This is a genomic window from Enterobacter sp. Lyrl_3 (genome assembly GCF_051948675.1).
GTDB classification, from domain to species: Bacteria; Pseudomonadota; Gammaproteobacteria; order Enterobacterales; family Enterobacteriaceae; genus Enterobacter; species Enterobacter cloacae.
This window is the reverse complement of the sequence record NZ_JAYJLI010000022.1, coordinates 1-46620: the sequence shown is the minus strand read 5'-3', so window position 1 is coordinate 46620 and position 46620 is coordinate 1. Positions and strand designations below refer to the sequence as shown.

Annotated in this window: 35 protein-coding genes; 14 read left to right on the top strand and 21 right to left on the bottom strand. The window is 56.2% G+C overall.

All coding sequences use genetic code 11. The annotated features are described in order from the left end of the window. Nucleotides 1-14: 14 nt before the first annotated feature. Together VF709_RS22800 and VF709_RS22795 are read right to left on the bottom strand one after the other, a co-directional pair. Nucleotides 15-1040, bottom strand: coding sequence for a TerC/Alx family metal homeostasis membrane protein (locus tag VF709_RS22800; RefSeq protein WP_014833633.1), 1026 nt, complete (start codon nt 1038-1040; stop codon nt 15-17). Between the two features lie 105 nt (nt 1041-1145). Further along, nucleotides 1146-2345: an NAD(P)/FAD-dependent oxidoreductase gene (locus VF709_RS22795; RefSeq protein WP_038420964.1), complete on the bottom strand. Its 1200-nt coding sequence runs from the start codon at nt 2343-2345 to the stop codon at nt 1146-1148. A gap of 228 nt (nt 2346-2573) precedes the next feature. Between VF709_RS22795 and pitA the strand changes: the two genes are divergently transcribed. Then, complete coding sequence (gene pitA, locus VF709_RS22790) at nt 2574-4073, top strand: inorganic phosphate transporter PitA (protein ID WP_013099193.1); 1500 nt, start codon at nt 2574-2576, stop codon at nt 4071-4073. Between the two features lie 54 nt (nt 4074-4127). On the opposite strand, the gene uspB is transcribed toward pitA, so the two are convergent. Then, nucleotides 4128-4463 carry a universal stress protein UspB gene (uspB, locus tag VF709_RS22785; RefSeq protein WP_003861224.1) on the bottom strand — a complete coding sequence of 112 codons (336 nt, stop codon included), beginning with the start codon at nt 4461-4463 and terminating at the stop codon, nt 4128-4130. Nucleotides 4464-4745: 282 nt separating this feature from the next. Here uspB and uspA point away from each other — a divergent pair, with 282 nt between their 5' ends. Continuing rightward, nucleotides 4746-5183, top strand: coding sequence for a universal stress protein UspA (uspA, locus tag VF709_RS22780; protein ID WP_003861223.1), 438 nt, complete (start codon nt 4746-4748; stop codon nt 5181-5183). 91 nt (nt 5184-5274) lie between these two features. On the opposite strand, the gene rsmJ is transcribed toward uspA, so the two are convergent. Next, nucleotides 5275-6027: a 16S rRNA (guanine(1516)-N(2))-methyltransferase RsmJ gene (gene rsmJ, locus VF709_RS22775; protein WP_032644932.1), complete on the bottom strand. Its 753-nt coding sequence runs from the start codon at nt 6025-6027 to the stop codon at nt 5275-5277. A 7-nt stretch (nt 6028-6034) separates the two neighbouring features. Next, nucleotides 6035-8077 (bottom strand): oligopeptidase A, encoded by a 2043-nt coding sequence (prlC, locus tag VF709_RS22770; protein ID WP_149897021.1) that lies wholly within the window; start codon nt 8075-8077, stop codon nt 6035-6037. A gap of 213 nt (nt 8078-8290) precedes the next feature. Here prlC and VF709_RS22765 point away from each other — a divergent pair, with 213 nt between their 5' ends. The 3 genes from VF709_RS22765 (at nt 8291) to VF709_RS22755 (ending at nt 12390) form a co-directional block, all read left to right on the top strand. Then, nucleotides 8291-9133 (top strand): 23S rRNA (adenine(2030)-N(6))-methyltransferase RlmJ, encoded by an 843-nt coding sequence (locus VF709_RS22765; RefSeq protein ID WP_149897020.1) that lies wholly within the window; start codon nt 8291-8293, stop codon nt 9131-9133. Between the two features lie 71 nt (nt 9134-9204). Beyond that, nucleotides 9205-10557: a glutathione-disulfide reductase gene (gorA, locus tag VF709_RS22760; protein WP_149897019.1), complete on the top strand. Its 1353-nt coding sequence runs from the start codon at nt 9205-9207 to the stop codon at nt 10555-10557. A 183-nt stretch (nt 10558-10740) separates the two neighbouring features. Then, entirely contained in the window at nt 10741-12390 is a 1650-nt protein-coding gene (locus tag VF709_RS22755) for an alpha,alpha-trehalase (RefSeq protein WP_013099199.1), read from the top strand. Between the two features lie 491 nt (nt 12391-12881). Here the strand turns inward: VF709_RS22755 and VF709_RS22750 are convergent, their stop codons facing one another. Next, nucleotides 12882-14471: an STY4199 family HEPN domain-containing protein gene (locus tag VF709_RS22750; RefSeq protein ID WP_440232351.1), complete on the bottom strand. Its 1590-nt coding sequence runs from the start codon at nt 14469-14471 to the stop codon at nt 12882-12884. A 148-nt stretch (nt 14472-14619) separates the two neighbouring features. On the opposite strand from VF709_RS22750, the gene VF709_RS22745 reads away from it, so the two are divergent. Next, on the top strand, nt 14620-15159 hold the full coding sequence (locus VF709_RS22745) for a GNAT family N-acetyltransferase (RefSeq protein ID WP_038420779.1): 540 nt from the start codon (nt 14620-14622) through the stop codon (nt 15157-15159). A 71-nt stretch (nt 15160-15230) separates the two neighbouring features. Then, nucleotides 15231-15557, top strand: a complete 327-nt coding sequence (locus tag VF709_RS22740; RefSeq protein ID WP_013099202.1) for a lysozyme — start codon at nt 15231-15233, stop codon at nt 15555-15557. Here VF709_RS22740 and VF709_RS22735 read toward each other — a convergent pair. Next, the gene (locus VF709_RS22735; RefSeq protein WP_038420781.1) at nt 15536-16138 is read right to left on the bottom strand and encodes a helix-turn-helix transcriptional regulator; all 603 of its coding nucleotides are present in this window, start codon (nt 16136-16138) and stop codon (nt 15536-15538) included. The two genes, VF709_RS22740 and VF709_RS22735, sit on opposite strands and share 22 nt — an antisense overlap. Nucleotides 16139-16311: 173 nt before the next feature. After that, a complete protein-coding gene (locus VF709_RS22730; protein ID WP_020686105.1) occupies nt 16312-17070 on the bottom strand; it encodes an SDR family NAD(P)-dependent oxidoreductase in 759 nt (252 codons plus the stop codon). A gap of 119 nt (nt 17071-17189) precedes the next feature. Here VF709_RS22730 and VF709_RS22725 point away from each other — a divergent pair, with 119 nt between their 5' ends. The 3 genes from VF709_RS22725 (at nt 17190) to VF709_RS22715 (ending at nt 20751) form a co-directional block, all read left to right on the top strand. Continuing rightward, nucleotides 17190-18089: a LysR family transcriptional regulator gene (locus tag VF709_RS22725; RefSeq protein WP_020686106.1), complete on the top strand. Its 900-nt coding sequence runs from the start codon at nt 17190-17192 to the stop codon at nt 18087-18089. Nucleotides 18090-18139: 50 nt separating this feature from the next. Next, nucleotides 18140-19165 carry an inner membrane protein YhjD gene (yhjD, locus tag VF709_RS22720; RefSeq protein ID WP_013099206.1) on the top strand — a complete coding sequence of 342 codons (1026 nt, stop codon included), beginning with the start codon at nt 18140-18142 and terminating at the stop codon, nt 19163-19165. A 263-nt stretch (nt 19166-19428) separates the two neighbouring features. Beyond that, on the top strand, nt 19429-20751 hold the full coding sequence (locus VF709_RS22715; protein WP_013099207.1) for an MFS transporter: 1323 nt from the start codon (nt 19429-19431) through the stop codon (nt 20749-20751). 93 nt (nt 20752-20844) lie between these two features. On the opposite strand, the gene VF709_RS22710 is transcribed toward VF709_RS22715, so the two are convergent. Beyond that, nucleotides 20845-22887, bottom strand: coding sequence for an AsmA family protein (locus tag VF709_RS22710; RefSeq protein ID WP_187170901.1), 2043 nt, complete (start codon nt 22885-22887; stop codon nt 20845-20847). A 66-nt stretch (nt 22888-22953) separates the two neighbouring features. Next, nucleotides 22954-23727 (bottom strand): cyclic-guanylate-specific phosphodiesterase, encoded by a 774-nt coding sequence (gene pdeH, locus VF709_RS22705; RefSeq protein WP_013099209.1) that lies wholly within the window; start codon nt 23725-23727, stop codon nt 22954-22956. Between the two features lie 229 nt (nt 23728-23956). On the opposite strand from pdeH, the gene VF709_RS22700 reads away from it, so the two are divergent. Then, a complete protein-coding gene (locus VF709_RS22700) occupies nt 23957-24886 on the top strand; it encodes a sugar kinase (protein WP_013099211.1) in 930 nt (309 codons plus the stop codon). 62 nt (nt 24887-24948) lie between these two features. Here the strand turns inward: VF709_RS22700 and VF709_RS22695 are convergent, their stop codons facing one another. The 9 genes from VF709_RS22695 to bcsR all read right to left on the bottom strand — a co-directional run bounded on the left by VF709_RS22695 (nt 24949) and on the right by bcsR (nt 40813). Continuing rightward, on the bottom strand, nt 24949-26442 hold the full coding sequence (locus VF709_RS22695) for a M16 family metallopeptidase (protein WP_013099212.1): 1494 nt from the start codon (nt 26440-26442) through the stop codon (nt 24949-24951). Between the two features lie 226 nt (nt 26443-26668). After that, a complete protein-coding gene (locus VF709_RS22690) occupies nt 26669-27955 on the bottom strand; it encodes a dicarboxylate/amino acid:cation symporter (protein ID WP_013099213.1) in 1287 nt (428 codons plus the stop codon). 159 nt (nt 27956-28114) lie between these two features. Then, nucleotides 28115-30121: a biofilm formation regulator HmsP gene (hmsP, locus tag VF709_RS22685; protein WP_149897017.1), complete on the bottom strand. Its 2007-nt coding sequence runs from the start codon at nt 30119-30121 to the stop codon at nt 28115-28117. A gap of 119 nt (nt 30122-30240) precedes the next feature. Next, entirely contained in the window at nt 30241-33723 is a 3483-nt protein-coding gene (bcsC, locus tag VF709_RS22680) for a cellulose synthase complex outer membrane protein BcsC (protein WP_440232350.1), read from the bottom strand. Continuing rightward, nucleotides 33705-34808, bottom strand: coding sequence for a cellulose synthase complex periplasmic endoglucanase BcsZ (bcsZ, locus tag VF709_RS22675; RefSeq protein ID WP_149897023.1), 1104 nt, complete (start codon nt 34806-34808; stop codon nt 33705-33707). The genes bcsC and bcsZ overlap by 19 nt, the downstream gene beginning before the upstream one ends. Nucleotides 34809-34814: 6 nt before the next feature. Then, nucleotides 34815-37238 carry a cellulose biosynthesis cyclic di-GMP-binding regulatory protein BcsB gene (gene bcsB / locus VF709_RS22670; RefSeq protein WP_061772727.1) on the bottom strand — a complete coding sequence of 808 codons (2424 nt, stop codon included), beginning with the start codon at nt 37236-37238 and terminating at the stop codon, nt 34815-34817. A 10-nt stretch (nt 37239-37248) separates the two neighbouring features. After that, nucleotides 37249-39864 carry a UDP-forming cellulose synthase catalytic subunit gene (bcsA, locus tag VF709_RS22665; RefSeq protein WP_029883686.1) on the bottom strand — a complete coding sequence of 872 codons (2616 nt, stop codon included), beginning with the start codon at nt 39862-39864 and terminating at the stop codon, nt 37249-37251. Further along, the gene (bcsQ, locus tag VF709_RS22660; RefSeq protein ID WP_013099219.1) at nt 39861-40613 is read right to left on the bottom strand and encodes a cellulose biosynthesis protein BcsQ; all 753 of its coding nucleotides are present in this window, start codon (nt 40611-40613) and stop codon (nt 39861-39863) included. Before bcsQ ends, bcsA begins: the two co-directional genes overlap by 4 nt. An 11-nt stretch (nt 40614-40624) precedes the next feature. After that, on the bottom strand, nt 40625-40813 hold the full coding sequence (gene bcsR, locus VF709_RS22655) for a cellulose biosynthesis protein BcsR (protein WP_013099220.1): 189 nt from the start codon (nt 40811-40813) through the stop codon (nt 40625-40627). Nucleotides 40814-40986: 173 nt separating this feature from the next. Between bcsR and bcsE the strand changes: the two genes are divergently transcribed. From bcsE to bcsG, 3 genes are read left to right on the top strand one after another with little or no spacing between them, the layout of a single operon-like run. Continuing rightward, a complete protein-coding gene (gene bcsE, locus VF709_RS22650) occupies nt 40987-42549 on the top strand; it encodes a cellulose biosynthesis c-di-GMP-binding protein BcsE (protein WP_129327465.1) in 1563 nt (520 codons plus the stop codon). Next, nucleotides 42543-42740: a cellulose biosynthesis protein BcsF gene (bcsF, locus tag VF709_RS22645; RefSeq protein ID WP_028027931.1), complete on the top strand. Its 198-nt coding sequence runs from the start codon at nt 42543-42545 to the stop codon at nt 42738-42740. The genes bcsE and bcsF overlap by 7 nt, the downstream gene beginning before the upstream one ends. After that, nucleotides 42733-44412 carry a cellulose biosynthesis protein BcsG gene (bcsG, locus tag VF709_RS22640; protein WP_013099223.1) on the top strand — a complete coding sequence of 560 codons (1680 nt, stop codon included), beginning with the start codon at nt 42733-42735 and terminating at the stop codon, nt 44410-44412. Before bcsF ends, bcsG begins: the two co-directional genes overlap by 8 nt. 101 nt (nt 44413-44513) lie before the next feature. Here the strand turns inward: bcsG and birA are convergent, their stop codons facing one another. Both birA and murB read right to left on the bottom strand, forming a co-directional pair. Continuing rightward, nucleotides 44514-45476: a bifunctional biotin--[acetyl-CoA-carboxylase] ligase/biotin operon repressor BirA gene (gene birA, locus VF709_RS22635; protein ID WP_440232349.1), complete on the bottom strand. Its 963-nt coding sequence runs from the start codon at nt 45474-45476 to the stop codon at nt 44514-44516. Beyond that, the gene (murB, locus tag VF709_RS22630; protein WP_038420787.1) at nt 45473-46501 is read right to left on the bottom strand and encodes a UDP-N-acetylmuramate dehydrogenase; all 1029 of its coding nucleotides are present in this window, start codon (nt 46499-46501) and stop codon (nt 45473-45475) included. The genes birA and murB overlap by 4 nt, the downstream gene beginning before the upstream one ends. Between the last annotated feature and the right edge of the window lie 119 nt (nt 46502-46620).

Below are 46620 nucleotides of genomic sequence, written 5' to 3'. Positions count from 1 at the left end.
AGAAGAGCGTTGCATCAGGCCTCACGTTTCCCAGGGAACATCACGCTCGCAATAATCCCCAGCGCCAGCACGCCTAATACCACGAACAGACTGGTCGTCGCGCCAATGCTGTAGCCGTGATGCCAGAAGTGATCGGTTGCATTCAACCCGAGCTTGAACGCCACGAAGAACAGCAGCAGGACCACCGCTTTCTCCAGGTGAACCAGATACTGCTTCAGCGCTTCCAGTACGAAATAGAGCGTACGCAGGCCGAGGATGGCAAACATCATGGCGCTGTAGATAATCAGCGGCTCGCGGCTGACGGCGATAATGGCCGGTACGGAGTCAAACGCGAACATCACATCAGACAGCTCCACGACCGCCACGCAAAGTAATAATGGCGTCGCGTAACGTTTCGCTTTTTTGACGCGCCCAACCATTACGTCCTGGTTTTCTGGTTTTTCCAGCTCCGCATCCACCTCTTTCTGGGTCAGAATAAAGGCGTGGCTGCTGATTTTCGGCCAGACAGGATAGAAGCGTTTTACCAGGCGATAGGCCAGGTGTCCGGAGTAATCTTCAACCTCGTCGCTCTCTTCGTTACGCCTGAGCATCATTACCGCCGTCCAGCCAACGACCAGCGCGAAAATAACCTCCACGTACGGCCCCAGACTCAGCAGGCTGGTCCCAATGGCCACGAAGATACCGCGGAAGACAATCGCCCCCAACACACCCCAGTAGAGTACGCGGTGACGGTACTTATCCGGCACGCCGAACCAGGCAAAAATCGCCATCATCACAAACAGGTTATCGACCGAGAGCACCTCTTCCAGCGCGTAGCCGGTGAGGAACAGGCTCGCCATCTCGGCACCGTGGTGAACATACAGGAACCCGGCAAACGCCATCGCCATCGAGAACCAGAAAACGGACCACATCGCGGCACTTTTCAGCGAGACAGGCTTATCGTGACGGTGCATGAAGAGGTCGATAAACATCGCCCCGACAGCCATCACCACAAAGACAACAACGGTTTCCGTCGGGAAACCGAGATGAGCAGCAGACATACACAACCCTTTTGTAGAGGCAAAACACAAAAACCATGCAGACTGGCATATGCCAGCAGAGAAAAAGAGTGGTGCCCTGGGCACATCACTCTGAAAAGTAAAAGTTTAAACGTTCTTTTCGGCCAGCGCCTGCGCACACGCCCAGGCACTGGCCCACGCCCACTGGAAGTTATACCCGCCGAGCCAGCCGGTCACATCCATCACTTCACCGATGAAGTAGAGGCCCGGCACGTTGCGTGCCTCCATCGTGCGCGAGGAGAGCTCATTCGTGTCGACGCCGCCCAGCGTGACCTCCGCCGTGCGGTAGCCTTCGGTGCCGTTGGGCTGCACGCGCCAGTTTGTCAGGGTCTCTACCAGCGCCTCCTGCTCGCGGCTGTTAAGCTGCTTAAGGGAAACATCCGGGATCTGCCCTAACCCCTGCAAACACTCTACCAGACGCTTCGGCAACTGCATCGCGAGGGTATTTTTCAGGCTCTGATTCGGGTGCGCCGCACGCTGTTCATTGAGGAACGCATCCAGATCGCACTCCGGCAGCAGGTTAACCGTGACGAACTCGCCCGGCTGCCAGTAGCTGGAGATTTGCAGCACCGCCGGGCCGGAGAGGCCGCGGTGGGTAAAGAGCAGGTTTTCGCGGAACACCGTTCCGTCTTCGGCGGTAATAACGGAAGGAACAGAAACGCCAGACAACGTCTGAAGCTGTTCCAGAAGCGGTTTGTGCAGAGTAAAAGGAACCAGTCCCGCACGCGTTGGCAGCACCTTCAGGCCAAACTGCTCGGCAATTTTGTAGCCGAACGGCGAGGCGCCCAGCCCCGGCATCGACAGACCGCCGCTGGCAATGACCAGGTTATCGGCGCTGACGCTTTCGCCGTTGAGCTGCAGCGTATAGCCCTGCTCGTCGCGGGATACGTCCAGCACCTCCGTACGCAGGCGCATTACCACGCCGCCCTTCTCGCACTCGGCCACCAGCATATCGACAATCTGCTGCGCGGAGTCGTCGCAGAACAGCTGCCCCAACGTCTTCTCATGCCACGCGATACCGTGCTTACCCACAAGATCGATAAAATCCCACTGGGTATAACGCGCCAGCGCAGATTTACAAAAATGGCGGTTCTGGCTCAGATAGGCCGCAGGTTCGACATACAGGTTCGTAAAGTTGCAGCGCCCGCCGCCAGACATCAGGATCTTGCGCCCAGGCTTTTTACCGTTATCCAGCAGCAGCACGCGACGACCCGCCTGTCCGGCCATCGCCGCACAAAACATACCCGCCGCACCGGCGCCAATTACCACGGCATCAAACCTTTCCACGTCAAAACCCTCTTTGTTCACTGCCGCGGATTGTAAAGTTTCCTCTGTGGTCACACCAGCGTAAAAAGATATTACAAAGCCATTTCATTGAAATTTAAAGAATATCCTTTCAGGCACTTTTCCCAAATCAGGTGGTATGTCAAAAAAAGTCTATATTTCACTTTGCCCGCCGCGCATTTGTCCTGGATAATGCGCCGCGTTCATGTCCTCAAAATGGCGTAACGTCCTATGCTACATTTGTTTGCCGGCCTGGATTTACATACCGGGCTTTTATTATTGCTTGCTCTGGTTTTTGTACTGTTTTACGAAGCGATCAACGGCTTCCACGACACTGCAAACGCAGTAGCAACGGTTATCTACACTCGCGCAATGCGATCGCAACTGGCGGTCGTTATGGCGGCGGTATTTAACTTTTTTGGTGTCCTTCTGGGCGGACTGAGCGTTGCGTATGCCATTGTGCATATGCTGCCAACGGATCTGCTGCTTAACGTAAGTTCTGGCCATGGCCTCGCTATGGTGTTCTCAATGCTGCTTGCTGCAATTATCTGGAACCTCGGTACCTGGTATTTCGGCCTGCCTGCATCCAGTTCTCACACCCTCATCGGCGCCATTATCGGTATCGGGTTAACCAACGCCCTGATGACCGGTACCTCGGTTGTTGATGCGCTTAACCTGCCTAAAGTACTGGGTATTTTCGGTTCTCTTATCATCTCCCCTATCGTCGGTCTGGTAGTTGCGGGTGGATTGATTTTCATCCTGCGTCGCTACTGGAGCAACACGAAAAAACGTGCGCGTATCCACCTGACGCCAGCAGAGCGTGAGAAGAAAGACGGCAAGAAAAAGCCACCATTCTGGACGCGTATCGCCCTGATCATTTCCGCCATCGGCGTGGCCTTCTCTCACGGCGCGAACGACGGGCAGAAAGGCATCGGTCTGGTGATGCTGGTTCTGATTGGCGTTGCACCGGCGGGCTTCGTGGTTAACATGAATGCCTCCGGTTATGAAATCACCCGAACCCGTGATGCGGTCAATAACGTTGAAACCTATTTCCAGCAGCACCCTGAACTGCTGAAAAAAGCGACCGGCGTTGACCAGCTGATCCCGTCGCCTGAAGCGGGTGCGACCACCGCGCCGGGCGAGTTCCACTGCCACCCGGCAAACGCGATTAACGCGCTGGAACGTGCGAAAGGCATGCTGGGCGATATCGAAAGCTACGACAAACTGGCCGTTGAGCAACGTGGTCAGCTGCGTCGCATTATGCTCTGCATCTCTGACGTGACCGACAAAGTCGCGAAGCTGCCAGACGTGAATGCTGACGACAAGCGTCTGCTGAAGAAACTGAAAAGCGATATGCTCAACACCATTGAGTACGCGCCAATCTGGATCATCATGGCTGTCGCGCTGGCACTGGGTATCGGTACGATGATTGGCTGGCGTCGTGTGGCAACCACCATCGGCGAGAAGATCGGTAAGAAAGGCATGACCTATGCGCAGGGCATGTCCGCGCAGATGACGGCGGCGGTCTCTATCGGTCTGGCAAGCTACACCGGTATGCCGGTCTCCACCACCCACGTACTCTCTTCGTCCGTGGCAGGTACCATGATTGTTGATGGCGGCGGTCTGCAACGCAAAACCGTGACCAACATTCTGATGGCCTGGGTGTTTACGCTTCCGGCGTCTATCCTGCTCTCGGGTGGGTTGTACTGGATTGCGCTGAAGCTGATTTAATCGGCTGAAGGCGACAAAAAAGCGGGTCAGGAAACTGACCCGCTTTTTTTATGCTCAGTGCCAAATCATTAAGGCAATCATACTGACGACGACCAGGCCACACAGGGCGCTGGTCAAAATGAACTGGCGACGCAGGCGCTCGCAGCGGCGGATAAACTCTTCATCGTGATGATCCCGGTAGCGCTGGTAGTAGATATACCCGACCAGGCGCATCTGTTTGCTGGGCTGTCCATGCGAGGTGAAGAACCCTCCACCGTCCACATACTGATAAAGCAACGGATCGCAACCACGAAGTACCACTAACAGCGCACGTAACGATGAGAAGTAGCGCGCCATATTCACTATGCAAACTACGCATAACGCCCAAAACAATGCGACGGTGCTAATCATACATCCTCCCCGGCGTCCGCCCACGAAGCAAGGCTTCTGAGCTACCGCACCCCAATGCCCTGACAGACAGTTCAGTGAAAGAATGACCAAAAGTCGATCCGGTTCGCGTTTTAATATCCGAACGGTTCATTAAATAGTGTAGGAGATCCGTTAATTTTTTTGCCACAAGGTTAATCGTTATCAACACCAAAGCTTGAAAAATATGTTTAACTGGGCCGTAATGAAAGCATCAGACGACGGCTTTCTGTTTAGTCATCGATAACTTAAGGAAGGAGTAACACTATGGCTTACAAACACATTCTCATCGCGGTAGACCTCTCCCCGGAGAGCAAAGTGCTGGTTGATAAAGCAGTATCCATGGCACGCCCTTACAACGCGAAAGTTTCGCTGATTCACGTCGATGTGAATTACTCCGACCTTTACACCGGTCTGATCGACGTGAATCTCGGCGATATGCAAAAACGCATCTCCGAAGAGACACACCACGCCCTGAGCGAGCTGTCCACCAACGCAGGTTACCCGATCACTGAAACCTTAAGCGGTAGCGGCGATCTGGGCCAGGTGCTGGTCGATGCGATTAAGAAATATGATATGGACCTGGTGGTTTGCGGTCATCACCAGGACTTCTGGAGCAAGCTGATGTCCTCAGCGCGTCAGCTGATCAATACCGTTCACGTGGATATGCTGATTGTTCCGCTGCGTGACGAAGAAGACGAGTAAGTGCAAAAAAGCCCGGTGGCGCTAACGCTTACCGGGCCTACAAATGGCACTGAACGTAGGCCGGGTAAGGCGAAGCCGCCACCCGGCTTTTTTATTCCGGCGTACCCGAATAAATATCAAACCGGTGCCCTTTGGTGGTCACCGCGTTGGTCGTCGCAACGTCCGCCAGCGGCGGCGCGTAGTCCGGGCGTTTCACCACCACCCGCTTCGTTGCAAGCTGACGGGCAGGCTCAAGCAGGCCGTCCGCATCCAGATCCGGCCCCACCAGCGACTGAAACACCCGCATCTCTTTTTTCACCAGCGCGCTTTTCTGCTTATGCGGGAACATCGGATCGAGATAGACCACCTGCGGGCGCGGGGTGATATCGGTCAACGCCGTCAGGCTGGAGGCGTGGATCAGCTGTAAACGTTCCTGCAACCACGGGCCGATTTCCGGGTCCGCGTAACCACGAGTCAGGCCGTCATCCAGCAACGCGGCCACCACCGGGTTGCGCTCCAGCATCCGCACGCGGCAGCCGACAGACGCCAGCACAAACGCATCGCGCCCCAGCCCCGCCGTGGCATCCACCACATCCGGAAGATAGCTCCCTTTGATGCCGACGGCTTTTGCAACAGCCTCACCGCGGCCGCCGCCAAACTTGCGCCGGTGCGCCATCGCGCCCCCGACAAAATCGACAAAAATCCCGCCGAGTTTCGGTTCGTCGCGTTTACGTAATTCGAGATGCTCTGGCGTCATCACCAGCGCCATCAGGTTTTCTTCATCGTGCTCCAGCCCCCAGCGGGCGGCCAGAACAGATAAGGCGCCGTCTCCGGCGCCTGTTTCATCCACTAAGCAGATCTTCACGTAGCAATCAGCCTTTGATCCCGTAATGCACAAGCATCGCATCCAGCTGCGGCTCGCGGCCACGGAAGCGTTTGAACAGCTCCATCGGCTCTTCTGAGCCGCCGCGGGTCAGGATGTTATCGAGGAACGACTGACCGGTTTCACGGTTGAAAATCCCCTCTTCTTCAAAGCGAGAGAAAGCATCCGCCGCCAGGACATCGGCCCACAGGTAGCTGTAATAACCTGCCGCATAGCCGCCCGCGAAGATGTGGCTGAACGCGTGCGGGAAGCGGCCCCAGGTTGGCCCTGGAATAACCGCGACCTGCTTTTTAATCTCAGCCAGGGTTTCGAGGATTTTTGCCCCCTGCTCCGGGCTAAACTCGGCGTGCAGGCGGAAGTCGAACAGGCCGAACTCCAGCTGGCGCAGAATAAACATTGCCGCCTGGTAGTTCTTGGCTGCCAGCATTTTATCCAGCAGTTCTTTCGGCAGCGGTTCGCCGGTCTCGTAGTGGCCGGAGATAAACGCCAGCGCGTCCGGCTCCCAGCACCAGTTTTCCATAAACTGGCTCGGCAGCTCGACCGCATCCCACGGCACACCGCTGATACCGGCCACGCCTGCGGTTTCAATGCGGGTCAGCATATGGTGCAGACCGTGACCGAACTCATGGAACAGGGTGATCACTTCGTCGTGGGTGAACAGCGCCGGCTTGCCGTTGACCGGGCGGTTGAAGTTACAGGTCAGGTAAGCGACCGGCTTCTGCAGGGAACCGTCGGCTTTACGCATCTGGCCGACGCAGTCATCCATCCACGCCCCGCCGCGCTTGTTCTCACGCGCGTAGAGATCGAGGTAGAAGCTGCCGCGCAGTTCGTTTTTCTCGTCATACAATTCGAAGAAGCGCACGTCCGGATGCCAGACGTCGATATCAGTACGCTCTTTGGCGGTAATGCCGTAGATGCGTTTCACCACTTCGAACAGGCCGTTAACGGCTTTGTTTTCCGGGAAGTACGGGCGCAGCTGCTCGTCGCTGATGCTGTAGAGATGCTGCTTCTGTTTTTCGCTGTAATACGCGATGTCCCACGGCTGCAGCTCATCCACGCCGAACTCCGCTTTGGCGAAGGCGCGCAGCTGGGCCAGCTCTTTTTCACCCTGAGGACGGGCGCGTTTCGCCAGATCGGTCAGGAAATCGAGCACCTGCTGCGGGTTCTCGGCCATTTTGGTGGCGAGGGATTTGTCCGCGTAGCTGTCAAAGCCCAGCAGCTGTGCCAGCTCGTGACGCAGGGCGAGGATTTCCGCCATCACCGGGCTGTTATCCCACTTACCGGCATTCGGCCCCTGATCGGAGGCGCGGGTGCTGTAGGCGCGGTACATCTCTTCACGCAATGCCTGGTTGTCGCAGTAGGTCATCACCGGCAGATAGCTTGGGATATCCAGCGTTAACAGGAAACCTTCCTGCTCTTTCGCTTCGGCCTGGGCTTTTGCCGCCGCCAGTGCGCTTTCCGGCATACCCGCCAGCTCTGCTTCGTCGGTAATCAGCTTCGTCCAGCCCATGGTGGCGTCGAGCACGTTGTTGCTGTACTGGTTACCCAGCTCAGACAGGCGCGCCGCGATTTCGCCGTAGCGAACCTGCTTCTCTTTTGGCAGGCCAATCCCGGAAAGCTCGAAATCACGCAGGGCGTTATCGACGGATTTTTTCTGTGCGGTGTTCAGTTCGGCATAGTGGTCGCCGTCGCGCAGATCGCGATACGCCTTGTAGAGCCCTTCGTGCTGGCCGACCCAGGTGCTGTACTCGGAGAGCAGCGGCAGGGTTTGTTCGTAGGCTTCACGCAACTCCGGGCTGTTTTTTACCGAGTTGAGGTGGCTTACCGGGGAGAAGATACGCCCCAGCACGTCATCCACTTCGGCCAGCGGCTGACACAGATTTTCCCAGGTGTACGGCCCGCCCTGCGCGACCACGCTTTCTACCGCCGCGCGGCAGTTGTCCAGCGCTTGCGTAACGGCTGGAACCACATGCTCAGGGAGGATTTTAGAAAACGGTGGCAACGAAAAAGGCGTCAGTAATGGATTGGTCATAAACGCTGTCCTGTTGAATTTGATGAATGAAGCGCGCATCCGGCGCTGTGCATATGGTTCAGTAATGGGGTTAAGTGTAGAGGATTTCAATGCCGGGCGTTGCGCTTTCGCGGCCGTGGAAACTTTTCTGTATACTGTGGCGATACGCTCTATTTTTGCCCGATGGCGCTACGCTTATCGGGCCTACGTTGACTACCCGGAACACATTCATCCATGCTCAGTTATCGCCACAGCTTTCACGCAGGCAACCACGCCGACGTCCTCAAACACACCGTTCAGAGCCTGATCATCGAATCACTCAAAGAGAAAGAGAAGCCGTTTCTTTATCTGGACACCCACGCGGGCGCGGGCCGCTATCAGCTGAGCGGCGAACACGCCGAGCGTACCGGTGAATATCTGGAAGGGATCGCCCGTATCTGGCAGCAGGACGATCTGCCTGCCGAACTGGAACCGTACATTGGTGTGGTGAATCATTTCAACCGCAACGGCCAGTTGCGCTACTACCCGGGCTCGCCATTGATTGCCCGTCAGCTGCTGCGTGAGCAGGACAGCCTGCAGTTGACCGAGCTGCACCCAAGCGATTTCCCGTTGCTGCGTTCTGAGTTCCAGAAAGACAGCCGCGCCCGCGTGGACAAAGCCGATGGCTACCTGCAGCTGAAAGCCAAACTGCCGCCGGTCTCCCGTCGCGGCCTGGTGCTGATAGACCCGCCATACGAAATCAAAACCGACTATCAGGCGGTGGTCACCGGCATTAACGAAGGTTACAAACGTTTTGCGACCGGCACCTACGCCCTGTGGTACCCGGTGGTTCTGCGCGGGCAGATCAAGCGCATGATCAAAGACCTGGAAGCGACCGGCATCCGCAAAATCCTGCAGATTGAGCTGGCCGTCCGTCCGGACAGCGACCAGCGCGGCATGACCGCCTCCGGCATGATTGTCATTAACCCGCCATGGAAGCTCGAAGCGCAGATGAACAACGTTCTGCCATGGCTGCATAAAACGCTGGTACCTGCCGGGACAGGTCACGCCACCGTCAGCTGGATCGTGCCAGAGTAATCGCAGCCATCGGTGGAAACTATTGATTTCAGGTATACAATCGCGGCAATTCACGATTAAGGATAAAAGCTATGACTAAGCATTATGACTACATCGCAATCGGCGGCGGTAGCGGCGGCATCGCCTCCATCAACCGTGCGGCCATGTATGGCCAGAAGTGTGCGCTGATTGAAGCCAAAGCGCTGGGCGGCACCTGCGTCAACGTGGGTTGTGTACCGAAAAAGGTGATGTGGCATGCGGCGCAAATCCGTGAAGCCATCCATATGTATGGCCCGGACTACGGCTTTGACACCACCATCAACCACTTCGACTGGGAGAAGCTGATCGCCAGCCGTACCGCCTACATCGACCGCATTCACACCTCATACGATAACGTGCTGGGTAAGAACAACGTAGATGTGATCCACGGCTTCGCCCGGTTTGTGGACGCGAAAACGATCGAAGTGAACGGGGAGACGATCACTGCCGATCATATCCTGATCGCTACCGGCGGCCGTCCGAGCCACCCGAACATCCCGGGTGCCGAATACGGCATCGACTCCGACGGTTTCTTCGAGCTGCCAGCCCTGCCAAAGCGCGTTGCGGTGGTGGGCGCGGGTTATATCGCGGTCGAGCTGGCCGGTGTGATTAACGGTCTGGGCGCTGAAGCGCACCTGTTCGTGCGTAAACATGCGCCGCTGCGCAGCTTTGATCCGCTGATCGTCGACACCTTAGTAGAAGTGATGAACACCGAAGGTCCAACCCTGCATACCAACGCCGTGCCAAAAGCGGTGATTAAAAATGCAGACGGCAGCCTGACCCTGGAGCTGGAAGATGGTCGCAGCCAGACCGTCGACTGCCTGATCTGGGCAATTGGCCGTGAACCGGTGACTGACAATCTGAATCTGGCGGCAACGGGGGTGGGAACCAACGCAAAAGGCTATATCGTCGTCGATAAATTCCAGAACACCAGCGTACCGGGCATTTACGCGGTGGGCGATAACACCGGTGCCGTTGAACTGACCCCGGTGGCCGTTGCGGCGGGGCGTCGCCTTTCCGAGCGTCTGTTCAACAACAAGCCGGACGAGCACCTGGATTACAGCAACATCCCGACCGTGGTCTTCAGCCACCCGCCTATCGGCACCGTCGGTTTAACCGAGCCGCAGGCGCGCGAGCAGTATGGCGACGATCAGGTGAAAGTGTATAAATCTGCGTTTACCGCGATGTATACCGCCGTCACCTCACACCGTCAGCCGTGCCGCATGAAGCTGGTCTGCGTGGGTCCGGAAGAGAAGATTATCGGTATCCACGGCATTGGTTTTGGCATGGATGAGATCCTGCAGGGCTTTGCAGTGGCGCTGAAGATGGGCGCGACGAAGAAAGACTTCGACAACACCGTGGCGATCCACCCCACCGCGGCCGAAGAGTTTGTGACCATGCGCTAGTCCTGATGCCCCTCCACTGAGGGGCATTCTTTTTTACATTCACAAATCGTTGCAAAACGAATGCTCCGAAAAGAGTGATCTACCGCACATATTCCTCCCCATCTACCGAAGCGAATGTCTACGCTTATAAGACGCCCGGATAAACCTGTCTTCAAGAACACCTAACCGGAGGTCCTTATCATTATGTTCAACCAGAAACTACAGGCTAACGAGAACATCGCGTTCGAGATCGCAGAAGAGCTGCGCTACGAGACCGATCCCTGCGAGTTGAAACTGGATGAGATGATTGAGGCGGAGCCGGAGCCAGAAATGATCGAGGGGCTACCCGCCTCCGATGCCCTGACCCCCGCTGACCGTTACCTTGAGCTGTTCGAACATGTGCAGTCAACAAGGCTGTTTGCGGATAGCAAAACCTTTCCCGACTGCGCGCCGAAGATGGATCCGCTGGATATTTTGATCCGCTATCGTAAGGTGCGACGCCACCGGGATTTCGACCTGCGCCAGTTCGTGGAGAATCACTTCTGGCTGCCCGAGACCTATAGCACAGAGTATGTGTCCGACCCGGGGCTGTCGCTTAAAGAGCATATCGACAGCCTGTGGCCCGTGCTGACGCGCGAGCCGCAGGACCATATCCCCTGGTCTTCCCTGCTGGCCCTGCCGCAGGCCTATATCGTCCCCGGCGGACGATTCAGTGAGACCTACTACTGGGATTCCTACTTCTCGATGCTGGGGCTGGCCGAGAGCGGCCGTAACGATCTGCTGAAGTGTATGGCGGATAACTTCGCGTGGCTGATCGAGCGTTACGGTCATATCCCGAACGGCAACCGAACCTACTACCTCAGCCGCTCCCAGCCGCCGGTCTTTGCCCTGATGGTTGAGCTGTTTGAAGAGGACGGGGTGCGCGGTGCGAAGCGCTACCTTGAGCACCTCAAAATGGAGCACGCCTTCTGGATGGACGGCGCGGAGTCGCTACTGCTGAATCAGGCCTATCGCAGCGCGGTGCGTATGCCGGATGGCTCATTGCTGAACCGCTACTGGGATGACCGTGACACTCCGCGCGACGAATCGTGGATTGAGGACGTGGAGACGGCCCGCCATTCCGGTCGACCACCCAATGAGGTGTATCGCGATCTGCGTGCAGGGGCGGCCTCCGGCTGGGATTACTCCTCCCGCTGGCTGCGCGAACCGGGCCGACTGGCCAGCATTCGCACCACGCAGTTTATCCCTATCGACCTGAACGCCTTCCTGTTCAAGCTGGAAAGCGCTATCGCCAATATCTCGGCGTCGAAAGGAGATAAGGAGACGGCTGACCTGTTCCGCCAGAAAGCCAGCGATCGCCGGGCAGCGGTGAACCGCTACCTGTGGGATGAAGAAAATGGCTGCTACCGCGATTACGACTGGCGTCGGGAAAATATGGCGCTGTTCTCTGCGGCGAGCATTGTGCCGCTGTATGTCGGAATGGCGACCCATGAGCAGGCAGAACGCTTGTCTGATGCGGTTAAATCACGTCTGCTCACCCCGGGCGGTATCCTGGCGACTGAGTACGAAACCGGCGAGCAGTGGGATAAACCCAATGGCTGGGCACCGCTGCAGTGGATGGCCATTCAGGGCTTCAAGCAGTACGGCAACGACTCGCTGGGCGATGAGATCGCCTGGAGTTGGCTGCACACGGTGAATCATTTTTATAAGACTCACCATAAGCTGATTGAGAAGTATCACATCGCCAGCAGTACCCCACGCGAAGGGGGCGGCGGTGAGTATCCATTGCAGGATGGCTTTGGCTGGACGAATGGCGTGGTGCGGCGGTTGATTGGGTTGTATGGGGAGCCTTGAGTGGGGTGCGGTCTGGTGCCCTCACCCCGCCCTCTCCCACAGGGTTGAGGGATCCCCATAAAATAATGCCTGCACAGACGGCCCCCTCTCCCTTGGGGAGAGGGCAGGGGTGAGGGGGAACATACGGCTGTGGAGGTCATTCCGTTCACTTTATGTTCCTTGCTACTCTGTTACGGCATGACTTGTGAACGTGCCAGGGTGGCTCAGTCGCCACCACCCTGGCGACCCGGGCTCCCGGCGGTAAATCGCCGCTTCGCGGTGCCTTCGGCTTATTCCTTCCGGCTTATCGGGGACGGGCGGATGTAACGTCCCTGTAAAGCCGCCCTCTCGGCGCATCCATGCGCCTCGCCCCGGCCTGCAGGAAACGCCTCAGCGATTTACAGCCGGACCAGGGCGTCGCTGTAAGCCCTTCATTTTCCTGAAGCAACATTCATCGCTTTCGGTAAAAAATTACTGGGGATCCCTCAGCCCACAGGGAGAGGGAGAAATGGTTAGCGGATCACCTCATAAATGGCAGACTGAATAGCCTGCCATTTTTTTGTGCTGGCATTCGGCTGTGACTCGGCGCGGCGCGTTGCCATATCCAAATCGTGCTGCTGGCGTTTCACCACGGCCGGGACGGTACAAAACGCTTTCAGGTACTGTTTACGCAGGGATGTCAGCGATTCGCCATTCGCCATGGCATGGGTGAGCGTATTGATAAACCGGCGGCACGGCTTCTCTTCCACCATGTGCTGTCGGTAGCGCAACATCAGCTCCAGCACGTCGTCATGGTTGGATGACATCGCCTCTTCGGTCCATGACAGCTTCCAGTCCATTCCACCCTGCAAAAAGAGCTGCGCGATGCGGGTGTCGTTGCGGTTGATGGCCGAGCGGAAATTATTCTCGTCCCAGGTGATGCCCATGCGCGTCAGCGTCTCCCGCGAGGAGGGCGTTTCCCGCATCTCCTGCGGCGCAGGCGTTTCGGTGGCGGCCACTGCAGTCTCTGCTGGCGAGCTGCTGGTCACCAGCCAGAATCCTCCCACAACAATCGCAATGACCATCACGCCCACTGCGCCCCATAACACGCCGGAGATGAGCTGCTCGCGTTGTTCTGGCGTGCGCGGGGCGCGCTGGGTCGGTTTTTCGATGGTGTCACGTACTTCAAATAGATCCCCGCCGGTGACCCGATCCCTTTTCTGTGCTTTTTCCCAGAAAGCGTGCAGTTCGCTGGCATCCACCGCCATTATCCCGGCCGGGTTGACGCGGGTTCGCCCCTCTTCAAACGCACGCTGAACGGGCCGGGTGATTTGGGTGTAGTAGTTGTCGAGTAGCTGAATTTGCGCCGAGGTTAACGCTTTCTGAACGGTAAGGCTGTTGCGGATCTGGCGGATGTCATAAAGGAAGGTTTGCAGCGTTTTGCGCGGCTCCACCAGCAACGTCAGCATGGACGGATCGCTGAACAGCGACGCGTAGTAGCGGCTGTACTCTTTTTTATCCACCAGCATCTGGGCCAGCTCGCTGAACATCATGCCGCTTAGCACATCGTTGATGTCGCCAAGCTTCAGCCAGCGCCGCACGCGGTCAGCGTTAAACAGGGTCTTCAGGTGGTTGTTCAGACGGACCTGATCGGGCCACGCCTGCTGGATAAGCCCTTTAATCATCAGTTCAATTGCACGCACCTGCTTGTGCGCCTGCTGCTGTTCAAGATCGCTGCCCGGCGCCAGCTCGGTACTGTAAGTGAGAAGAGGCTGTTGCAGACGTAGATGTTCCAGCGCGGTGACAAACCGCATTGCCGCAATAAGCTGATTTTCACTGACATCCTGCCCGCTTTCATACTGCGGTACGCGCTGCTGCAACAGGCGCAGTTGCAGGGTAAATTCTGACATCTCGGCATCGTTCAGGTTGAGCTTCTTCGCCACGGCCCCCCATCCGCCCAGGCCTAAACGGGCGCTATCCAGCTGCTCCAGAAACCAGCGTGGATCTTTTCCCTCAGAAACATGTACATTCAGGAGAAGCAATATTTCCACAGAGGCCTGACGAATGACCGCCAGACAGTGTTCAAACTGTTCGCGGTTATGGTGTGATGTGCTGAGCGTCATTGTTTTCCTTAAAAGACCACGAAGACATCCAAAAGGGGCCCGGAACGGCCGTTTTTCTTTTTATTTATACGCGCTTAACCATACCTGACTTTCTGTTGAAATAAAGTGACAGTCCTAAAATCATTTATATTGTTTCAGGAGAATCTGAATGCCTCAGCTAACCACCTCGCGTCTTATCTGCTCGCCGTTACAGGAAGATGACTGGCCCTTTTTTCTGGCGCTACAGCAAGACCCGGATGTGATGCGCTTTGTCGCGCAGGATCGCACTGTGGCGGACATTCGTGAGGCCTTCGACTCCCGACTGACGCCATGGACGCCCGGCTGCATGCACTGGCTCTGCCTCGTGGTTCGCGATAACGCCAGCCAGACTCCGCTGGGGGTGACCGGCTACCAACACCACGAAGCGGATTGTGCCGAAGTCGGTTTCCTTTTCGCTCCCTCGGCTCAGGGAAAAGGCTACGGCTTTGAATCCCTGCAGGCACTCTGTGATTATGCCTTCCACCAGGGGGGGATCCGCCGCCTCACCGCCACCGTCACGGCAGGGAATATCGCCTCCCGGCGTCTGCTGGAAAAAGCCCGCTTCCGGCTGGAGGGTGAGCTGCGTGAGAGCTATTACCTTGGCGGCCGCTGGCATAATGACTGGCTATTCGGTTTATTACAGCGCGACTATCTGGAAAATATCAGCTGAGCAACGGCCATTTGGCGGATATGTCTCGTGCCGTATTTCCTCTACAGTAGCGTCTGAAAGAGGAAAATACCATGTTGAAGCTATCTTCTGCTGCCGTTGAATTAATTAAAAAACAGCAAGGGCTGTCTCTGGAAAAATACCGTGATGAGCACGGTACTGAGGTTATTGGGTATGGTCACGTTATTCAGCAATGGGAGAAGTTCCATGGTCTTATTACCGTTGCTGAAGCAGAGCGCTTGTTAGATAACGATATTCAGATTTATGAGACGTTAATTCAGGAAAATATCGCCCAGCCATTAACGCAACACCAGCACGATGCGCTGGTGTTGTTAATGTTCAGTTTTAGTGACACACCGTGTCCGATAAACGCCATCGCTCAGGCGGTGAGCCGGGTATAGCACATTGCCGCCTGCGTGCGATTTTTAACATCCAGCCGCCGGAAAAGTGACTCCAGATGGGCCTTTACCGTTGCCGCACTGATATTGAGCGTGCGGCCAATCTCTTTATTCGACTCCCCGGCGGCCAGTAACTTGAGCACTTCACGCTGGCGCTCGCTTAAGGATAACAACGCCTGGTGTGACGCCTGCTGCGCAAGCCATTCGCCGGGAAAACAGACCATCCCCCGGGAGACCGAATCCAGCACTGCGGCAAACCGCTCGGGACTGGCATTACGGGGAATAATCGCCTTCACGTTGCGCTGAAACATCTGTTCAGCCCATCGGGTCTCTTTTTTCGTCAGCACCATCACGACACGTATCGCAGGGAAACGCGTGATAATGTCTTTCAGAAAGCTGATGCCCTCATTCTGAATTAATGCGCCGTCAATCATGACGATAGCGGATGGCGACGCGGACAACTGCGCCCATAATTCATCTGCCTGACGGGTTCCTGTCATATTTATTTCAGGAATTAACGTCTGCAAACTGTTTATCGCTCCATGAATAAATATCGACTGCCTGTCAAACATGATTACTCGCATCGTTTTTCTCCCTCTGAGAATAGCGAGGGGGGATTGTATAGAGGCGTTATTTGAGAAAAAACTCAATGAACGGAGAGGTTACAAATTCATCGCCGTTCTTTATATCTGCCCGTATCTGGACACATCTCTTTTAAGGATTTCCTTAAGAGGTTCCGTCCCCTTAAGGAGGCGTATTACAGGAACATCCCACCAGACACTTCAATACGTTGCGCATTCATCCAGCCCAGTTTGTCGCTGAGCAGCGCGGCGATGGCATCACCAATATCATCCGGCAGGCCAACACGCCCCAGCGCGGTTTGCGACGCAAGCAACTGATTAAGCTGCGCGTCATCGCGTACGCGTCCGCCGCCAAAATCGGTCTCAATTGCCCCCGGCGCGATGATATTGACGGAGATCCCGCGTGCGCCCAGCTCTTTGGCCTGATAGCGGGTCAGTACTTCCATCGCCCCTTTCATGGCCGCATAGGTCGCGGAGCCTGGCTGTGTAAAACGCGCCAGCCCGCTGGAGACGTTGAGGATCCGTCCGCCATCTTTCAGCAACGGCAGCAGGCGCTGGGTCAGGAAAAACGGCCCTTTTAAATGTACATTCATTACCTCATCGAACTGCGCTTCTGTCGTCTCGGTATAGGGGGCGTATAAACCCGTTCCGGCATTGTTCAATAAATAATCAAAGGTATCACGCTGCCAGACGGTTCGGAGAGTTTCCTGCAACTGTTGAGCAAAATGTTCGAAATGGGTGATATCTCCGACGTTAAGCTGTAATGCCGCCGCGTTTACCCCTTTTCCCTGAATTTCTTGCACAACATCCAGCGCATCCTGCTGATTGTGATGATAAGTCAGGACAATACCTGTTCCCTCTGCTGCCAGCTTCAGGGCCGCGTTTTTACCCAAACCACGGCTACCACCGGTCACTAAAGCGATACGTTCAGTCATAAGAAACCTCATTTCGGTTGTCAGGGAGATTGAGAAAGAGCTTATTAGCTGATAGAAGATCAATAAAGATGTGACAGAACGCTTCACTGTTTCATTTACAACAACAATGAGCGCTACCGATGGATAAAATTAACGCAATGCAGTTGTTTGTTCGGGTCGCGGAGCTGGAGAGTTTTTCCCGCGCAGCGGAGACGTTGACCCTGCCAAGAGGCAGCGTGTCGCGGCAGATTCAGGCGCTGGAAAATCGCCTGGGCACCCAACTGCTGCACCGCACCACGCGCCGCGTCAGCCTCACGCAGGACGGCATGGTCTATTACGAACGGGCAAAAGATCTGCTGGCGAACCTTGATGAACTGGACGGTATGTTTCAGCACGATCCCTCCAGTATCAGCGGGCGGCTACGCGTCGATATGCCGGTGGGAGTTGCACGAAATTTAGTCATCCCCAAACTGCCTGCGTTTTTGCAGCAGTATCCGGGAATTGAACTGGAGCTCAGCAGCAGCGATCGTCTGGTGGATGTGATCCGCGAGGGGTTCGACTGCGTGGTGCGCGTCGGCACCCTGAAAGATTCCGGGCTTATCGCCCGCCCGCTGGGCAAGCTTACGGTTATCAACTGCGCCAGCCCGGATTATCTGACGCGGTTTGGTTATCCGGAAACGCTGGACGATTTGGCCTCACATGCGGTAATCCACTACGCCGCGATGCTGGGCACGCGCCCGCAGGGCTTTGAGTTTTATAACGGCAGTGCGACCCAGTGGGTTAAAACGGGCGGCGTCTTAACGGTCAACAGTACCGAGACGTACCATGCCGCCTGCATCGCCGGGCTGGGTATTATCCAGGTTCCCCGCGTGGGCGTTCGTGATTCTCTGCGCACGAAAAAGCTGATTGAAGTTCTGCCGCAATACCGGGCTGAACCCATGCCGGTTTCCCTGATTTATCCCCACCGCCGTAACCTCTCCCGCCGGGTACACCTGTTTATGGAGTGGCTTACGGAAATCACAAAAGCTTACGTGGATTAGTCGCAAGCTATAATTCAATGACATCCAGCTCAACGAAAAGGAAAAAACACGTGACGCCGGAAAATAACCCGCAACGACCGACTCAACAATTAGATTACGATCCCATCAAGAAGATGGAGACTGGGCCCGAAGAGCCCAGCACACCCGGCAAAGCCAGCAAAGCGCTGGGGACGGTCACTACGCTGGCAGAGAGAGTTCAGCAGATCCCCATGATTGCGCACCTGATACGCGCCGCGGAACGTTTCAACGACCGGATGGGGAATCAGTTTGGTGCAGCGATTACCTATTTTTCCTTTTTGTCGATGATCCCGATCCTGATGGTCTCGTTCGCGGCAGCCGGTTTTGTGCTCGCGTCTCATCCGACGCTGCTGCAGGATATTTTCAATAAGATCCTGAATAACGTCAGTGACCCGACCCTCGCCACCACGCTAAAAAGCACCATCAATACTGCCGTGCAGCAGCGCACCACGGTGGGTATTGTCGGTTTGCTGATTGCACTCTATTCCGGTGTGAACTGGATGGGTAACCTGCGTGAGGCCATTCGCGCCCAGTCGCGCGAAGTATGGGAGCGTAAGCCTCAGGATCAGGAGAAAATTTGGGTTAAGTATTTCCGCGATTTTGTTTCGCTGATTGGTCTGCTGGTGGCGCTGGTCGTCACGCTCTCCATCACCTCGGTCGCCGGTTCCGCGCAGCAGATGATTATCTCCGCGCTCTATCTTGATTACATCGACTGGCTCAAGCCTGCGTGGCGCGGCATCGGGCTGGCGATTTCCATTTTCGCCAACTACCTGCTGTTCTTCTGGATCTTCTGGCGCTTGCCGCGTCATCGTCCGCGCAAAAAAGCGCTGATCCGCGGAACACTGCTCGCGGCAATAGGCTTTGAGGTGATTAAAATCGTGATGACTTATACCCTGCCGTCACTGGTGAAATCCCCTTCTGGCGCCGCGTTTGGCTCCGTTCTGGGGCTGATGGCGTTCTTCTACTTCTTCGCCCGCCTGACGCTGTTCTGCGCGGCGTGGATTGCTACCGCCGAATACAAAGGCGACACGCGCATGCCGGGGAAAACCCACCGCTAATTCCCCCTTTCGGGCTGAAAGTTTCAGCCCGATTCATCATTTCAGCATATATATCCAGTCCGTAACTTTTATTTAACTGAAAACCAGTTTTATCCACTGATATTTAAAATCTGTGAAGCATTTCATGGAAGTGTTTTGGCTGGCCTGAACATTATCCGCTTTTTGTTGCTTTTATCACCGGTTCGCGGCTTTGTTACAGATTGAAATGTCGCTTTTGCTGTGCGTAATATGGCCTTTCGTCCGACATAAAATAAGAAAATATTATGCAAGCAACCGCCACAACACTCGATTCCGGGAGCGAAAACGTTCCGGTCAACTCACGCAATAAAGTTGTCGTCGCCTCGCTGATTGGCACCGCCATCGAGTTCTTCGACTTTTACATTTACGCCACCGCGGCGGTCATCGTCTTCCCGCATATTTTCTTCCCGCAGGGCGACCCGACGGCGGCCACGCTACAGTCTCTGGCAACCTTTGCTATCGCCTTCGTCGCGCGTCCGATTGGCTCTGCGCTGTTTGGTCATTTTGGCGATCGCATCGGGCGTAAAGTGACGCTTGTGGCCTCGTTGCTGACGATGGGTATTTCTACCGTCGCCATCGGCCTGCTGCCCACCTACGAGACCATTGGCATTCTGGCACCGGTGCTGCTGGCGCTGGCGCGTTTTGGTCAGGGTCTGGGTCTGGGCGGTGAATGGGGCGGCGCGGCACTGCTGGCGACCGAGAACGCCCCGGCGCGTAAACGGGCGCTGTATGGCTCCTTCCCGCAGCTTGGCGCACCGATTGGCTTCTTCTTTGCGAACGGCACCTTCCTGCTGCTCTCCTGGTTGCTGACCGATGAACAGTTTATGAGCTGGGGCTGGCGTATTCCGTTCGTCTTCTCGGCCGTACTGGTGCTGATTGGTCTGTATGTTCGCGTTTCTCTGCACGAAACGCCGGTGTTCGCGAAAGTGGCGGCGGCAAAAAAACAGGTAAAAGTGCCGCTGGGCACGCTGCTGACTAAACATGTCCGCGTGACCGTGCTGGGCACCTTTATCATGCTGGCTACCTATACGCTGTTCTATATCATGACCGTCTACTCCATGACGTTCAGCACCGCTGCCGCGCCGGTTGGGCTGGGTCTGCCGCGTAACGAAGTGCTGTGGATGCTGATGATGGCGGTGATTGGGTTTGGCGTCATGGTGCCGATTGCCGGCCTGCTGGCGGATAAATTTGGCCGTCGCTCCAGCATGATCACCATCACGACGCTTATCATTCTGTTCGCCCTGTTTGTCTTCCCGCCGCTGTTAGGCTCGGGCAGCCCGGCGCTGGTGATGGCGTATCTGTTGATTGGTCTGAGCCTGATGGGATTAACCTTCGGCCCGATGGGCGCGCTGCTGCCGGAGCTGTTCCCGACGGAAGTGCGTTATACCGGCGCGTCGTTCTCCTATAACGTCTCGTCGATTCTGGGAGCGTCCGTTGCACCGTACATCGCCACCTGGCTGCAGGCAAATTATGGCCTGTTCTACGTGGGCGTGTATCTGGCGGCCATGGCGGCACTGACGCTGATTGCGCTGCTGCTGACGCACGAGACTAAGCATCAGGCGCTTTAAGCTAATGCCGGGTGGCGCTGCGCTTACCCGGCCTACATTTGAATCGTAGGCCGGGTAAGGCGTAGCCGCCACCCGGCAACAACAGACCGCACCTTACCTCTTCATCTGTGACAAAATCGTCCGGCACTGATTGGCTTCCCCTTCTGATGGCGAAATCAACGCCAGCAGCGCCGCGGCTGGCGTGACCAGCGTTGCGAGCGCTGCCGCCACCGCACCGCGTGCAATCAGCGGCCCGGGTTTTACCCCCGCCTGCGGATTTTTGAAGGTGCCGCGCACGTAGAGCGGCGAGCGCAGGGTGATGATACGGATCCCTTTGCTTTCCGGGTCGATGGTTAAATCAAGCTGCTCAGAGGCCATGCTGGCGGTTCCGGTCACGTTGATTACCGCGTTTTCCGTGTCGAAGGCAAAAATCTGCGGCCGCGCCACGCCGTTAACCAGATCCAGATTCGCCGCCGCGCAGTTCACCCGCACCTCATCATCACCAAAGATCTGCCCGATGATGTAGTTCCCGACGTTCAGCCCCAGGATCTCCATCAGGTTGCGGCTCACCAGCCCGTCGTTCATCAGTAGCTTGAGGTTGCCGTTACTGCTCCCGAGCAGCGCTGCCACGGAGTTCCCCACCCCGCGAATGTCCGCGTCACCGTTCATTTCACCGAGGGTTTTCTGCATCAGCTCCACGTTGGGCATCAGCTCTTTCAGCTTAAGCCTGCGCGCCTGTATATCAGCCCGACCCTGCATCGGCTTTTTATCGCCTTCCAGATGAATGTTCGAGGAGATGGTTCCGCCCGCCATGCCAAACTTCAGCGGCTGCAGACGCAGGTCGGCATTTTTAAGCAGAATATGGGTTGAGAGGTTGCTGATCGGCAGCGTGCTGCCGTGCTCGATTTTTCGCCCTTTGAAGCGCACATCCGCATCCATTACATCCCACTTGTCGGTTTCAAAGCGATCGTAGGGCAGCACTTTCCCCGCGGGCTGAAGGTCTTTTTTGACCTCTTTCGACTTCGTGCCTTTGCCGGAATCGACGCCGATCAGAGGGCCCAAATCGGCAAGCCTCAGCTGGCGGGACTCCACATCCCCTTCCAGTTTCGGACGCGGTTTGCCGGTGGTGTAGGTCAGCGTACCGTGGATATCGCTGTCGCCGATACGGCCGTTGAAATCCCGATAGTCAAAGACAGACGATTTTTCCGTATCGAGTTTGGCCACCAGATGCCCGTCCGTCTCAAACGGCGGCGTATCCGGCAGCAGCACGCCGGTGAGTTCGTAGAGCTCCCCCAGCGAATCTCCGGCGAACTTCAGCCGCAGATCGACCCCGCCCATGTTCATTGGATCGTTGACCGTGCCGGTAAAGGCGACTCGCGTGTTGCCGGAGCGGAAGTCCGCCTGCACCGGGAACGGGGTACCTGCGCTTCGCAGCGCCAGCATGCCGCCAATTTTACCGGTGCCGGTCAGTGGCTGTCCGTTGTAGCGCCCGGTGGCCCGCAGGCCGAAAACGTAATCGCCCGCCCTGGCGTTATCCCCTTTCGCTTTGGTGCCGGTCACTTCACTGAACGGCAGCGGCTTACCCAGCGGATCGACCAGGATCTCCACGTCGGCCTTGCTGACTTTATCGTCGATGGCGATCCGCCCGCGATCGAACAGAATGTTATCGAGACGGAATGACCACGAAGAGGGCTGGGCATTGGGATCTTTCTCGCCGCTGCTGGCGAGGTTAAAGGTCCAGTTATTGTTTTTTTCCGAGAGACGGATCAGGCGTGCATCGGGCTGCTGAAGCTTGATCCACGGCAGGTAGACGGTTTTTGTCAGAAGCGCTAACGGCGCCAGCGTGGCTTCAACCCGCGGAAGATGCACCATGGTGACGGCAGGAATATCCGGCGGATTGCCCAGAACGATGTCGTCGGCGTGAACGTGCGGCCAGGGGATCCAGCTTCGCCAGCCGGTCTCTTCTTTCTGACGCTCCCAGACCACGCCCAAATCACCGCGTATCGCGAAGGGGCGGTTCAGTTCAGTTGAGACTTTCTGGTTGATGGTCGGCTTAAGACGGTTCCAGTCGAATGTCGCAATAACGATGATAGCGACCACGATCAACAACAAGAAAATCCCTGCTGTCCAGGAGATTACCCTGGTTGTTTTAGTCATTTTGATCCCCTTTTCCTGATGACCTGTCCTGTAAAACTATAGTCCAGACAAAGGGAAACGGGCGGTTCAGAGGTTGGTTATCACACCGTCGAGGGTATCCATGGGCACCGGACGTGAGAGGTAATAGCCTTGCGCGGCGGCGGCGGGTGAGTTTTGCACATCGCGCCACTCTTCCAGCGTTTCCACACCTTCCACAATGACGCCTTTGCAATAGCGGTTCATCAGCTGCAATAACAGCGTAAACAGATTCCGCCCTTCCGGGGTCTGGCGCAGCATAATGAACAGATCGCGGGCCACTTTGATGTAGTCGTAACGCACTTCGCTGAGGGCGGAGAAGTTCGCCATGCCGGTGCCAAAGTCATCCAGCCACAGGGGGCCAAATTCACACATCGAGGCAAAGGAGGATTCCTGCGGCAGGCGGACATGCTCTACCAGTTCAAAGCGCATCCACGGCAGGGTGGCGATAAGCTCCTGCAACTTCGCGTTCTGGCGCAGCGCCAGCAGGGTTGGGCCATCCACGTTGACCGAGGCCAGAATATCGTGCTGTTCGAAAAAGGCCTTTTTCGTTTCCAGCATGCGCAACTGCTCTTCCAGCACGTCCAGGCGCTGGCGCACGGCGACTTCGGCAAAATAGCGGTCCGGCGCGATACGCTGTGAAGGGTTAGAGGGGTGTGTAACGACCGTCAAAATTTCAATCGCCATCAGTCGACCGTCGGTACGATAGATCGGCTGGTAGGTATACACACGCTCACATTGCAGCCAGTAGCGATGCTCCTGCAAGTTCTCAATACTTGCCTCAGGCGTAGTGCTCAGCCGCTGGATAACCTGCTCTGACTTCATTTCAGATGTCCTGTTGTTGGGATGGCCTTTCTGGACTCGTCACTGGGTTATCGGCGCGATAATTGAGAACTTTATGTTCAATTCACCGGGAAAATGAAATTAAGATGACAGAAATGAACAGGAACACGCGCTGGTTCAAAAAAAATAATGGAACGATGTTTTAATATAGTTGACCTGATAATTCACACAGCGCACACTGCTTTTAAATACTCTGTTCAGGTTCATGATTATGTCCAAAAAAATTGCCGTTATTGGCGAATGCATGATTGAGCTGTCACAAAAAGGCGCGGACGTTAGCCGCGGTTTTGGTGGCGATACCTTAAACACCTCCGTGTATATTGCCCGTCAGGTGCCGCCGGAGGCCCTCACCGTGAACTACGTCACCGCACTGGGTACGGACAGTTTCAGCCAGCAAATGCTGGACGCCTGGCAGAGCGAACACATTGATACCTCGCTGATTCAGCGCATGGAAAACCGCCTGCCGGGTTTGTATTACATTGAAACCGATGATACCGGCGAGCGCACCTTCTACTACTGGCGAAACGAAGCCGCGGCCAAATACTGGCTGGAAAGCGACGACGCAGCCGCCATTTGCGAAACGCTGGCGACGTTTGATTATCTCTATCTGAGCGGGATTAGCCTCGCCATCTTAAGCCCGACCAGCCGTGAAAAGCTGCTGTCGCTGCTGCGCGAATGCCGCGCCAATGGCGGGAAGGTCATTTTTGATAACAACTACCGTCCTCGCCTGTGGGCCAGCCGTGAAGAGACGCAGCAGGTTTACCAGCAGATGCTGCAGTGCACCGACATCGCGTTCCTGACGCTCGACGACGAAGATGCCCTGTGGGGCGAGAAGCCTGTTGATGAGGTTATTGCGCGCACCCAGGCTGCTGGCGTGAGCGAAGTGGTGATTAAGCGCGGCGCGGCATCGTGCCTGGTGGCCGTAGCAGGTGAGGCGGTGATTGACGTCCCGGCGGTGAAACTGGCGAAGGACAAAGTGGTGGATACTACGGCGGCGGGTGATTCCTTCAGCGCGGGCTATCTGGCGGTGCGCCTGACGGGCGGCACGCCTGAAGCGGCTGCACAGCGCGGGCACCTGACGGCCAGCACGGTGATCCAGTATCGCGGGGCGATTATTCCGCGTGAGGCGATGCCTGCTTAAATAAGGTGCGGGCTGATGCCCTCACCCTGACCCTCTCCCACCGGGAGAGGGAATTTTTTGGATTACTGCCCCTGTGGAATATCCGTCGCGTCCTGATGCAGATCATCAGACGTTGCCGCCTGTGTAGGTTGCGGCGCGGCGGTCATGATTGAATCCCATGTCGCCTGCAGCTCCTTCATGTTGTATTCCGGCTCGCCTTTCGGCTGCAGAAGGACTAATCCCATATCCTGCGACAGCTGCTGACGTAAATCCTGATTTAACATATCGACGGTCAGCCCATTCAGGAAGTCCTGACGGAGCTTCTGGTACTGTTCCGGTGCGATGTCCACCACCTGATTCTGCAAGGAGCGAATACGCTGGCTGATCAGGATATCCGTATCGGCGCGGGCATAGGTGGCAAACAGCTTCTGCAGTTCCAGCTTTTTCTGCGCGACCAGCGCGTTGAACTCTTCTTCAGACAGGCCCTCTTTGCGCACTTTTGCCAGCTCTTTCGCCACCACGCCCAGATTGGCATTCAGCTTATCGCCAGGCGATTCGATATTAATGGCGCACTGGGCGCGCTGGAACAGCACCCGGCAGTCGAAGCCCAGCGCAATGTTCTTCACGCTGTTCTTACTGAGGCTCTGCTGAACGTGCCAGAACAACGCCTCACGCGTCAGATCCGCACGCCAGTAGCGCAGCAGCGCGGCGGATTCGCGGATAGGCTGCCAGGCGGTATCCCACATCATGGAGAGCCGGTCCTGACGCACGGCATCAGTGGAGATGCTGACTGGCTCCGTCCGCAGCGGGGAGAGCGTCGGGACAGGAGCAGGCGTTTCACGCTTGCCTTTCAGCTCGCCGAAGGCTTTGTTGATCTGCTCAACCACCGCGCGGCTATCCACATTCCCGACCACGATCAGCGTCATCGCGTCCGGGGTGTACCATTTCTGATAGAACGATTTTACCTGTTCGGCATCGACCGGCTGTTTCAGCGGCTCTGCCGGATCGTGCCCAAGCAGCGCTGAGCCTTTCAGGCGATAACGCCACCAGCCCTCTTTGGTATCCGCAGGCCAGGTCGCCACCATATCGCTGTTGCTCAGCGCATAGTTAACGGTTTCCGGCGTGATAGCCAGATTGCCAGTGGCATCGGAGAGATACGTAAGGGCTTCTTTGAGCAGATCGTTACGGTTATTCGGCAGGCTCAGGTTAAACATGGTGTAGTCATACGAGACGACGGCTGGCGGCAATGGACGCTTCGGATCAATGCCCTGCTGCCAGAGCGAACGCACCTGAACAGCCTGTAAACTGCCGCTCTGGGTGAGCGCCAGTCGGGGAATAAAATGGCTAAAGCCGGTCTGCTGGGTGCTTTCAGTGAGGGAGCCGGTATTCACAGACAGACGGATCTCAATACGATCGCTGGGACGCTGCGGCGTGGCTAACACCTGCCACTGAAAACCATTCGCCAGGGTCCCTTGTTGCCATGCCGGGTCTGGCTGGAGCGCATCTGCCTGCACATAACTGGCTGCTGCCATCATCAGCAAACCGCCGGTTAAGAGTCGAATTTTTGTGCCCTGCATGTGAACCCCTGATCAACATTCCTGGTTAAAAAGAGTGTCTCGCGACGCGCTTCACTCTAAAAGATGACGATGAAAACACGTCGATTAGACCGCGCGTTCGGCAAAACGTCACGGTGAGAAGTGCAATATACCCAAAAAAAATCTTGTCGAATTATGACAGGTACGAACAGTCATTATGCGCAGGAGCCCGCATTCCGACAAGGGAATGCGGGAATTTAGCGGGAAATCAGGAGGATAAACCCGGGTTTTTGCTATCAGAAGAGCGATTATTCAGCGTATCGTCGAGCTTTTTGTGATCCAGCTCTTTAACCCATTTTGCCACCACAACCGTGGCCACGCCGTTACCCACCAGGTTGGTTAACGCACGCGCTTCAGACATAAAGCGGTCAATACCGAGAATCAACGCCAGACCGGCCACCGGCAGATGTCCCACAGCGGAAATGGTCGCCGCCAGCACGATAAAGCCACTGCCCGTTACGCCCGCAGCCCCTTTCGACGAGAGCAGCAGCACCACCAGCAGGGTGATCTGATGGAAGATATCCATATGGCTATTGGTTGCCTGTGCAATAAACACTGCCGCCATGGTCAGGTATATCGAGGTACCGTCGAGGTTAAAGGAGTACCCTGTCGGGATCACCAGCCCCACCACCGATTTACGACAACCCAGCTTCTCCATCTTATCGAGCATGCGCGGCAGCGCCGACTCAGAGGAGGAGGTTCCCAGCACAATCAGCAGCTCTTCGCGGATATAGCGGATAAATTTGAAGATGCTGAAACCGGCCGCGCGGGCAATCGAACCCAGCACCACCACCACAAACAGAATACAGGTGATATAGAAGCAGATAATCAGCTGGCCGAGCTGTACCAGCGTGCCGACGCCGTATTTACCGATGGTGAACGCCATTGCCCCGAAGGCACCAATCGGCGCCAGGCGCATGATCATATTGATGATGCCGAAGATGACCTGCGAGAAGCTTTCAATGACGTTAAAGATCAGCTGGCCTTTGCTGCCCAGACGATGCAGGGCAAAACCAAACATGACGGCGAACAGCAGCACCTGCAGAATGTTTCCGCTGGCAAACGCCCCGATCACACTGCCGGGAATGACGTCCAGCAGGAAGGCGACCACGCCCTGATCTTTCGCCTGCTCAGCGTAAACCGCCACCGCTTTGGCATCCAGCGTCGACGGGTCGACGTTCATGCCAGCGCCAGGCTGCACCACGTTAACAATGATCAGACCGATAATCAGTGCCAGGGTGCTGACCACTTCGAAGTAAAGCAGCGCCACTGCACCGGTACGCCCTACCGCCTTCATGCTTTCCATGCCAGCGATACCGGTCACCACCGTACAGAAGATCACCGGGGCGATGACCATTTTAATGAGCTTAACGAACGCGTCGCCAAGCGGTTTCATTTGCGCACCCAGTTCCGGGTAGTAGTGACCCAGTAAAATACCGATTGCGATGGCTGTCAGGACCTGGAAATAAAGACTTTTGAAGAGTGAGGTTTTCATAGAATGTCCTTGGGAAGAAAAACCACAGGCTTTGTAAGGTTATGGTTAACCTGCGGCTCTAAAATAACACCCGTATAACAGGACAGAAATAAACTCAGTTCAAATTTGAAACACAAATGTTAAGAACTTTGAGCTGGCTCGCACAAGCCAGCAACAAAATTACACTTTTGCGTTATTGCCAGCGCCGGAAAGGTACCGTTGTTCAAAGACATCCGACGGGACGGCACGGGCAAACAGGAAGCCCTGGCCTTTCCCGACACCCGCCTCAGCCAGCCAGCGGCGCTGCGCTTCCGTTTCGATACCCTCAGCAATCAGATTCAGGTTGAGACTACGCGCCATCTGAATAATGGCCTGCACCATGCTGCTGTCTTCCGGCAGCCCATCGACAAACGCTTTGTCGATTTTCAGGACATCCACCGGCAGCGTTTTCATGTGCTGAAGCTGACGCAGTCCGGCATAGCCCATGCCAAAATCATCCAGCGCGATGCGGATACCGGCGTTGCGCAGCGGTTTGAGGATCGCGACCGCCTCATTCGGGTCGTCAATACGGCGGCTTTCCGTCACTTCCAGAATCAGCGTATCCGGCTGGATCCGGTAGCGATTGATGAGCTCCAGCATCTCCGAGACCATAGTGGGATGCATCAACTGCAGGGCAGAGAGATTGACCGACAGCGGCAGGTTGACACCACGCTCCTGCCAGGCGGCAAGCTGGCGGCATGACTCCTCAAGCACCCAGTAGCCCACCGTGACCATCAGACCACAGGACTCAATACGTTCGATTAACCCTTCCGGCAGCTCCCAGCTGCCATCCGGCTGCTGCACGCGCAACAGCGCTTCCGCGCTTTCCACTTCACCCGTCAGCAAATTGACCTGCGGCTGGAGCCAGAGGGCAAAATGGTGGTTATCCAGCGCGGTGAGGATGTCGCTCTCTTCCGTAAGACGCTGCTGCGCCTTTTCCATCTGATCCGGGTCGAAGAACTGGATCTGGTTTTTCCCTTTGCGACGGGCGGTGAATGCCGCCGAGAAGGCGCGACGATAGAGCTGCTCTGCGGTCAGATCGCCATAGAACATGGCAATCCCGATACTGGCGCTGGGGCGAAGCTGAATACCCTGAATGGGCAGCCGCTCATTAATGACAGTGAGTACTTGCTGACCTAACGTGATCGCATGCCACGGCTCTTTCACGCCGTTCGCAATCACCACCAGGTCATAACCGCTGACCTGAGTCAGCACCATACGTGGAGCAAGTACCGATTTAACCTTTTCGACCAGCGTCAGCAACAGCATTTCACGCTGGCTCTCCTTGAGCACCCCAGCGGTATCCTGCAGGGTTTCACAGGCGATGACCATCAGCGCCGTGGTCTGCTGGCGCGCCACGGTCTGCTCCAGCATCGCCATCAGGAACGCTTTATTAGGCAGCTCCGACACCGGGAAACGGGTGGCGCTACTGTTCAGTTCATCCTGCTGACGCTGAATGCGCTGCTGGTTGAGGTTGTAGCTGCGCACCAGCATGCCAATCTCATCGTCATGATGCAGGCGGGGCAGCTCAAGCTGATGACCCATCTGCTCCTGGGGAGAAAGCGCGTTCAGCTCCCGGGCGATACGCCGCAGCGGGTGGACAATCAGCCGGTTAATGCACCAGGTCAGCGCCACGCTCAGTATCAGCGTCATAAGTAAGCAAGTGGTCACTAACGTAATAAACCAGCTCATGACGAATTTATACATGCGGTACGAGTCCGCCTGCAGAACAAGATAGGCCAGCGGCTGCGGATTCGCAGGGCGTTCAAGCGAGTAGATGGGAAGCGAAATTTGTACCGGCAGTTCAAACAGGCGCATCACCATCATCGGGACGGGACGTTCCGGGATAAAACTCATCCGCAACGCCTGGAACTGGTTCGGCAGCACCACGTCTGCGCGGCTGACGACGCCCGCAGGCTGAATACGTTTTAAAATGGTTTCCGCTTCGGGAATATCGCCTTTCAGAATAGAAGCCGAAAGCGGGCCACGCACCGAGCGGGCAATACCTTCTAATTGCGAAGCCGTGTTATAGCGATTCTGCTGCACGGAATGAAACAGCAAAATGACGCAAAATAGCAGTACAAACAGCAAGGTGACAGCAGAAACCATCGCCATCTGTTTGATCGTTAAGGAACGGCTGACACGCAAAATGACTCTCCACAGAACTCGAAGCGCAGGGCGCACCAGGGTGTAAACCTGGCGCGCCTGAGTATACCCGATCGCCGCACTTTTAAGAGAGACTTACAAATGGATTAAGTAAAATCCGATTACCAGTCCGCGTAGGGAATGAGCGGCTGTGGCGGTAAGTCCATATCACCCTGCCAGCCTGCGGCGGAGTAGCGTACATAGAGCAGCGCATGGCTTGGGGTATAGTCTTTCGCTTCCTGAATATCCACGCCAAGACCCACAAACCAGTTGGACGTGACCCGGCGCTCGACAATGGCCCGCGCGGTATAACCGGTGCCTGAGGAGCTGCTGCCGGTTTCCATCGCCCCCCTGTCGGTGTAACGGCCTGGCTCATCGACGGGAATGAGTCCCTGAAGGGGATAGCGCAGCACATCGTTGGTTTTTGAGTGAGACCATGAGACAGACCCGCCCAGCTCCCAGGACCAGTTCTCCGTGCGTTTACGCCAGGTGACCGGCAGCGCAAAGGAGACATATTCCTGCGGGCTATAATAGCCGCCCTGACCCAGGGTATAGCCGCTCAGATCTTTATCGTAGTGCCAGAGCATGTTAGAGACACCGACAGTCAGGCGCTCGTTGTTTTTATTAATCAGCTTGTAGTAGTAACCGGTCATCCAGCGGACGCGCCAGTTATCCTCTACATTTTTCCCGGTCAGCGATTCCGCGTTCAGGCTTGACCAGATGCCGTTCGCCTCGCCTTTATCGTAGCTGATGCTCACGCCACCGCCGGTGGCGCGCACGCCGCCCCAGGTGGTGCCGGTATTGGTGTCTTTTTGCCCGGCAAAGGCCAGCAGAGAGCTGGAGATCGGGCGACGGTGGGCGTTAATGGTGTAGCCGATAGGACCGAGATCGTTGCTATAGCTCACCCCGCCGACCACATCCACCACGTCAAAGCCCATTGGCGTGGTGCCGATATCCCATGCCCAGGTTTTATTCTGCCAGCCCACGGCCACGCTTGCGCCGTTTGACGTCTGACTGGTGTTGCCGCGACATGGCGTTTCGGCACAGGTCCCCCATTTGGGATCGTAGGTGCCGTTGTTGGTGGCAAACGAACCGGCATCCATATTGACCAGATCGCTGCGGAAGAACATCCGTCCATCAGAGAGCGGCGCATCCACCTGCAGCATGGTGGTGTGGGCTTTCAGGTCGGAGTAGCCGCCGGTACCGCTGGAGCCCCAGTAGTCGTGCTGCAGCGTAACGTTAACATCCTGCTGGCGATACAAATCACCGGCATCGCTACGCACGCCGCGCTTCAGCCAGTCATCTTTTTCGTCGTTACGCGTCAGGCGCGTAAAGGTGTCATTGTCTGCCGGACGGGTGGTGGTGATACCAGAGGAGACCATGGCATCTTTATAGGTTTCCAGCGCCTGCTGAGGCTGGCCATTTTGCGTCTGAAAACGTGCCGCATCACGCAGCACCAGCGCGTTTTCCATTGATGCAGGCTGTGATTTTGCCTGCGGAATGATGCTGTTGAACGTCTTTTCTGCCGCAGCAGAATCACCCAGCCCCGCCTGCGCCATCGCGATGCGGCGCTGCATGTTGAGCGACAACGGCTGGCCATTTTGCGTCGCAGGCAGTTTCGCCAGTTCGGCACGCGCTGCGTCTTTGTCGCCCTGCGCACTGTAGATTTCGGTCAGGCCGAGGATCGCATCTTCGTTTTGTGGCTCGCGCTGCAACACGCCGCTGTATGCCGTTTTTGCTGCACTGAGATCGCCCCGCTGCTGCGCCCAGTCCGCCAGGGTTAAATCGATACGGGTAGAAGCAGGTTGCTGACGAAGAAGATTTTCCGCCTCCTGCTCTTTGCCGCTGTCACGCAGGCGATTGGCGGTTTCGAGCACCTGATTACTTTGCAGGCGGTCGGCAAGCTCCTGAATATTGCCGTTCCACTGGCTGCGCGGCAGCGTCTCCAGATGGGCCAGCGCGGCACGATCCTGGTCATTACCGGAAAGATAGAGCCCGTTGGCATACACCTGATCCGGGTCGGTCGGTTTCTGGCTGGCAAGCTGACGCATCAGGGTATCTGCCTGACTGCGCTGGCCTGCGCTGTAGAGATCGCGCGACAGGCGATAGGTGATCCATACGTCGCCTGGAGAGAGCGCCAGACGACGACGCTGAACCTCGGCGGCCTGGGCGTATTTGCCCTGGTCCTCCAGCTGCTCGGCCTGGGCGGAGAGCTGTTCGTTGGTCAGGCTACGTTCAATATCATCAATGCTGCGACGCTGGCTGGCGGAGAGCGACTGGATAAACTGCGAGGCTTTCTCCGGTGACTGTGCGCGATAAATATTGGCCAGTCCGCGGACCGCGTTACTGTTGCCGCTGTCCATGCGTAATGCCTGGCGATAATAGCGCTCGGCGGCGTCGTTATCTTTACGTGCCGCTGCGGCATCACCCAGCCCCAGCACCGCATAACTGTCGCTATTGTCGATAGTGCGCGCCTGTTGATAATAGCGCTCCGCCTGTGCCGGGTTATTCGCTTTCAGCGCCGCATCCCCCTGCTGGATCAGCAGCCAGTAACGGTTCACCTTCAGCAAGCTGTCCCATTTGCCGCGGTTATCGCTCTGCGGATCGAGGGCGATCGCCTTTTCAAACTGTGCCACCGCGCGAGCACGGTCGCCTTTCTGGGAGTATGCCTGGCCCAGCGCGCCAATGGCTTCGCTGTCGGCATGGTTTGCGCTGACCGCCTTTTGCAGTTCCGCCACCGCCTTATCACCCTGTCCGGCATCCACTGCCGCCAGGCCTTGCGCTTTCGCACGGAAAGTTGGATCGGCGAGCTGTTTTTGCTGCGCTTCAAGCTGTGAACGCGCGGCGGTTACGTTCTCACCGTCACTGAATACGCTCAGGTACTTTTGCAGCGCGGAGACGCTGGCACTGCTGACAGGCTGGTCTTTGATCTGCGCATACCACATATCCGACGCCTGGCTTCGGCCATTGCTGGATTTGGCCATCTCCTGCAGCACCGCAAAGCCTTCATCACGGCGCCCGGTCTGGAACAGCAGCTGGGCCAGCGTCGACTGCAGCTGCGTATTGCCGGGGCTGCTGCTGTTGATCTTTTTCAGTTGATTAATGGCCGCATTGCGGCGGGCAGGATCTTTCGCCACCACATTCCAGTATTCTGTTGCCACGTCGCCGCCCGGCGGTTTGCCGTCGAACAGCTTGTCATAGGCGGCAATCGCTTCCTGGGTATGGCCTGTCGTGGCGAGTAAGCGAGCCTGCTGTAACTGCTGGCGGCCATCCGGCGTGGAAAGCAGCATCGTGTTGCGCGAGGACTGGTACGCGCTGGAACCGGGGGCGATCCCTTTCAGTCTATCCAGCTCTTTTTGCGCGCCGGCGTTGTCGCCCTGACGAAGCAGATAGCGAAAACGTGCCGCAATAACGTCAGGGTTGTTCGGGTCGATCAGCTCAAGACGATAGAGCGACTGACGCACCAAATCTTCACGCTGCGTCGATTCCCCCAGGCGCACCTGCTCCAGCAGCTGTTGCTGCTGCGGAGAGTTGACGGCCTGAGCCAGCGGCATCAGCGCCAGGCCAAGCGATAAACTGAGTAGATTTACTGTGAACTTGCGCATTCCTGGCCCCAATCCGGTATTAATTCACCTTTTGTGGTGAAACGAAAACGATGCTGATCCCATCCTTGTCCAAAGAGAGTCAGTACATAACTGTAGTAAGCATTATTATCAGGAAAGTGGTCAGCCACGCGCTGGCGCTGGACGGCCTGCGCATCACGCTGTTGTAAAAAAGGCAGCATGGCGGCAGAGAAGCCGACCGGGCCATTGCCCGTGCGTGCTCCACTCACCACATTCACTTTTTCCGGTGGTACACCCTGTTTTGTTGTGGTGGCGGCCATCGGCCTGAAGCGCGCCAGCAGCCGGGCTTTTTGAGGATCGTTATCGTTCATCATCCCCACCCAGAGATAGACGCGGATGGCGTCATATCCCCCCACCAGCGGCGGCTCCTGCTGTAACCGCCAGCCTTTGTTTTTCTGGTATTGCACCCAGTCCGGCGAAAAACCTTTCGGCGCACTCTCCAGCAGCAAGCGCAGATTGGTCTCACGCAGGGTGGTCCACGGGGTGCCAAAACGCGTGAAGTAGCTTGCGAGCTGTGGAGGAAGATAGCTGGGATTAAAACGCCAGGCGTTCTCATCGACAAAGCCAACTTTACCAGGCAGCAGCATCAGACCGAGGCCAGGTACTTTCACCACTTCTTCGCGGGCGATACGCTCGAGTAGCGCCTTGCCCGTACGGGTATAGTCAGCGTCTTTCCATAACCGCCCCGCTTCAAGCAGGGACCAGGCGATCCAGATATCGGCATCCGAGGCGGAATTGGTATCGATAACCGCCCAGGTGTCTTTGTCTTTTTGCCCCCATAACCAGGCGGGGAGCGTGTCGTCGAGATGCCCCCCGGCAAGGTTATCCCGCGTCCATGCCAGCACCTTGTCGAACGCTTTACGGTCATTCGCGGCGAGGGCAAAGAACAGCGCGTAGCTTTGCCCTTCCGAGGTAGTGATTTTACGCGTGTCGCTGGGATCAATGACCCGCCCACCTTCGCTGATGTAATCCTGTTTAAATTTCTCCCAGGCAGGCCAGGTACAGGCGGCGCGCAGAGGCGCCGCTGCCAGCATCAACGCAATGACACACCAGCGAAAGACTTTCATCACATCTTACTCATGATCCGGATTCAGGCGACGACGGCTGATGATACGCAGCAGACGCCACAGCACCCAGGCCAGCAGCACCACGCTGACGGCGGCCAGGATAGCGAGCAGAATCGGATGGTTAGAGAGCGCATACCACAGACGTTCGAACCATGGCAGATGCCCCACATAGTACACATCGCCTACGCGCAGGCTGTTCACGCCCGACTCACGGATCACCGACACAGAGCCGAACATCGCGGCACGTTTACCGCTGTCGTTCATCGCACTGTTGAGCAGTTCGTAGCCACGCGGGCTGTCTGCGAGCAGGGCAATCACGCTACGCTGATCGTTATACGGTGACTGGAAGCCGACCACGGCCGCCATCGCCCCCTGAGACGTGACAGCCGTCTGCGCGCTGGCTTTACGATCGTTGATATCCGGCATGATGCTCGGGAACTCGGTCTGACGCAGCGGCGTGTTAACCCAGGACTGGGCTGCCTGAACCAGCAGATCGATACGCTTCTCATCCTTCAGCTTATCCGGGATGGAACCGATCACCATGATGTCCGCATCTTTGTTCTGAATTTGAGTGCCATCATCCGTCAGGGTAACGTTAATCGCCGGCAGGCCCGTTTGCGCGCCTACGGTCGCCATGGTGTCCAGCAGAGTCGTCACCTGCCCTTCATTTGGCGCTTTTGGCATCACAACAATGGATTCAGACAGGTCCGCCATACGGCTGAACGGGAAGCCCGCGTTAGCAAATGCCCGCAGATCCGGCATGGCGAGGAAGTGATAGTACTTCGAGAAGTCGATGGTCGATTCATCGCCAATCACGACGTGGTTCTGCACCGGCTGGAAGGTGATGCAGTTGTCCACCGAACCGCCCGGCATTGGATTCATGTACTGGAAATCAAAGCGCAGCTGGTTTACCGCCCCGAGCTTCAGCGCCGGGATGGAGACATCGGTTTTACCATCCAGCAGCCCCTGCAGTACCGGCAAACGCAGCAGCAGACGGTTCGTTTCCTGATTATTCATCAGATTAAACGACTGCAGGAACTGGTTATTCAGGCTGATATCCATGCGCGAACTGTCTTTGGTTGACGGCGCGGTGTAACGATAGTTGAGGTTCATATCGATACCGGTGGTGCGCAGCAGATACAGGTCCGGCGGCAGGTTCAGCGACAGGCTGACAGGAGACGGCTCAATCCCTGTCGACTGCAGCTGCTCTTCATAGGTTTTCAGCTCCCCGAAGGTGACGGCGCGGTCGGTACGTACCCAGTTTGGCGCGTCATAAGGTTTACGTGCCAGCAGCGGCTTGACCTCATCGACAACCACGCTGCTGCCGCGGAACAGGATATTCCCCTGCGCAATCGCTTTTGCCGCCTGCACCAGATCTTTCTCATCACGCCCGAAAACCACCAGCAGTTTCACATACGGGTTATCCGGGTGGCTTATCATCTCAATGGTCGGCGCTTTGACATCCGGGTGCTCACGCAGGAAAGCAGGACGCTTCGCGTTGGTCGCAAAGATGATGGCATTTCTGTCAGGGATCTTGTCATACATAACCGGGAAGTTCTGCCCGCGCCAGCCGGAACGGGAGCCGAACCAGGAGGCCACGATGGTCGCTGCCAGTTGCTCCGTGACGTCCGGTGAGGACGCAAAGACCATCGGCAGGTTTAACGGGCGATTATCACGCGGATCGAAGAACGGCACCGGGAACGCGGAGAGATCGTTTTTCAGCGCCAGCGACTGGTAGGTCATCTGCAGCGATGAGTTACGCCCGACATCCATCCACAGCGTGTTGCTGGCCGGGTTTTCGCAGACGTCACGGTAGTGGCCCACGAATTCCAGACGGATACGGTTAAAGTCGGTGATAAACAGCGGGTTGATCGGCACCTGAGCCAGGGTTTTCTTACCCAACTGCTCTTTGGTGACCGGCAGCACGTCCATCAGCTCGTCATTCAGGTAGACCTTCAGCTGAGACTGGGTCGGCAGCAGCGAAGGAGAAGGGGTATATTCCAGGTTCAGCACCGCCTTCGACACAACCTCATCGCTGCGCATACCAAACTCAACGCCGCCTTTAGGATTGACGCCGCGCAGCACCATGCTGCCCGGAGGCGGCGCAATCTGCGCAAAGGTGAGCTTCACGTCCCGCGACGGGGCATTCTCTGTGACAACAGGCGCATTAGCCCCCGGAACGCCCGGCATCACCTGCCCCACAACCTGCGCGTCGGCCGGCAGGGTATTTCCCGCTGTCGGCTGGTTGGGAACGAGATTTTCTGTTTGACCGGGCGCCGCGGTGACAACCGGTTCGGTCGCTTGCGACACCACAGGCACCGTTGGAGCTGGCGTGGCCGCGGCGTTATCAGGCGCTGCGTTAGCCATTGTTGCGGGGAGCGTACTCATCCCCATTGCCACTGCACATAACCAGGAAAGTTTTGTTTTCATCGCGTTATCATCATTGTTGAGCCATAACCGGGTCCGCCTGCTTCGCCTCATCCCGCTCAGGACGACGAGGAATGAACGACACGACCCAGGAAACCAGCGAAGTAAGTGACCGGAAAATTATTTTCACCGACGACGGGGCAAATTCTGCAAGGTGACGATAGCCACGGAACCCCAGCTTCAGAATATCCAGCAGGCTTTCCAGAGGCTTATCTTCCGGGAAGCTGTCCTGCCAGAGAGCCCACGTATCCGCGCGGGCAAACGTACACTGCACAAAATCAATATGTTGCTTCCTGGTCAGCGGCATCAGCTGCAGACCCACTTCATTGCCTGCCACACGCACAACCTGTGTCGGGAAGACATACTCCTGCTGGCCACGCTTAAGCAACAGGTTAACCTTCTGCCCTTCCAGCACCTTCGCCTGTCCGTTGATTTTGATACCCAGACCACCGTCGGAGAAGTCATGAACGGTACAGGAGAAGAGATGACCATCTTCACGGGCTATCGCCGCAGGCATGCTGATTTCAACACGATGCGCGCGACGTACCTGCTTGCTTTCCACCGACACCGCCACTGCGCCGCCAAGGATAATCAGGTTGTAAAATACCCATGCCATACTGACGAACACCGTCAGGATTTCGTTTTCCGGACCGTAGAAGTAGCGCCAGATACCGGCAATTACCCCCACAATGTTCAGCAGCACCAGGAAGATGTACGGACGGGAGATCACCCAGTCGACATACTCCTCTTCCACCAGGCCCCCCTTCGCGGTGACGTTAAACTTGCCTTTATGCGGGTTAATCAGCGCCACCATCGTTGGCGGCGCGATGTACCAGGCCAGCACCGTTTCGTAGATTTCACTCCAGAATGAGTGGCGATACTTGCCCTGAATCTTCGAGTTGGTCAGGCTCGCGTGGATCATGTGCGGCAGAACAAACAGCGCAATCATCAGCGCGGGCGCGTAGATGATATAGGCGTGAAGAAGCAGGAACGCCAGCGGCGCGGTCAGGAAGATCAGCCGCGGAATACCGGATAAGAAGTGGAACATGGCGTTGACGTAGCACAGACGTTGCGCCAGCTTGAGGCCTTTACCCAACAGCGGGTTATCAAGACGGAAAATCTGTACCATCCCGCGCGCCCAGCGAATACGCTGGCCGATATGCGCCGACAGGGATTCCGTCGCCAGACCGGCCGCCTGAGGGATACGCATATAGGCCGAGGTATAGCCGCGACGGTGCAGGCGTAGCGAGGTATGGGCATCTTCAGTGACCGTTTCAACCGCGATGCCGCCAATTTCATCCAGCGGTTTACGGCGGATAACCGCACAGGAACCGCAGAAGAAGGTCGCATCCCACATGTCGTTGCCGTCCTGCACCAGGCCATAGAACAGCGTGCCTTCGTTCGGGGTCTTACGGAAACGGCCGAGGTTACGTTCAAACGGATCCGGCGAGAAGAAATGGTGCGGCGTCTGCATCATCGCCAGCGCTTTCTCTTTCAGGAACCAGCCCATCGTCATCTGCAGGAACGAGCGCGTCGGCACGTGGTCGCAGTCAAAGATGGAGACAAACTCCCCTGTCGCATACTTCAGCGCGTTGTTGATGTTCCCGGCTTTGGCATGTTCGTGAGAGGTGCGGGCGATATACTCAACGCCCACCTCTTGCGCGAACTCACGGAACGCGGCCCGACCGCCGTCATCCAGGATCCAGATTTTGAGCTTATCTTTGGGCCAGTCGATACCCAGCGCGGCGTAAATGGTATTTTTCACCACGCTCAGATCTTCGTTATAGGTCGGCACAAAGAGATCGACAGTCGGCCACTGCGACGTATCTTTTGGCAGCGGAACCGGCTGGCGGTTGAGCGGCCAGATCACCTGGAAATAGCCCAACACCAGCACAATCCAGGCGTACGTTTCAGCAAACAGCAGCACCAGACCGCATACCAGACTAACCGGGTCATCCCAGTTCAGCGTTGAGGTATACCGCCACCAGATATAGCGGCAGGAGACGGTCAGTGATAACACAATCAACATCAGGGCGGAGAAGCGCCCCGGTATACGCCGCACCAGCAGCGCCACGCCCCACAGCAGGATCAGGAAAGTGAACTGCGCCAGCGGGTTAAAGGGTTGCGTGATACAGACCAGCGCCAGAATGAGCGAGAAGACAACTATCACGCCCAGAATAAAACGCCGTAAACCCGGGTGCAGATGCCCGAGTTCTTTATGGTTATCCAGATGGCTGGTCTTATCGCCCACGCGGTCAGGCAGCCTGTCCAGCCACTGATGATAGCGTTCGCGTAAAAGCTGGACCCGGCTGAAGCTGCGCCAGTGCGGCGTCTTTTTCTCCTGCCGCGGCGACGTAACCACCAGCCAGATGGCCTGAATGATGTACCGCGCCGGATCTAACGGCCGTGGACGGTCAGGATTAATGTGCGGATATAATTCACTGTGTCGCGCACGAATGCGCTGCCAGCGGGGGTGCTCGAGGGGGATGAACATCCAGGCCAGAATCATCCAGAAACAGCCGAACGCGGCGCTAAATGCCGAGGCACCATGCCGGCGATAATGCCGGTAATGGTCGCTTAAACGCGAACTGACCGGCGGGATGAGTAACCAGCTGGCGAGTCGACTCATACCGTACCCCTGGCAGGATCCGCCTCTTGGGCGAAGTGCAGCAGACACCAGTTCGCCAGCGTCAGGATCTCTTCTGCCGCCAGCGAATCGCTACGATACTCGCCAAGTGGCTGTTTGGAGGCGAGGCATTCCGCCATCCCCTCATCACGATGGATCACAATCGGCAGCAGGCGACGCTGGCTTTGCAGCCAGACCTGATACAGATCGTCCTGGATCTGGCTGCCAATGCGTAAATCGTTAATCAGGATATGGCTATTCTGGGGCAATCCCTGCTGATGTAGACGGATATGGCAATTAGCATCGACGTTCACAATGGAGAGCACGTGGTCGCACTGGGCAATCAGCTGTCGGGTCAGCGTGCCGGCACCGTGCGGCAGATCCAGCAGGATCCACTGATAATGGCCTTTTTCTTTGAGGCTCTGCAGCGCGAGTGTGAATTGCGAAAATAAACGCTGATAGGCGGCTTCATTCTCACGCTCTGTCGTGGTCAGTTGACCAAACGGCAGGAGATCGAGCTGAGAGGTGTAACGCAGACCCGCATCACGCCAGTCTTTATCATCAAGCAACGCGCGGGCCCAACCCTCTGTACGGGTAAAGTCGACGTTAAATGACATACGCAGCAAATTGTCGGCGCAGGCGTCAATCACCAGCACCGATTCACCTAAAAGCTGTAATGACCACGCCAGCGCCGCGGTAACGGATGTTGTACCCACTCCACCACGGACGCCCTGTAATCCGAGTATGGCCATCAATGGCTCCCTTATTGTTGTTGGGTAAATTCAGCTAATAACGGCCAACGTTTAATAGCCGCAGCCAACTGTTCCCGCTGGGAAATATCGGTGTAATCTATTTCAGGTAAAGAAAAGGCCTGCGTCAGCGCCAGAAAATCGTTTTGGAATGTGTAACCCAGGGTCGAATCGACTGGGGTTCCGGGTTCGTTATTATCCATTTTTTTCCATCCCTTTGAATATCGTTTTACTCTCTGAAGTCGCGAGGCTTCCTGCCCTGTGAAATTTCATTTACATGCTAAATCTGATGCTCTTTAATTTCAATGTTAGGTTTATTTCTACGCTTTCGCTAGTAAACTGATATACAGATAAATTAGACGAAAAGAGGGACACCGTGGACTCCATATTTTCTATTGGCATCCAGTCATTATGGGACGAATTGCGCCACATGCCAGTCGGAGGAGTCTGGTGGGTTAATTCGGATCGTAATGAAGATGCTATCAGTCTGGTAAACCAGACAATTGCCGCGCAGGGTAAGGACTCCCGGGTCGCTGTCATTAGTATGGGCGAAGACCCGAAGCAAATTATTACGCTTGAGCGAGACCGCGGTCCACAGACGGTACGCTTGTTTTCCATGCCGTCGGAAGCAGATAGTCTATACTATTTGTCCCGCGACATTCAGTGTTCCATCAATCCAGACCGCTTTTTATTGATTCTTAAATGTTCACATAACGCCCTGCAAAATATCCCGACGGAGAAACTGCTGCAGTGGCTGGAAAAAATCAATAAATGGGCAAAATTTCAAAATTGCACGCTATTGATAATCAATCCCGGCAGTAATAACGACAAGCTGTTTTCACTTTTAATGGCGGAGTATCGCTCGCTATTCGGCCTGGCGAGTCTGCGCGACCAGGCGGGCAGCTATCTCTACGATATTGCATTCTGGTGTAATGAAAAAGGCGTGAGCGCCAGACAGCAACTTACGCTTAAACATATTGACGGCGAGTGGCACCTTGCCCAGCAAGAAGAAACCGTGGTGCAACCGCGCAGCGATGAAAAACGGATCCTGAGCCATATTGCGGTACTGGAGGGGGCGCCCGCGCTGTCTGAAAACTGGTCCCTGTTTGAGTCCAATGAAGCGCTTTTTCATGAAGCCCGCACGACGCAGGCGGCAACCCTTGTTTTCTCGCTGATGCAGAACAATCAGATTGAAACGCTGGCACGACAAATTCATACCTTACGTCGTCAACGCGGCAGCGCGTTAAAAATTGTGGTACGCGAAAACAATACCAGCCTGCGTGCCACGGATGAGCGTCTGCTTTTGGGCTGTGGCGCAAACATGGTTATCCCGTGGAATGCCCCTCTGTCACGCTGCCTGACGCTTATCGAAAGTGTCCAGGGGCAGCAGTTCAACCGCCACGTACCGGAAGATATTTCCACGCTGCTTTCCATGACGCAGCCGATGAAACTGCGTGGTTATCAGAAATGGGATACCTTCTGCGATGCCGTTGGCAACATGATGAACAACACGCTGCTTCCTGCAGACGGGAAAGGGGTAATGGTTGCCCTGCGACCTGTACCGGGGATCCGCGTGGAACAGGCGCTCACCTTATGCCGCCCGAACCGTACCGGGGACATCATGACGATTGGCGACAACCGCCTGGTACTGTTTTTGTCTTTTTGTCGGGTAAACGATCTCGATACCGCGCTGAACCATATCTTCCCGCTGCCTACCGGGGATATTTTCTCAAACCGTATGATTTGGTTCGAAGACAATCTGATCAGCGCTGAGCTGGTGCAGATGCGTGCCCTCGCGCCAGAAAACTGGGTGAAACCGCTGCCTGTCACGAGCGATATCAAACCGATCCTCAATGCACGGCATGACGGCCATGTCTGGCGTCGGGTTCCGGAACCCCTTCGCTTATTAACTGAGAATGGGGAGAACGCACCATCATGAATATCAGCGATATCATTCAACTGGTTGTATTCTGTGCGCTGATCTTTTTCCCGCTTGGTTATTATGCACGCCATTCACTGCGCCGTATTCGCGATACGGCCAGAATGGCGTTTGGCAAACCTCGCTATGTCAAACCAGCCGGAACACTGACACGGGCAACACACGTCAAGGCAGACCGAAAACATGACTAACTCAACTTATACCGCTTCGTCACCATCGCCTCTGTGGCAATACTGGCGCGGCCTTTCCGGCTGGAACTTCTACTTTCTGGTGAAGTTTGGTCTGCTGTGGGCTGGCTATCTGAACTTCCATCCTCTGCTGAACCTGGTGTTTATGGCTTTCCTGCTGATGCCGCTGCCCAATATCAGGCTGCATCGCTTGCGTCACTGGGTTGCCATCCCGCTGGGTTTTGCGCTGTTCTGGCATGACACCTGGCTGCCGGGGCCGGACAGCATCATGAGTCAGGGTTCGCAGGTCGCCGGGTTTAGCGCCAGCTATATCCTCGACCTGACCGAGCGCTTTATTAACTGGCAGATGATTGGCGCGGTCTTTGTGTTGCTGGTTGCCTGGCTGTTTCTGTCACAGTGGATCCGCGTCACGGTGTTTGTCGTTGCCATTATGATTTGGCTGAACGTTCTGACGCTGGCTGGGCCAAGTTTTTCCCTGTGGCCTGCCGGTCAACCGACCAGCACGGTGACCACCACCGGAGGAAGCGCGGCAGCAACCGTTGCCACGGCTGGCGACACGCCGGTGGTGGGCGATATTCCAGCGCAGACCGCACCGCCGACCTCAACCAACCTGAATGCCTGGCTTTCCAGCTTCTACACCGCTGAAGATAAGCGTCAGACTAAATTCCCGGATGCACTCCCGGCAGATGCTCAGCCGTTTGAACTGCTGGTAATTAACATCTGCTCCCTCTCCTGGGCTGACGTTGATGCGGCTGGTTTAATGTCGCACCCGCTGTGGTCGCATTTCGATATCCAGTTTAAAGACTTTAACTCTGCCACCTCGTACAGCGGCCCGGCGGCCATCCGCCTGCTGCGAGCAAGCTGCGGCCAGCCATCGCACAAGAATTTGTATCAGCCCGCTGGCAACCAGTGTTATCTGTTCGATAACCTGGCGAAACTGGGCTTTACGCAGCATCTGATGCTGGGGCATAACGGTCAGTTCGGTAACTTCCTGAAAGAGGTACGTGAAGAAGGGGGTATGCAGGCACCGCTGATGGATCAAACCGGGCTGCCGGTCACGCTGCTGGGCTTCGACGGCTCGCCAGTCTATGACGATACCGCCGTGCTACAGCGCTGGTTGCAGACCATTGAAAAAGACAGCAATCCGCGCAGCGCCACGTTCTATAACACCCTGCCCCTTCACGACGGTAACCATTTCCCGGGCGTGAGCAAAACGGCGGATTACAAAGTGCGTGCGCAGAAGTTCTTTGATGAGCTGGATGCGTTCTTCACTGAGCTGGAAAAATCTGGCCGTAAAGTGATGGTGGTTGTCGTTCCGGAGCACGGTGGGGCGCTGAAAGGCGACAGAATGCAGGTGTCCGGCCTGCGCGATATTCCCAGCCCGTCCATTACCAACGTGCCGGCCGGGATTAAATTCTTTGGTATGAAGGCACCGCATCAGGGCGCACCGATTGAGATCACTCAGCCAGTCAGCTATCTGGCCATCTCTGAGCTCGTGGCCCGCGCGGTCGATGGTAAGCTGTTTGTGGAAGATAGCGTGAACTGGGATCAGCTCACCAGCAATCTGCCGCAAACCGCGGAAGTGTCAGAGAATGCGAATGCGGTTGTCATTCAGTACCAGAACAAACCGTACGTTCGCCTGAACGGCGGAGACTGGGTACCTTATCCGCAGTAAGTTCTACAGACCCTCTTCCCCTCGGGGAGAGGGAATTATTGTTCCGCGAGCCAGACGAGCATTTTCAGGCTCGCGGAATATCCTGTAGGGCGCATACTTATTTATTCAGCGCTGCGCAGGGAGATCTCACCGCCCACCCAGGGCTTGATGACGCCATCCTGCTCCAGAAGCAGAGCACCCTGTGCATCAATGCCGCGAGAGATACCGTAGATCTCCTTATCACCAATCAGCAGTTTCACCGGTCGGTTGATAAAGTTATCGAGTTTTTCCCAGCGAGACAGGAACGATGCCAGCCCTTCCTGTTCAAAGAGAGACAGGGAGGTACGCAGCTCTTTAATCATACGCACGGCAAGCGTGTTGCGATCGATGGTGATCCCCGCTTCCTGCAGGTTGGTCCACGCCTGATTCACCACATCGCTTTGCACATTTCGCATCACCATATTGAGACCGGCACCAATGACAATTTGCGCCGCATCGCCTGTTTTTCCCGTCAGTTCGACCAGAATACCGGCAAGCTTACGATCGTTCAGGTAAAGGTCGTTTGGCCATTTTACCCGTACTTTATCCGCGCCAAGTTCATGCAGAACTTCCGCCATAACGATACCAATCACCAGACTCAGACCCACTGCGGCGGCAGGCCCCTGCTCAAGACGCCAGTACATGGAAAGATAGAGGTTTGCGCCAAACGGCGAGAACCACTTACGCCCGCGACGGCCGCGCCCGGCCTGCTGGTACTCTGCAACGCAGGCATCCCCTGATTCCAGCTCGCCTATCCGCTCCAGCAGGTACTGGTTTGTCGAATCGATGACCGGCATTACGGCCACGTTACCCTGCCCTATCTGGCTGCGGATGAGTTCTTCATTCAGGAGCTGAATAGGCTCCGGCAGGCTGTAGCCTTTTCCGGGCACGGTGAAGACATCAACCCCCCAGTCGCGGAGGGTCTGAATATGTTTATTAATGGCAGCACGGCTCATGCCCAGTTGCTCGCCTAATTGCTCGCCAGAATGAAACTCACCGTCGGCAAGGATGCCAATCAGGGTTAACGGGATGGTATTGTCCTTCACGCGATAGCCTCCACAGCATTCACTTCACCCGTACGACCAATGAAGCGGACTTCCGGCTCCAGCCAGACGTTAAATTTCTCACCCACTTGCTGACGCACATGGTGCGCCAGTTGCACTACGTCGTCGCTGGTCGCATCGTGTTGATTGATCAGCACCAGTGCCTGCTGACGGTGAACCGCTGCGCCGCCCACGGCAGTACCTTTTAGCTGGCACTGATCGATAAGCCACCCTGCGGCCAGCTTCACGCTGCCATCCGCCTGCGGGTAATGCGGGGCAGTAGGCCATTCCGCCAGCAATGCTTTCGCATTTTCGCTGCTTATGACCGGGTTTTTGAAGAAACTGCCGGCATTTCCGTTTACTTTGGGATCGGGCAGCTTGGTCATGCGCATATGGCAAACCGAGTCAAACACATCGCGAGGGGTGACGGTTGCCGGATCGAGGCGCGTTAAATCACCATAGGTCAGCACCGGCTGCCAGGTTGTGGACAGACGCAGACCCACAGCGACAATGACGTAGCGATCCTGATATTCATGTTTGAAGATGCTGTCACGGTAGCCAAAACGGCACTGCTCTGCCGTTAAACGCTGAGCCGTACCGGTCGCCAGCTCAATGCAGTCGACATAGTCGCACACGTGTTTGAGTTCGATGCCATACGCACCGATATTTTGAATGGGCGATGATCCCGCACAGCCCGGGATGAGAGCCAGGTTTTCCAGTCCCGGCATCCCTTTTTCGAGGGTATATTGCACCAGTTGATGCCAGTTTTCGCCGGCACCTACGCGCAAACGCCAGCTATCGGCGCACTCTTCGGCCTCAATTCCCATGATGCGGTTAATAATGACCGTCCCGGCAAAATCATCGAGAAACAGGACATTGCTGCCTTCGCCCAGAATCAGTACGGGTTCGTTGTTTTCTGTTGCGCGTTGCCATGCATCCAGCAGTTGCTGGGCCGTATCGGCGCGTACAATGTGATTAGCATTCCGTTGAATACCAAAGGTATTCCAGGGCTTAAGGGAGTGGTTCATAGGCGCTATCCTGATGCAAAAACGCAGGTAGTTTACCGTATAAGCAGTACGTTGTGGGGGATTAGTTTGTGCAGCGCAGAAACGCAAAAAGGCCATCCTTTCGGATGGCCTCTTCACTT

What these genes read in the sequence shown, in the direction of transcription:
- VF709_RS22745 (WP_038420779.1), top strand. Translation starts at nt 14,620, where the DNA reads ATGCCTCAGCTAACCACCTCGCGTCTTATCTGCTCGCCGTTACAGGAA.
- pitA (WP_013099193.1), top strand. Translation starts at nt 2,574, where the DNA reads ATGCTACATTTGTTTGCCGGCCTGGATTTACATACCGGGCTTTTATTA.
- VF709_RS22715 (WP_013099207.1), top strand. Translation starts at nt 19,429, where the DNA reads ATGCAAGCAACCGCCACAACACTCGATTCCGGGAGCGAAAACGTTCCG.
- VF709_RS22750 (WP_440232351.1), bottom strand. Translation starts at nt 14,471, where the DNA reads ATGACGCTCAGCACATCACACCATAACCGCGAACAGTTTGAACACTGT.
- VF709_RS22700 (WP_013099211.1), top strand. Translation starts at nt 23,957, where the DNA reads ATGTCCAAAAAAATTGCCGTTATTGGCGAATGCATGATTGAGCTGTCA.
- VF709_RS22735 (WP_038420781.1), bottom strand. Translation starts at nt 16,138, where the DNA reads ATGCGAGTAATCATGTTTGACAGGCAGTCGATATTTATTCATGGAGCG.
- pdeH (WP_013099209.1), bottom strand. Translation starts at nt 23,727, where the DNA reads ATGAAGTCAGAGCAGGTTATCCAGCGGCTGAGCACTACGCCTGAGGCA.
- VF709_RS22730 (WP_020686105.1), bottom strand. Translation starts at nt 17,070, where the DNA reads ATGACTGAACGTATCGCTTTAGTGACCGGTGGTAGCCGTGGTTTGGGT.
- uspB (WP_003861224.1), bottom strand. Translation starts at nt 4,463, where the DNA reads ATGATTAGCACCGTCGCATTGTTTTGGGCGTTATGCGTAGTTTGCATA.
- VF709_RS22740 (WP_013099202.1), top strand. Translation starts at nt 15,231, where the DNA reads ATGTTGAAGCTATCTTCTGCTGCCGTTGAATTAATTAAAAAACAGCAA.
- bcsG (WP_013099223.1), top strand. Translation starts at nt 42,733, where the DNA reads ATGACTAACTCAACTTATACCGCTTCGTCACCATCGCCTCTGTGGCAA.
- bcsA (WP_029883686.1), bottom strand. Translation starts at nt 39,864, where the DNA reads ATGAGTCGACTCGCCAGCTGGTTACTCATCCCGCCGGTCAGTTCGCGT.
- VF709_RS22800 (WP_014833633.1), bottom strand. Translation starts at nt 1,040, where the DNA reads ATGTCTGCTGCTCATCTCGGTTTCCCGACGGAAACCGTTGTTGTCTTT.
- gorA (WP_149897019.1), top strand. Translation starts at nt 9,205, where the DNA reads ATGACTAAGCATTATGACTACATCGCAATCGGCGGCGGTAGCGGCGGC.
- murB (WP_038420787.1), bottom strand. Translation starts at nt 46,501, where the DNA reads ATGAACCACTCCCTTAAGCCCTGGAATACCTTTGGTATTCAACGGAAT.
- bcsC (WP_440232350.1), bottom strand. Translation starts at nt 33,723, where the DNA reads ATGCGCAAGTTCACAGTAAATCTACTCAGTTTATCGCTTGGCCTGGCG.
- bcsZ (WP_149897023.1), bottom strand. Translation starts at nt 34,808, where the DNA reads ATGAAAGTCTTTCGCTGGTGTGTCATTGCGTTGATGCTGGCAGCGGCG.
- bcsQ (WP_013099219.1), bottom strand. Translation starts at nt 40,613, where the DNA reads ATGGCCATACTCGGATTACAGGGCGTCCGTGGTGGAGTGGGTACAACA.
- VF709_RS22690 (WP_013099213.1), bottom strand. Translation starts at nt 27,955, where the DNA reads ATGAAAACCTCACTCTTCAAAAGTCTTTATTTCCAGGTCCTGACAGCC.
- uspA (WP_003861223.1), top strand. Translation starts at nt 4,746, where the DNA reads ATGGCTTACAAACACATTCTCATCGCGGTAGACCTCTCCCCGGAGAGC.
- VF709_RS22725 (WP_020686106.1), top strand. Translation starts at nt 17,190, where the DNA reads ATGGATAAAATTAACGCAATGCAGTTGTTTGTTCGGGTCGCGGAGCTG.
- bcsB (WP_061772727.1), bottom strand. Translation starts at nt 37,238, where the DNA reads ATGAAAACAAAACTTTCCTGGTTATGTGCAGTGGCAATGGGGATGAGT.
- VF709_RS22755 (WP_013099199.1), top strand. Translation starts at nt 10,741, where the DNA reads ATGTTCAACCAGAAACTACAGGCTAACGAGAACATCGCGTTCGAGATC.
- bcsR (WP_013099220.1), bottom strand. Translation starts at nt 40,813, where the DNA reads ATGGATAATAACGAACCCGGAACCCCAGTCGATTCGACCCTGGGTTAC.
- VF709_RS22695 (WP_013099212.1), bottom strand. Translation starts at nt 26,442, where the DNA reads ATGCAGGGCACAAAAATTCGACTCTTAACCGGCGGTTTGCTGATGATG.
- VF709_RS22765 (WP_149897020.1), top strand. Translation starts at nt 8,291, where the DNA reads ATGCTCAGTTATCGCCACAGCTTTCACGCAGGCAACCACGCCGACGTC.
- prlC (WP_149897021.1), bottom strand. Translation starts at nt 8,077, where the DNA reads ATGACCAATCCATTACTGACGCCTTTTTCGTTGCCACCGTTTTCTAAA.
- VF709_RS22710 (WP_187170901.1), bottom strand. Translation starts at nt 22,887, where the DNA reads ATGACTAAAACAACCAGGGTAATCTCCTGGACAGCAGGGATTTTCTTG.